This window comes from Exiguobacterium sp. SL-9 (assembly GCF_004336985.1).
Taxonomy (GTDB): Bacteria; Bacillota; Bacilli; order Exiguobacteriales; family Exiguobacteriaceae; genus Exiguobacterium.
The window spans coordinates 1-53,801 of sequence record NZ_SJUO01000008.1 but is presented as its reverse complement, the minus strand read 5'-3'; the positions used below and the strand labels follow the sequence as shown (position 1 = coordinate 53,801).

Genomic DNA, 53,801 nt, shown 5'->3' with positions numbered 1-53,801 from the left:
CCATCAACGTCCCCCCGAAGGGTTCAGATGATTTCCTGCGCTCGACTTGCATGTATTAGGCACGCCGCCAGCGTTCGTCCTGAGCCAGGATCAAACTCTCCAAAGAATTTGATATAGCTCTTTAAAAATGACGAAGCTTGCGCTTCATTCAAAAATTGTAAAACATTTTTGCCTCATCGTTCAGTTTTCAAAGACCAAGTGTTTGTCGTGTTAGCGACTTTTTAATAATAGCGATTTGACCTTTTAAAGTCAACCGTTTTTTATTATTTTTTTCATTCGCTTTCTGTTATTCAGATTTGAACAGCAGCGACGTTTATTAATATATCAGCGTCCTGCATTTTCGTCAACTGTTTTTCTAAAAAAACTTTATTTTTTGTTTTATACTCTTTAACTGAACGATAGAACGTTTCAAACAAACAAGCCCAGACGAATGTCTGAGCTTGTACTAGTACGCTGTCACGATGATTTAGAGGACACACGTTTCTTCGTTTTGGCCTTTCCCGCTGTCGACGGTTTGACGCTCTCTGCCTGAGCAGGCGCTTGGAAGCGATGCAACATCAACACTTGATACGCATTGGCAAACACAAGCGTCGCTAGCGCCGGCCACAAGAGGGCGATTTCATCTGTTGCCTGGAGTGCTGGGATCCATTCAATCAATGTAATAACGATCATCAAAAAGAGCGTCGGGATGAACGCACTCGCGTTCGTCTGTTTCGCCTTACTCGTTGCGATGATCCATGACACGATTACCAACACGACCATCTCACCGATATAGCGCCACATATGATCATTACCGAACGCGAGCATACGAAGATAGACCGCATCAAACAATGCGAAGGCGATCAATAGCACTTGCACGCGGTTCCACAGTCTTGGACCTCGGAATAAATCTAATCCAACCCGGTGGACGATCAAGTAGGCGAAAAAGCCCATCATGCTAATCCCGGTCCACGTGCTCGAGTAACTGAGCGCCGTAACAATCGCTTCCCATGATTGACTCACCAAATAGCCAGGATTGGCTAGCAAGTTCATGACAAATCCGAACAACGTCCCGAAGACGAGCGTCGTCCAAAACAATCTTAAAAATCCTTGTACCTTCATCTGTAAACCATTACCCTTCTATCTGTTGAATGACCGCTTGCGCCAGTCCGTCGTAAGTTTTTTCGAATGGATGCCCGTCCCGATAAACGGATGGGGCAAAGTCTTCTTCGTTCTCATACGGCTGACCGAGGGGAATTTGTGCGAGCAACTTGCTCTTCAACGCCTCGGACAATTTTTCGCCACCACCGTAGCCGAAGACGTATTCTTTCTCACCTGTTACTTTACTTTCAAAATACGCCATGTTCTCAATGATGCCAAGCACTTTATGGTTCGTCTTGATGGCCATTGCCCCGGCTCGCGCAGCGACAAAGGCAGCTGTCGCGTGTGGCGTTGTGACAATCAACTCTTGACATGCAGGAAGCATCGAGTGGATATCAAGGGCGACATCTCCAGTCCCCGGTGGCAAATCGAGGAGTAAATAGTCCAGGTCGCCCCATTCGACGTCGTTGAAGAAGTTATTGAGCATTTTTCCGAGCATTGGTCCACGCCAGATGACTGGTGCATTATCCTCTACAAAGAAGCCCATCGAAATGACTTTCACGCCGAATCGTTCGACCGGAATGATTTTCTCTCCACGGACGACAGGTCGCTCTTCAATTCCAAGCATATCCGGTACACTAAAACCGTAAATATCCGCATCAATCAACCCAACCTTCTTCCCGGCTCGCGCTAACGCGACTGCCAAGTTGACTGAAACGGTCGATTTACCGACGCCGCCTTTCCCTGATGCGATTGCAATGAACGTCGTACCGGAATTCTCACGAAGAATGGCCGGCTTCGTCGCTTCTTTTAAGCTTTCATCATTGAGTGCCTCGAAACGAAGGCCGACCGTCTTGAAGCCTTTCCCCTTGAGCAACGTGACGATTTCTTGTTGAAGTTGAAGCTGTTCGCCACTCCCGGTTTGACCGAGTGCCACTTTTACACTGACATAATCTTCTTTAATGCGAATATCCTTCACGCCAGCTGTATCTCCAAGCGTACGGTTGATTGTTGGATCGATCAACCCCGCCAATTCTTCACGAACTTGTTCTACTGTAAGCATGTGGTTTCCCCCTAATTTCTGTCTCGCTAACAGTATATCAAAAAAAGCGTTTTCTTGAGGGAATGGAGGTCAACAATTTCACGAGCAACAAAAAAACTCTCTACCCCAATGGGCAGAGAGTTTGAACCAAATTGTTCGAAGATTAACGCTTCGAGAATTGTGGTGCGCGACGTGCAGCTTTAAGACCGTATTTTTTACGTTCTTTCATGCGAGCGTCACGAGTCAAGAAGCCTTTTTCTTTGAGGCTTGGACGGAATTCTGGGTCCGCTTGAAGAAGCGCACGCGATACGCCGTGGCGAATTGCTCCAGCTTGTCCAGTGAATCCACCACCGTTAACGTTAACGATTACATCGTATTTACCTTCTGTTTCAGTCAATACGAGTGGTGATTTTGCCATCATGATCAAAGTCTCATGTCCGAAGTATTCTGAAATATCACGGCCATTTACAACAACTTTGCCGTCACCTGCAACGAGGTGAACGCGAGCCACCGAGTGTTTGCGGCGGCCTGTTCCGTAGTAACGTACATCTGCCATCGTTTAGTTCCTCCCTGTGTCCCGATTAACCGCGAAGTTCGTAAACTTCTGGTTTTTGTGCTGCGTGGTTGTGCTCAGCTCCAGCGTAAACGTGGAGTTTAGTGAATGATTGACGACCAAGTGATCCTTTTGGAAGCATCCCTTTGATTGCGAGTTCAAGCATACGCTCTGGACGTTTTGCGAGAAGCTCTTTTGCAGTTTGTGATTTCAAACCGCCTGGATGACCTGAATGACGGTAGTAAATCTTGTCGTTCATTTTGTTACCAGTTAAGTGGATTTTCTCAGCGTTGATGATGATGACGTGGTCTCCGCAATCAACGTTTGGTGTGAAAGTCGGCTTGTGCTTACCGCGAAGAAGTGATGCTACTTCACTAGTCAAACGACCAAGTGTTTTGCCTTCTGCGTCGATAAGGAGCCATTTGCGTTCTACTTCAGATGCTTTTGCCATGAATGTCGTGCGCATGTGGAATACCTCCTAAAATGTCTGTTTACTAATTTTTTTTAGTGCTTGTTTGATGCTTTATCATAATCCTAGTTTACGGGGCTAAGATTGTGGTTCATCTCTCAATGTGAAAATGAAATGCCAATGAATATAATACGATTTTATAGGGGGAATGTCAATCTACTTTTTCATAATTCACATTCCACAAGTATAGACCGTGCGGTGGGGCTGTAATCCCAGCGCTGCGCCGGTCTTTTGAGGCGAGCATCCGGCTCACGTCCGCCGGCTCATATTTCCCACGCCCGACCTCTAACAACGTCCCCACCATGATCCGGACTTGGTTATAAAGAAAACCCGAGCCGACGAAACGGACGTACATCTCATCGCCCGCCTCGACGAGCTCCGCTTCATAGATCGTGCGGACACGATCTTCGACTTCCGCCTTCGTCACCGAGAAGGAAGTGAAGTCGTGAGTTCCGACGAGCGTGCGTAGCGCCTGTCGCATCCGCTCATGATCGAGCTTATACGTGACCGTCACGGCATGATGACGCCGGAACGGGTCGGCGTCGCTTCGGAAGAAATAACGATACTCTTTTCGCTTCGCCCCGTAACGCGCATGAAACGATGCATCGACCTCTTCAGCGGACCGAACGAGAATATCATCCGGCAACATCGCGTTCAACGCTTTAACAAACCGATCGGCTGGCATCGCGAGGTGCGTATCAAAGTGTAGCACTTGTCCTCGAGCATGTACACGAGCATCTGTACGGCCCGATGCCACCACCTTGACTGTCTGACTATGCATCCGCGCTAGCACAGCCTCTACTTCGGCTTGTATGGTATTTCCATTCGGTTGTACCTGATAACCCGCATAATTCGTTCCATCATACGCAATCGTCAATTTAATTCGCTTCATTCGATCCCTCGCAATCCAATCAAGATGAGTGTCACGACGACAAAGATGAGGAGCAACGCCGTATCACGCTGATGCCACGTCATCTCACGCAAGCGCGTCCGTCCTTCACCCCCACGGTACCCACGGGCTTCCATCGCCGTAGCGAGGTCCTCAGCGCGTTTAAACGCCGACACGAATAGTGGGATCATGAGTGGGACGACCGCCTTCAAGCGATCTTTGAGCGGTCCGCTCTTCAAATCGACACCTCTCGCCTGCTGAGCTTTCATAATACGATCCGTCTCGTCAGCCAAAGTCGGCAAGAACCGAAGCGAGATGGACAACATAAGAGCGATCTCATGTGCAGGCACCCGTAACCGTTCGAGGGGACGGAGCCCTGCTTCAATCGAATCGGTTAATTCCATCGGTGTCGTCGTCAGCGTGACGAGCGTCGTCAACATGACAAGGTAGAAGAAGCGAAGCGAGACGATCAAGCCCATCCGGACGCCTTCCGAATAAATCGCGAACGGACCGAACGCAATCAATTCTGTCCCGTCCCGGTTAAAGAACAGTTGCAGCAACAGCGTGAAGACGATTAAAAACAAAATCATCTTTAGGCCGTTCCATAAATACCGCCATGACAATTGAGACAGTCTCACAGCGAACAAGGTAAAGCCGAGCAAGAACACGTTCGTCCATAAGTTATCAGCTAAAAAGACGATTGGAATGAAGCCGAGGATGAACAACGTCTTCGCTCGCGCATCAAGCGTATGGAGCCATGAATGTCCGGGAATGTACTGTCCGATAATCATGTCGCTCTCCCCTTTCTCAATTCGAGCGCGATCCAGTCTGCCAATTCGCCTTCGGTCCGTAAGGCCGGTGTCGCGACACCGAACACAGGGGCAAGCTCACTCGCGAAACGAAGCACATGCGGGACTTCAAGCTGGAGCCCTTTGACAAGTGCCTCATCTTTGAACAAGTCAAATGGATTCCCATCAAAGGCGACCTCGCCCCGTTCCATGACGACAACTCGTTCTGCGTACGCTAACACGTCGTCCATATCGTGCGAAACGAGAATGAGCGTCAAATCGAGTTCTTGCTTTAATCGTTTGAATAATGCCAGCATCTCACGACGGCCGAGCGGGTCGAGCCCTGCCGTCGGCTCATCCACGACGAGAACGTTCGGACGGCTCGCGAGTACGCCGGCGATTGCGACGCGACGCATCTGTCCGCCCGAAAGATCGAACGGGGAACGGCCCCATAACGTTTCATCCAGTCCGACGAGGCGCAACGCAGCATGAGCCCGCTCTTTCGCTTCGTCTTCAGACGCCCCAAAATTTCGTGGACCAAACATGACGTCGCGTTCGACCGTCTCTTCAAATAGTTGATGCTCCGGATATTGAAAGACGAGCCCAACGCGGCGCCGAAGCGGAAGCAGGCTTTGCTTTTTATCGCGACGCTTCGTGATCGCACGGACTTCGATGTCATCGACAACGACACGCCCTTTTGTCGGTCGCAGCAGTCCATTCATATGTTGAACGAGCGTTGACTTCCCTGAGCCGGTGTGGCCAAGAAACGCAACAAGCGCCCCCGACGGAATAGACACATTCACATCGCGCAGCGCGGTTCGTTCAAACGGAGTATTCAATTGATATTGGTAAGTCACTTCTTCAATGCTAATCGGCATAGATGGTTCACCAACTCCGAATGTTGTAGCATCAGACGATCGAGTGGTATGCCCCGTTCCTTCAGTTCGAGTTGCATCCGGACAATAAACGGCACGTCGAGCTGGATGGCTCGTAACGCCTCCGGATTTTGAAACACGTCTTCGGGTGTGCCGGTCATCGCAATCTTGCCTTTTGACAATGCAATGATACGGTCGGCAAACAACACTTCGTCGAGCTCGTGGGTAATGGCGACAACGGTCATCCCTTCTGAGACGAGCTGCTGTACCGTTTCAATCACCTCTTTGCGCCCGATCGGGTCAAGCATCGAGGTAGCTTCATCGAGCACGAGGACATGCGGGCGCATTGCGAGAGCCGAAGCAATCGCAACGCGCTGCTTTTGTCCACCGGATAACTGATGCGGTTCACGGTCCGCTAGTTCCGATAATCCAACGCGCGCTAGACTGTCATCAATTCGACGAACCATTTCTTGACGTGGAAGTCCCATGTTTTCGAGAGAAAATGCCACATCATCGCGCACGGTCGCCCCGACAAACTGGTTGTCAGGATTTTGGAAGACAACACCGATCCGTTTCCGAACGTCCCACACGTCTGTGGCGTCCGTTGGATCGAGTGCCTCCACCCGGACTTCTCCTTCCTGAGGAAGCAAAAGCCCATTCCACAACTTCGTCAAAGTCGATTTTCCAGAACCGTTATGGCCAACGATGGCGAGCCATTCCCCTTTGTATACGTCGAGTGACAACCCATTGAGGGCTGGCTCGGTCTGTCCCGGGTAACGAAACACGATATCGCGTACCATAATTTGAGATTCCATCTGCCGACTCCTTTCCGATGTGGAAACAGGGCAATACGTCACCGCATGCCCTGTTGACTGCCTAATGAATTAGACGAGTTCGATGATTACGACTTCCGCACCGTCACCGCGGCGTGGGCCGACTTTCATGATGCGTGTGTATCCACCTTGACGTTCAGCGTAGCGTGGTGCCACGTCTTCGAACAATTTTTGGATTGCGTCTTTTTCTCCAGCGTTCTCTTTACGAACGAATGAAGCTACTTGACGACGGGCATGAAGATCGCCACGTTTCCCAAGAGTGATCAATTTTTCAACGACTGGGCGAAGTTCCTTCGCTTTTTGTTCAGTTGTTTGAATGCGCTCGTTGATAATAAGATCAGTTGCAAGATCACGTAAAAGTGCCTTACGTTGTGAGCTTGTACGGCCGAGTTTCGAATAAGCCATTACATTTCCCTCCTTCGGTTGAACTTAGTCTTCTTTGCGCAAGCCCAAACCGAGCTCGTCCAACTTGAGTTGAACTTCTTCGAGTGATTTACGTCCGAGGTTACGAACTTTCATCATCTCTTCCTCTGATTTGTTTGCGAGTTCTTGAACAGTGTTGATGCCGGCGCGCTTCAAGCAGTTGTACGAACGAACTGAGAGATCGAGTTCTTCAATCGTCATTTCGAGTACTTTTTCTTTTTGGTCTTCTTCTTTCTCGACCATGATTTCTGCATTGAGAGCTTCGTCAGTCAAGCCAACAAAGATATTCAAGTGTTCTGTCAAAATTTTCGCCCCGAGTGATACTGCTTCTTCCGGACGGATTGAACCATCTGTCCACACGTCTAATAGAAGCTTATCGAAGCTAGCATCTTGACCGACACGTGTTTTATCTACTTCGTAGTTCACACGTTGAATCGGTGTGTAGATCGAATCGATTGGGATAACGCCAATCGGCATATCATCACGTTTGTTATCTTCTGCCTGGACGTAACCACGACCACGGCGAGCAGTCAAACGCATGCGAAGCGTCGCGTTGTCAGCGAGAGTCGCGATGTGGAGCTCAGGATTCAAGATTTCAACGTCGCTATCATGGGTAATGTCTGCCGCAGTGACAGCACCGGCACTTGAAACATTAATCTCAAGCGTTTTCTCTTCGTCTGAGTACACTTTGAGCGCCAACTTCTTGAGGTTTAATACGATTTGCGTGACGTCTTCGACGACTCCGTCAATCGTAGAGAACTCATGAAGTACGCCATCGATTTGAACTGCTGTTACCGCTGCACCAGGGAGCGATGACAAAAGAATCCGACGTAGTGAGTTGCCGAGAGTCGTGCCATATCCACGTTCAAGCGGTTCTACCACGAATTTACCAAACGTAGCATCCTCGCTGATTTCGACCGTTTCGATCTTTGGTTTTTCAATCTCGATCATCTGAACCCCTCCTTGAGTGTATCCTGCCATGCAGCGTGAGCTGCATTGTATATGCTGTTTGTGCTAGGTAAGCCCTTCACACGCACAAGCGATTATACGCGGCGACGTTTTGGAGGGCGGCAACCGTTGTGCGGAACTGGTGTTACGTCACGGATTGCAGTTACTTCAAGACCAGTAGCTTGGAGGGCACGGATAGCCGCTTCACGTCCAGCACCAGGACCTTTAACGTTAACTTCTACTGTACGCATACCGTTGTCCATTGCAACTTTCGCTGCAGTTTCAGCAGCCAATTGTGCTGCGAACGGAGTCGATTTACGTGATCCTTTAAATCCAAGGTTACCAGAAGTAGCCCATGAGATCGCGTTACCTTGCGTGTCAGTGATTGTGATAATTGTGTTGTTGAATGTAGAACGGATGTGTACCACACCGACTTCAACATGTTTTTTGACTTTACGTTTTGAACGTACATTTTGCTTACGTTTCGCCATTGTTCAATTCCCTCCTTTACTTCTTCTTGTTCGCTACTGTACGGCGTGGGCCTTTACGAGTACGCGAGTTGTTCTTCGTGTTTTGTCCGCGAACAGGGAGACTACGACGGTGACGAACACCGCGATATGCGCCGATCTCGATCAAACGTTTAATGTTGAGTGAAACTTCACGGCGAAGGTCACCTTCAACTTTAATTCCGTCAATTGCTTCACGGATACGGTTGATTTCGTCTTCTGTCAAATCACGTGTGCGTGAATCTTCAGATACGTTTGCAGCCTTCAAAATTTCTTGTGCTCTTGTTTTACCAATACCAAAGATGTATGTGAGCGAAATAACGATACGTTTTTCGCGTGGAATATCTACACCAGCAATACGTGCCATGTGTGCACCTCCTCTTAGATTAACCTTGTTTTTGTTTGTGTTTCGGGTTTTCGCAAATTACCATTACTTTACCCTTACGACGAATAACTTTACATTTTTCGCAGATCGGTTTTACCGACGGTCTTACTTTCATGATTATACCCTCCTCCTGGAAAAATCGGAGTTACTTGTAACGGTACGTAATCCGCCCGCGAGTCAAGTCGTACGGAGACAACTCGACAGTTACGCGGTCACCTGGAAGGATTCGAATGTAGTGCATCCGAATTTTCCCTGAGACGTGCGCGAGCACCGTGTGGCCGTTTTCTAACTCCACTTTAAACATTGCGTTTGGAAGTGGTTCGACAACAGTGCCTTCCACTTCAATGACATCTTGTTTCGCCATCATTTATTCCCCTTTCTATATGAAGATATTTAGGAGCACAGACGATCTATCGCATTGTACTGTGAGAGAAGGATCCATAACGGATCAGCACGAAGCAATAGAGCCTCATTCACCGGAATCGAGTTTCGTTAAAATCTCGTATCCATCGTCTGTGATGGCGATGGTGTGCTCAAAGTGGGCGCACATGCTACCGTCCACTGTCACAACTGTCCAGTTGTCAGCCAGTGTCCGAACATAGCGTTGACCAGCGTTGACCATTGGTTCAATGGCTAACGTCATTCCAGTCTTCAGGCGCGGCCCTTTCCCCGGTGGACCATAGTGCGGAATTTGCGGTTCTTCATGCAAATTTTGTCCGACACCATGACCGACATATTCGCGGACGACAGAGAAATCATGAGATTCCACATACGCTTGAATCGCATGCGAAATGTCTGTCAAACGCTGTCCAGCCTTAGCGTGCTCCAATCCTTTATACAGACTTTCTTCAGTCACGTCAAGTAACTGCTGTGTCTCTTCCGAGATTGTTCCCACTGGATACGTCCAAGCGGAATCTCCATGGTATCCGTTATAGTAGGCACCGATATCGATCGAGATGATATCTCCATCGTTCAATACCCGTTTTCCGGGAATCCCATGAACAAGCTCTTCGTTCACTGAAGCACAAACGCTACCGGTAAACCCGTTGTAGCCTTTGAACGACGGTGTCGCACCTTGGCTGCGAATGTATTCTTCCGCGATCCGGTCGAGCTCAAGCGTCGTAATACCTGGTTTGATGTGCTCTTTGAGCACCTGGTGTGTTCGAGCAACAATTTGCCCAGCCTCACGCATAATCGCTACTTCACGAGGCGTCTTCGTGATGATCATTCAGTACCACCGAGTAACGCTTTGACATCGGCGTATACGACATCGATTGGACGATCTCCATCCAATGTACGAAGATACCCTTTTTCAGCGTAAAAGTCAATGAGTGGTTTCGATTGCTCGATGTTGACGTCAAGGCGACGGCGGACCGTTTCCTCTTTATCGTCTTCACGTTGCATGAGAGCCGACCCATCCACATCACAGATGCCTTCCACTTTAGGTGGGTTGAAGATCACGTGATATGTCGCACCACACGTCGGGCAGATCCAACGACCTGTCAAACGCGGGACGAGAATTTCCGCATCCACATCGATGTTCACGACATGGTCAATCTGTTTTCCCAAATCTTTAAGCAAACTTTCGAGTGCCTCTGCTTGAGCAACAGTACGCGGGAATCCATCGAGTAAGAAGCCGTTTTTCGTATCATCTTGACTCAAACGCTCACGTACGATTCCGATTGTTACCTCATCCGGTACGAGTTCGCCTTTATCCATGAACGATTTTGCTTCTTTGCCGAGTGGCGTTCCGCCTTTGATTGCCGCACGAAACATGTCGCCTGTCGAAATGTGTGGGATTTGGTACTCTTCGACGATTTTTGCCGCTTGAGTCCCTTTCCCTGCACCCGGTAAGCCCATGAGTACTAGATTCATCTCAGTTAGCCTCCAGTTTTGATTTTCACAACACGTCGTAACACGACAGGAAGGAAGGGTGTACCCTTCCTTCCGCTTTAACGGATAAAGCCTTTGTAGTGTCGTTTTACGAGTTGACTCTCGATTTGTTTCATCGTTTCGAGGGCTACCCCGATGACGATCAACAAGCTCGTTCCTCCGATTTGCACCGAAGTTGGGAGACCGGCAAGCTTAATGAAGATTGTCGGCATGATCGCTACGAGCGATAAGAAAATCGCTCCGAAGAAAGTCAAACGATAGAGTAACTTCGTGATGTACTGTTCTGTTTGCGCCCCAGGACGAATCCCAGGAATATAGCCACCTTGCTTCTGCAGGTTTTCTGCCATCTGTTCAGGGTTGACCTGAATGAATGTATAGAAGTAAGCGAACGCGATGATGAGCGCTACGTAGATCGACATTCCGATTGGAGACGTCGTATCGAAGTAAGTCTGCAACTTCTGCGTCGTTTCTGGAGAAGCAATGAAGCTTGCAACAGTTGGTGGTGTCACCATGAAGGAAATCGCGAAGATGACCGGGATGACACCGGCAGCGTTTAGTTTGATTGGCAAGTGCGTCGACTGTCCGCCCACAGGGGTACGGTTCGCCGTGCGTTTTGCATATTGGATTGGAATTTTGCGGGCCGCTTGTTGAACATAAATGATCCCAACCGTCACCGCAAGAATAACCAATGCCAATACAACCAAGTAAACGATGTTAATGAATAACGCATCTCCAGCATTTTGGAGCTTCGTTTCATAAATCTGCGTAAAGATTCTTGGGAACCCAGCGACGATACCGGCGAAGATAATGATGGAAATACCATTTCCAACACCTTTCTCCGTCGTCATCTCACCAAGGAACATCAAGAACGCCGTACCTGCAGTCAGTACGATCGCAATCACGAAATAGGTTGCCGTGCCCCACGTCTCGTTGACGAGACCTGGATAGAGGCGGTTAAATCCGAACGACAATGACGTCGCTTGGATAAACCCTAACATGATCGTCCCATAGCGCGTGACCGTCGCTAGCTTTTTACGTCCAGACTCGCCTTGTTTTGCCCATTCGGCAAACTTCGGAACGACGTCCATTTGTAAAAGTTGCACAACGATCGATGCCGTGATGTACGGCATGATCCCCATTGCGAACAGGGAGAAGTTCTGTAAAGCATTTCCTCCAAACAAGTTCAAGAAGTCTAAAAGACCACCTGAGTCAAAACGCAACACATCCGTATTCACCATCGGCACCGGGATATGGGCCCCGATGCGGAAAATGATGATGATTGCGAGTGTGAAGAGAATACGCTGTCGAATATCTTTCACGCGCCACATATTGGAGATCGTCTGAAACATCAGATCACCTCAACTGAACCGCCAGCTGCTTCGATCGCTTCTTTCGCTGCACCCGAGAATTTGTTGGCTTTTACAGTCAATTTTGTTTCAAGCTTGCCGTTAGCAAGTACTTTGATTCCGTCTTTAGCAGAGCTGACAACACCAGTCTCAATTAAGAGTTCTGGAGTAACTTCAGTACCTGCCTCGAAACGGTTAAGCGTGTCTAGGGAAACAACTGCATACTCTTTACGAGTAGGGTTGTTGAAACCGCGTTTTGGAAGACGACGGTAAAGTGGGTTTTGCCCACCTTCGAATCCTGGACGAACGCCACCGCCCGAACGAGCTTTTTGACCTTTATGTCCACGGCCAGAAGTTTTACCGTTACCAGTCGCCATACCGCGACCGACACGGTTGCGTTCGTGACGCGAACCTGGAGTTGGCTTCAATTCATGGAGTTTCATAGTGGCACCTCCTTATTTAGTAAGATCTTTATTATTCGTTGATTTCGTTTACAGTCACAAGGTGCGACACTTTTTTGATCATACCGCGCATCGCTACGTTGTCAGGGACAACGACAGTCTGATGCATTTTACGAAGACCGAGTGTACGTACTGTTACACGCTGATCTTCCGGACGACCAATAGTGCTGCGTGTGAGGGTGATTGCGAGTTTCGCCATGTCTAATTCCCTCCCTTATTTAAGAAGTTCTTCTACGCTTTTACCGCGTAGTTTAGCAACTTCCTCTGCTTTTTTAAGCTCTGTCAAGCCTTTAACCGTCGCACGGACGATGTTGATTGGTGTGTTAGATCCAAGCGATTTCGAAAGGATGTCACCTACACCTGCGAGTTCGAGCACTGCACGAACTGGACCACCTGCGATAACCCCAGTACCTTCAGAAGCTGGTTTCATGAATACACGACCTGCTCCGAATACTCCTGTGATTTCGTGTGGAATTGTTGTACCAACCATAGGTACTTGAACCATGTTTTTCTTAGCGGCTTCAATAGCCTTGCGGATCGCTTCTGGCACCTCTTGTGCCTTACCTGTACCGAAACCGACGTGACCATTTTTGTCACCTACGACGACGAGAGCGGCGAAACGGAAGCGACGGCCACCTTTCACGACTTTCGCGACGCGGTTTACGGTAACAACGCGTTCTTCAAGTTGTTCCATGTTAACGTCTAACTGGCGCATCAAGTGTCCCCTCCTTTTTGTTAGAATTTAAGACCTGCTTCACGAGCTGCTTCAGCAACAGCTTTGACGCGGCCATGATAGAGGTATCCACCACGGTCGAACACAACAGTGTCGATACCTTTCTCGAGTGCACGTTCAGCTGCAAGTTTACCAACAGCTTTCGCTGCTTCAACGTTGCCGCCGTTTGTAAGATCGAGAGCTTTATCTTTCGAAGATGCTGACACAAGCGTTGTTTGTGCTGCATCATCGATGAGTTGAACGTAGATGTGCTTGCTCGAGCGGAATACGTTCAAACGTGGACGAGCTGCTGTCCCTGTGATCGTACGACGTACACGAGCATGACGTTTCTTACGAACTGCATTTTTGTCTGCTTTTGTGATCATTTATGCCACTCCTTTCCGTTCATTTCGTGACGAATTACTTACCAGTCTTACCTTCTTTACGGCGAATACGTTCATCAGAGTAACGAACACCTTTACCTTTGTAAGGTTCTGGAGCACGGTACGAGCGGATTTGAGCTGCAACGTGACCGACGCGCTCTTTGTTAATCCCTTTAACGATGATTTGCGTGTTTGAAGGAACTTCGATCTCGATACCTTCTTCAGCAACGTACTCGATTGGGTGCGAGTAACCGAGGCTGAGGACGAGTTTGTTTCCTTGCTTAGCAGCACGGTAACCAACCCCTGAGATCTCAAGTGTTTTCTGGAATCCGTTAGACACACCTTCTACCATGTTGGCGATAAGGGCACGTGTCGTACCGTGGATCGTACGGTTCTCTTTCGAGTCATCCGGACGAACGACAGTCAATTCGTTTTCTTCAATTTTGACTTCCAAGGCTGGGTTAGCTGAAAGCGAAAGTTCACCTTTAGCACCTTTTACTGTGACCGTGTTGTCTTCTGCAACCGTGACAGTAACGCCAGCTGGAATCGTAACTGGTTTTTTACCAATACGTGACATTGATTACACCTCCGTTCTTGTTAGAAAAGTGACTTACCAGATGTAGGCGAGCACTTCGCCGCCGACTTGTTGTTGGCGAGCTTCTTTATCAGTCATAAGACCTTTTGATGTCGAAAGAACTGCGATACCGAGTCCTCCGAGTACTTTTGGTACTTCATCAGCTTTTGCGTATACACGAAGACCTGGTTTCGAAATGCGTTTGAGACCAGTGATAACACGTTCGTTGCTTGCTCCGTATTTAAGGAACAGACGAAGTGTACCTTGCTTAGCGTCCTCGATATATTCAACATCGCGAATGAAACCTTCACGCTTGAGGATCTCTGCAACCTCACGTTTGATATTAGAAGCTGGAAGCTCTAATTTTTCATGGCGAACCATGTTAGCGTTACGGATACGTGTAAGCATATCTGCAATTGGGTCTGTCATTACCATGCGATGTACCTCCTTTCACACTGTTAGTGGATTACCAGCTTGCTTTTTTAACACCAGGGATTTGACCTTTGTATGCAAGATCACGGAACTTGATACGGCTGATCCCGAATTTACCCATGTAACCATGTGGACGACCTGTGATACGGCAACGGTTATGAAGACGTACAGGTGAAGAGTTACGTGGCAATTTGCTGAGTCCGATGTAGTCGCCTTCAGCTTTTAATTGTGCACGTTTCTCAGCGTACTGGGCAACGAGTTTCTCGCGTTTGTGTTCGCGATTCACCATTGACTTTTTAGCCATGTTGTCGACCTCCCTTTAGATTATTTTTGGAATGGCATTCCGAGAAGTGTGAGCAATTCACGAGCTTCTTCGTCTGTGTTCGCTGTTGTAACAACAACGATATCCATACCGCGTACTTTAGTTACTTTATCGTAATCGATCTCAGGGAAAATAAGTTGCTCTTTCACACCAAGCGTGTAGTTACCGCGTCCGTCGAATGCTTTCTTCGATACACCGCGGAAGTCACGTACACGTGGAAGTGAAACAGTTACCAATTTGTCGAGGAAATCGTACATACGCTCGCCACGAAGAGTAACCTTCGCACCGATTGGCATGCCTTCACGAAGTTTGAAACCAGCGATTGATTTCTTAGCCTTCGTTACGAGTGGTTTTTGACCAGAAAGAATTGATAATTCTTCCACTGCCATGTCAAGCGCCTTCGAGTTCGAAACAGCGTCACCTACACCCATGTTGATGACGATCTTGTCGACCTGTGGGACTTGCATAACTGAGTCATAGTTGAATTTATCCATCATCGCTTTCACGATGTCGCTTTTATACTTCTCTTGCAAACGGTTCATAGTCGAATGGACCTCCTTTCGTCACGTTCTTCTTATTTATCGAGTACTTCGCCCGATTTCGCGACACGAACTTTTTTACCATCGACTACTTTGAAACCAACGCGAGTCGGTTTGCCCGTTTTAGGGTCGAGTGGCATGACGTTCGAGACGTGAATTGGTGCTTCGATTTCAAGGATACCGCCTTGTGGATTCGCTTGTGATGGTTTCGAGTGTTTTTTAATCACGTTGATACCTTCTACGACTACGCGGTTCTTGCTTGGCATAGCTTTGAGGATAACCCCTTGCTTGCCTTTATCTTTACCAGACATTACCTGGACTGTATCGCCTTTTTTAACATGCATCGTTTTGCGCACCTCCTTATAGGATTGAAATTGGAAATTAAAGTACTTCCGGTGCCAACGAAACGATCTTCATGAATTCTTTTTCACGAAGTTCACGTGCAACTGGCCCGAAGATCCGAGTGCCGCGTGGGCTCTTGTCATCTTTGATGATGACTGCTGCGTTCTCATCGAAACGGATGTACGAACCATCTTTACGACGAGCGCCGCGTTTTGTACGAACGACAACTGCTCTGACAACGTCACCTTTTTTAACAACGCCACCTGGTGTTGCTTGTTTTACCGTTGCGACGATGATGTCACCGATGTTGGCAGTCTTACGACCTGAACCACCGAGGACTTTAATTGTCAACAGTTCACGCGCGCCAGAGTTGTCTGCTACTTTCAAGCGAGATTCTTGTTGAATCATGCGAGTGTACCTCCCTCCGGATGTTTATAGATCCGAACTGTTATTAGATGATTACTGATTCTTCTACTACTGTTACGAGACGGAAACGTTTGTCTTTAGAAAGCGGACGTGTTTCCGCGATGCGGACGACATCGCCGATTTTAGCGACATTGTTCTCATCGTGCGCTTTAAATTTCTTCGTGTAGTTTACACGTTTGCCATAAAGCTTATGACGTACTTTTGTTTCAACTGCAACGACGATCGTTTTGTCCATTTTGTCAGACACGACGCGTCCAGTGAGTACTTTACGCTTATTGCGTTCCATGAGTGTTACCTCCTCTTAAAGAATCCGATTAGATTAGCCGTTGTTGATGCCGAGTTCGCGTTCACGAAGAATCGTTTTAGCACGCGCAATCGACTTGCGTACTTCACGGATACGAGCAGGATTCTCAAGCTGACCTGTAGCTAATTGGAAACGAAGGTTAAAGAGTTCTTCTTTCCACTCGCCTACTTTACCGTTGAGCTCTTCAGTTGTTGATTGACGGAGATCAGTTGCTTTCATTCGTATCACCACCATTTTCTTCACGTTTCACGAACTTACATTTAACTGGAAGTTTGTGCGCAGCAAGACGAAGTGCCTCACGTGCGACTTCCTCAGATACACCCGCGATTTCAAACATAACTTTGCCAGGCTTAACTACAGCTACCCAGCCTTCTGGAGCACCTTTACCCGAACCCATTCGGACTTCGAGAGGCTTTTTCGTGTATGGTTTGTGTGGGAAGATCTTGATCCACACTTTACCACCACGTTTCATATAACGTGTCATTGCGATACGTGCTGATTCGATTTGACGGTTTGTAATCCAGCTCGCTTCGAGCGATTGGAGACCGAATTCACCGAAATGTACTGTTGTGCCGCGTTTTGCATTCCCGCGCATTTTACCACGGTGTACACGACGATATTTCACGCGTTTAGGTAACAACATAGTGTGTTGCCTCCTTCCTGAAAGAGTGTTTATTATTCAGCGTTTTTAGCTGTGTTGTTTTTTGTTGGAAGAACTTCACCATGGTACAACCAGACTTTAATTCCGATTTTACCATAAGTTGTGTCAGCTTCAGCTGTTCCGTAGTCGATGTCGGCACGGAGTGTGTGAAGTGGAACTGTTCCTTCCGAGTACTTCTCTGAACGAGCGATATCAGCGCCACCAAGACGACCAGAAACTTCTGTTTTGATCCCTTTGATGCCAGTGCGCATCGAACGTTGGATTGATTGTTTCATTGCACGACGGAATGACACACGGCCTTCCAATTGACGAGCGATGTTTTCAGCAACAAGTTTCGCGACAGCGTCCGCATTTTTCACTTCAACAACGTTGATGTGAACACGTTTGCCTTCAGCAAGCTTGATGATGTTTTTACGGAGTGACTCGATTTCCGAACCACCTTTACCGATAACCATACCTGGTTTCGCAGTGTGAAGCGAAATGTTCACGCGGTTTGCAGCGCGTTCGATTTCTACTTTAGAAATACTAGCATCCTTCATTTTGTTTTCGATGTATTCACGAATAACGTAGTCTTCATGAAGGAGATCTGCGTAGTCTTTCTCAGCGTACCAACGCGAATCCCAGTCTTTGATAATACCAACGCGAAGACCGTGCGGATTTACCTTTTGACCCACTACATATCCCTCCTTATTTCTCAGTTACCACGATGTGGATGTGGCTTGTGCGTTTGTTAATACGGCTTGCGCGACCCATCGCACGTGGGCGGAAGCGTTTGAGTGTTGGACCTTCGTTGACGTAGATTTCCGACACCACAAGGTTCTCAATATTCATATCGTAGTTGTGCTCTGCGTTTGCAATCGCTGACTTCAATACTTTTTCAACGATTGGCGACGCTGCCTTGTTCGTGTGAGCAAGGACAGAGAGCGCTTCGCCGACTTGTTTCCCGCGAATTAAGTCTACAACGAGACGTGCTTTGCGAGGAGCAAGACGGACCATATTAGCTGATGCTTTAGCTTGCATGGATTTGACCTCCCCTCAAATTACCGTTTCGTTTTCTTGTCTGATCCGTGACCTTTGTACGTGCGTGTTGGAGCGAATTCACCAAGTTTGTGACCGACCATGTCTTCTGTCACGAATACTGGTACGTGTTTGCGACCATCGTGTACACCGAACGTGTGACCCATGAATTCTGGGAAGATTGTCGAGCGACGTGACCAAGTTTTGATGACTTGCTTCTCACCAGATTTGTTGAGTTTGTCAACTTTAGCGAGCAAATGGTGATCTGCGAATGGACCTTTTTTCAAGCTGCGACCCATGATAGAACCTCCCTTTGGAATGATTCGGGAACGGCCCTTTCGAACCGCCCGAGAATCATGTAGTAATTATTTCTTACGGCGACGAAGGATGTACATGTCGCTCGATTTGTTTTTCTTACGTGTTTTAAGACCAAGAGCTGGTTTACCCCAAGGAGTAAGTGGGCCCGAACGACCGATTGGCGCACGACCTTCACCACCACCGTGTGGGTGATCAACCGGGTTCATTACAGAACCACGTACTGTTGGGCGTTTGCCTAACCAACGTGAACGTCCTGCTTTACCGATGTTTACAAGTTCGTGTTCTTCGTTACCAACTGAACCGACTGTCGCGCGGCAAGTGCCGAGGAACAAGCGTGATTCACCTGATTGAAGACGAACGATGACGTACTTGCCGTCACGTCCTTGGATTTGTGCCGATGCACCAGCCGCACGAACAAGCTGACCGCCCTTACCAGGCTTAAGCTCGATGTTGTGGATAGTAGTACCGACAGGGATGTTCACGAGTGGAAGAGCGTTCCCCACTTTGATATCCGCCTCAGGACCAGACATGATTTCCATGCCTACTTTGATGCCCTTAGGAGCGAGGATGTAACGTTTCTCACCATCTGCATAGTTGATGAGGGCGATGTTCGCTGAACGGTTTGGATCGTATTCGATCGTAGCAACGCGTCCGACGATGCCATCTTTGTTACGTTTGAAATCGATGATACGGTATTTACGTTTGTGCCCGCCACCTTGGTGACGTACAGTCAAACGACCTTGGTTGTTACGACCGCCTTTTTTCGAAAGCTTTTCAGTTAACGATTTTTCAGGGCGATTCGTTGTGATCTCTGCAAAGTCGAGAGATGTCATGTTACGGCGACCGTTAGTGGTCGGCTTAAACTTTTTAATTGCCATCGAGGATTCCCTCCTTTTCTTCTAAGGTAGTAAATTAACCGAGGAAGTCGATTGTGTTGCCTTCAGCAAGGGTTACGATCGCTTTTTTACGACGAGCTGTGTAACCAGAGTGACGACCGACACGTTTCGCTTTCGGTTTCATGTTCATTGTGTTTACCGAAGCAACTTTCACATTGAAGATTGTTTCGATAGCGTACTTCACTTGCGATTTAGTCGCTTTAACGTCGATCTCGAAAACGTATTTGTTAGCTTCCATGAGGCTAACAGAACGCTCAGTGATGATAGGACGTTTGATGATATCGTATGCTTGAGCCATTATGCAAGCACCTCCTCTACCTTCGCAACCGCATCTTTAGTGAAGATGACTTTGTCGTTAGCAACGAGGTCAAGAACGTTAACGCCTGCTGCCTCGATCACAGTCACTCCTGGGATGTTACGAGCTGCGAGAGCGATAGTCTCATTGTAGTCCGCTGTGACTACAAGAGCCTTACGTTCTACTGACAAGCTGTTCAAAACAGCAGCCATGTCTTTTGTTTTTGGTGCATCGAAAGCAAGGCCTTCGAGGACGATCATTTCGTTGTTTTTCACTTTCGACGAAAGAGCCGAGAGAAGTGCTAAACGACGAACTTTTTTAGGAAGCTTGTAAGAGTATGAACGTGGTGTTGGACCGAAGACTGTACCACCACCAACCCATTGTGGTGAGCGGATAGAACCTTGGCGCGCACGACCAGTTCCCTTTTGTTTCCATGGTTTACGGCCGCCACCGCGTACTTCCGAGCGACCTTTCGTATCGTGAGTACCTTGACGGCGTGATGCTTGTTGCATGACGATCGCGTCATAAAGTACTGAGTCGTTTGGCTCGATACCGAAAATGGCTTCTGCCAATTCGATCTCGCCAACTTGTGAACCTGTTTGGTTAAGCAAAGCTACTTTAGGCATTCGTAATTCCTCCTTTCCGTGCAGTTAATTAGTTACCTTTTACCGCTGTTTTGATGATGACGTTCGACTTGCGAGCGCCTGGGATTGCGCCTTTAACGAGTACAAGGCCGCGTTCCGCGTCAACTTTGACAACTTCAAGGTTTTGAATCGTTTTACGCTCTCCACCCATTTGACCAGGAAGAAGCTTCCCTTTAAATACGCGGTTAGGAGCTACAGGACCCATCGAACCAGGACGACGGTGGTAGCGCGAACCGTGAGCCATTGGTCCACGTGATTGTCCGTGACGCTTGATCGCACCTTGGAATCCTTTACCTTTCGATGTACCTGTTACGTCTACTAATTCACCTGCAGCGAAAATGTCCGCCTTGATCTCTTGACCGATTTCGTATCCTTCTACTGAAGTACGAATCTCTTTCATGAAGCGCTTAGGTGTCGCGTTTGCTTTCGCAGCGTGACCTTTTGCCGGTTTGTTTTGACGTGATTCTTTGATGTCTCCGAAACCGAGTTGAACTGCTTCGTAACCGTCAGTTTCAACTGTTTTAAGTTGAAGTACGACGTTTCCTTCGACAGCAACTACTGTTACCGGTACGACTTCGCCTGCTTCGTTGAAGATTTGAGTCATACCAAGTTTTGTTCCTAAGATTCCTTTAGCCATGAGATACACCTCCTGTTTAATAATTATTGTCTCTTCTGGCTAGTATCTACTATATGAAGAATTAAAGTTTGATTTCGATGTCAACACCTGATGGTAATTCGAGGCGCATAAGCGCATCAACCGTTTTTGGTGTTGGGTTAACGATGTCGATCAAGCGTTTGTGTGTACGCATCTCGAACTGCTCACGAGCATCTTTGTACTTGTGAACCGCACGAAGGATCGTGTAGATCGATTTCTCAGTTGGAAGCGGGATTGGTCCCGAAACCTTTGCACCTGAACGCTTCGCAGTATCAACGATTTTCTCAGCTGATTGATCGAGTACGCGATGGTCGTATGCTTTTAAACGAATACGGATTTTTTCATTTGCCATGTAAGTTTCCCTCCTTTGTCGCCTATTTTTAAAAATAGACAGTTCTCCGCGGAAATTTCCACACCGGCCATGGCAAAGCTGCCTGGCGTGTCATAACCTCCCGCTTCATCGCAGCGTGCTTGTGTCAGCAGAGGTATCCGATCATTGCAAATCAACGATTGGACCCGTTTTCTGCTGTAAAGTCTCTCACCACTCGCACAAACACTTAATCATTATATCGAATCCACATATAAAATGCAAGATTTGATTTTCAAATTGTGCCGGATGTCTGATGAGTTATTCAACGTTCACTAATGTAACAAGATTCCGACCCTTTTGCAAGCTATTTTCCTTCTTTTGTTGAACTATTTGTTTCAAGAACCGCCATGCCAACTCGACCTAGCGTTTCATACGTGCTCCAAAGCGCTCCGTGACAGATTCGATGACCGAGGCTGGGGCTCGTTTCAAGCAGGTTTGGACAATCGTTTCATTCATTGGATGGGTTTCGAAGTATTGGCTTAACCGTTCAAGCTTATCGATACGGTTCATCACCGTATACAGCACAATCCACTCTTCGAGATGCATCCAACTGCCGGTCGGTTCAATATATGGATGTGTATAGATCCCATCGGTGCACTTCATCCGAAAACTAGCCATCACATCAATGTCTCCGCCTTCGAACTCATATTCCCCAAAATAGGTCGTCACGTAATCTAGATGTGGCGCCGACTCGACTTTTCTCCCGGCACGGCTCAATACTTGATCCAATCGCTCGAATTGATCCGGTTCGACAAACACATCCAAGTCGTTCGCTGTTTCGATTAATCCATGTTGCTTCAATAACGTCGATCCACCGAACCGACACGCGATCCCGTTCAAGCGACATATCGTTTCGACTTGCTTGTCCATCATCGTCTCCCCTTTCGTTCGACATATGTCCCATCTTACCACGTCTCGCCACAAAACAAAAAAGCAGCCCGCAAAATGCGGACTGCTTGAAAGGTCAGTGTATCAATCGATTACTCGATGATTTCAGTTACTGAACCAGCGCCTACTGTACGGCCACCCTCACGGATTGAGAAACGTGTTCCGTCTTCGATCGCGATTGTAGAAATCAATTCGATCGTCAACTCGATGTTGTCTCCTGGCATTACCATTTCAGTACCTTCTGGAAGGTGAACGATACCTGTTACGTCAGTTGTACGGAAGTAGAACTGCGGACGGTAGTTCGCGAAGAATGGCGTGTGACGGCCACCCTCTTCTTTAGAAAGAACGTAGATTGAAGCTTTGAACTTCGAGTGCGGCGTGATTGAACCTGGCTTAGCAAGTACTTGTCCACGCTCGATGTCTTCACGTGATACACCACGGAGAAGAGCACCGATGTTGTCGCCAGCTTCAGCGTAGTCGAGAAGCTTACGGAACATCTCTACACCAGTACATACAGTTTTCTTAGTTTCTTCTGTAAGACCAACGATTTCAACTTCGTCGTTGACGCGGAGAACACCACGCTCAACACGACCAGTCGCTACAGTACCGCGACCAGTGATTGAGAATACGTCCTCAACTGGCATCATGAATTCTTTGTCCGTGTCACGAACTGGCTCAGGGATGTACTCATCAACAGCGTTCATGAGTTCCATGATTTTTTCTTCCCACTGTGCTTCGCCGTTAAGCGCGCCAAGTGCTGAACCTTTGATTACAGGGAGGTCGTCGCCTGGGAAGTCGTACTCAGAAAGAAGTTCACGGATTTCCATTTCAACGAGCTCGAGGAGTTCTTCGTCGTCAACCATGTCAACTTTGTTCATGAATACGACGATGAAAGGAACACCTACTTGACGTGAAAGAAGGATGTGCTCACGTGTTTGTGGCATTGGGCCATCAGTTGCAGAAACAACGAGGATCGCGCCGTCCATTTGTGCAGCACCAGTGATCATGTTTTTAACATAGTCAGCGTGACCTGGGCAGTCAACGTGTGCATAGTGGCGTTTTTCTGTTTCGTACTCGATGTGAGCTGTTGCGATTGTGATACCGCGCTCGCGCTCTTCAGGAGCACCATCGATTGCGTCAAACTTTGTAGCTGTTTTCCCTTGTGCTTTTGAAAGTACAGCTGAGATCGCTGCAGTCAAAGTTGTTTTACCGTGGTCGACGTGGCCAATTGTACCAACGTTAACGTGCGGTTTAGAACGGTCGAATTTTTCTTTACCCATTCTAGATTCCTCCTCTATTAGACAATTAATTTTTATTTAACTAGGAAGACGTAGGCTACTTTTAACATACGTCCTCCTTAGCTTACAACAATCAATTCAGCGTTACAACCGTTATTAGCCGTTCGCTTTTTTGATGATTTCTTCTGCGATTGACTTCGGCACTTCTTCATAGTGATCGAAGTGCATCGAGTACGTTCCACGTCCTTGCGTACGTGAACGAAGTGATGTCGCATAACCGAACATTTCTGAAAGTGGAACCATTGCTTTAACGACTTGCGCGTTACCGCGTGCTTCCATACCTTCTACGCGTCCACGGCGTGACGTGACGTCACCCATGATGTCTCCCAAGTATTCTTCTGGGATGACAACTTCAACACGCATCATTGGCTCAAGGATAACAGCTTTCGCTTGCTCCTTAAGTTGTTTAACCGCCATCGAAGCAGCAACTTTAAACGCCATCTCGTTCGAGTCGACATCGTGGTACGATCCGAAGACGAGGGCAGCTTTAACGTCAACTACTGGGTAACCAGCGAGGATACCGTTTTCGAGAGCTTCTTCAATCCCGTTTTGAACAGCTGGGACGTATTCACGTGGTACAACACCACCGACGATCTTGTTCTCGAATGCGAATCCAGCGCCTTCTTCGTTCGGCTCGAATTCTACGACAACGTGACCGTACTGACCGCGTCCACCTGATTGACGTACGAATTTCGAATCGATCTTCGCAGCGCCACGGATTGTCTCACGGTAAGCAACTTGTGGTGCACCAACGTTAGCTTCTACTTTGAATTCGCGACGCATACGGTCAACGAGGATATCAAGGTGAAGCTCACCCATACCAGAGATGATCGTTTGACCAGTCTCTTGGTTTGTTTCAGTGCGGAAAGTTGGATCCTCTTCTGCGAGTTTCGCGAGGGCTTGACCCATCTTGTCTTGGTCAGCTTTCGATTTAGGCTCGATAGCGACCGAGATAACTGGTTCTGGGAATGTCATTGACTCGAGAACGACGTTGTCTTTCTCTGAGCAAAGCGTATCACCAGTCGTAGTATCTTTAAGACCAACGGCTGCGGCGATGTCACCAGCGAATACCATTGGGATTTCTTCACGGCTGTTCGCGTGCATTTGAAGGATACGACCGAGGCGCTCACGCTTACCTTTAGTCGAGTTCTTCACATACGAACCAGCTTGTGCTGTACCAGAGTACACGCGGAAGAACGTCAATTTACCGACGTAAGGATCCGTCATGACTTTGAACGCAAGTGCCGAGAACGGAGCTTCGTCAGAAGGCTCACGCGTGATTTCTTCTTCTGTGTCGAGGTTGATCCCTTTGATTGACTCAACGTCAACTGGTGACGGGAGGTAATCAACAACAGCGTTCAACATCAATTGAACACCTTTGTTTTTGAAGGCCGAACCAACGAGTACAGGGTAGAATTCTACGCTGAGTGTTGCTTTACGAATACCAGCTTTGAGTTCTTCGATTGAGATCTCTTCGCCTTCGAGGTATTTCATCATCAACTCTTCGTTGTAGTCTGCGACCGCTTCGATCAATTGACCGCGAAGTTCTTCAGCTTCATCAGCCATGTCAGCTGGGAAGCCATCTGTTACTTCGATGTCAGTACCGAGGTCGTTCGAGTACATGTACGTCTTCATTTCGACGAGGTCGACGATTCCTTTGAATTCGTCTTCCGCACCGATTGGAAGTTGGATTGGGTGTGCATTTGCATGCAAGCGCTCGTGAAGTGTTTTCACCGAGTACAAGAAGTCCGCACCGATCTTATCCATCTTGTTGACGAATACGACACGTGGAACACCGTAAGTCGTCGCTTGACGCCATACAGTTTCTGTTTGTGGTTCAACACCTGACTGAGCGTCAAGTACTGCAACTGCGCCATCAAGTACACGGAGTGAACGTTCAACTTCAACCGTGAAGTCTACGTGTCCAGGTGTATCGATGATGTTTACACGGTGGCCATTCCACTGTGCAGTTGTCGCAGCAGAAGTGATCGTGATTCCACGCTCTTGCTCCTGCTCCATCCAGTCCATTTGTGAAGCTCCTTCATGAGTTTCACCAATTTTGTGGATACGACCTGTGTAATAAAGAATACGTTCAGTTGTTGTCGTTTTACCGGCATCGATGTGAGCCATGATCCCGATGTTACGAGTATTCTTTAGGGAGAATTCTCTTGCCATACTGGGTATTCTCCTTCCGCATGTGTTTTTCGTGTGCTGGCACACGATATGATTATACCCGAAAGCCACTCCATTAAGCCACCGCTTGGTGACGTGGAGTGGTCTTTACGTTTAACTTACCAACGATAGTGAGCAAACGCTTTGTTCGCTTCTGCCATCTTATGCATGTCTTCGCGTTTCTTAACAGATGCACCAGTGTTGTTGGCTGCATCCATGATTTCGTTCGCGATACGTTGCTCCATCGTTTTCTCGTTGCGGAGACGAGCGTAGTTCACGAGGTAACGAAGACCAAGTGTCGTACGGCGCTCTGGACGAACTTCAACAGGAACTTGGTAGTTTGCTCCACCAACACGGCGAGCTTTAACTTCAAGTACAGGCATGATGTTGTTCATTGCTTCTTCGAACACTTCCATAGGCTCTTTGCCTGAGCGTTCAGCGATGAGGCCAAATGCGTTGTAAATGATAGTTTGAGCTGTACCTTTTTTACCGTCTAACATGACACGGTTAATGAGGCGAGTTACCAATTTCGAGTTGTAGATCGGATCTGCGATAACGTCACGACGTTCTGCACGGTTTTTACGCATCCGAGTACCCTCCTTTCAAAATTTCAGTAGTTTTTAGTTTCGCGAGAATTACTTCTTCGCAGCTTTCGGACGTTTCGTACCGTATTTAGAACGGCCTTGCATACGTCCGTCCACACCTGCAGTGTCAAGCGCACCACGAACGATGTGGTAACGTACCCCTGGTAAGTCTTTTACACGTCCTCCACGGATAAGAACAACGCTGTGCTCTTGAAGGTTGTGGCCAATACCTGGAATGTACGCAGTCACTTCGATTTGGTTAGTCAAACGAACACGAGCATACTTACGTAATGCCGAGTTCGGTTTCTTCGGAGTCATTGTACCAACACGTGTACAAACACCACGTTTCTGTGGCGAGCTCACGTTTGTTTGTGACTTGATGAAACTGTTGTAACCTTTGTTAAGTGCTGGAGAGTCAGATTTAACGACTTTCGATTTACGTCCTTTACGGACTAACTGGTTGATAGTAGGCATCTTTGAAGATCCTCCCTTCCTGAATTATGCTATTTTCTAGACCCACCGACCCGGGTGGTTCATTTAAGGTCATAACGAAACGCTTTTACGAGGCGTAGGCATTCCATGACCTCGCAAAAACGTGAGTTATACCTTGAAAGTGGCAATAATAGCAGCCAAACCTTTCCGAAGAAAGATCGGGTGACGTCCGAGTAGCTTGCCGACTGCTGGACACCGTTGTCATCGACAACAACCGATTGGCGGCACTAAATCATAGTAGCACCGCCAACCTATGCTGTCAAGACGTTTTTATTCGACTGTCGTGTCTTCGAGGACGGCTTTCGTCTCTTCTTCTTTGAGTTGAACATCACGGTAAACCGGCATCCCAGTACCAGCTGGAACGAGTTTCCCGATGATGACGTTCTCTTTGAGTCCGAGGAGATAGTCGCGCTTGCCTTTGATGGCAGCATCTGTCAATACACGAGTCGTTTCTTGGAACGAAGCGGCCGAGAGGAACGAATCTGTCTCAAGCGACGCTTTCGTGATTCCGAGAAGGACCGGTTTCGCCGTTGCCGGGCTCTTGCCTTCGCGGAGCGCATCTTTACATGCTTCCTTGAAGACGCTGATGTCGACGAGCGAACCAGGGAGGAGCGGCGTGTCACCAGACTCGATGACTTTGACGCGACGAAGCATTTGGCGAACCATAACTTCGACGTGTTTGTCGCCGATCTCTACCCCTTGCATCCGGTAAACTTTTTGTACTTCTTGAAGAAGATAGTTTTGAACACCAGATACACCACGGACAGCGAGCAATTCTTTCGGATCGATCGAACCTTCCGTGAAGACTTCTCCGGCTTCTACCGTATCTCCGATTTGAACACGAAGACGTGCTCCGAACGGGATCGTGTACGTACGTGTCTCACTGAGTCCTTCGACCGTGAGTTCACGCTTGTCACGCGATTCTGTAAAGTCGATGACCGTACCAGGGATTTCCGAGATGACCGCTTGCCCTTTCGGGTTACGAGCCTCGAATACCTCTTGGATACGCGGAAGACCTTGCGTGATATCATCTCCGGCTACCCCACCTGTGTGGAAGGTACGCATTGTAAGCTGCGTTCCTGGCTCACCGATCGATTGCGCGGCGATGATACCGACAGCTTCGCCGACTTCAACGTTCGAGCCAGTCGCCAAGTTGCGACCGTAACATTTCTTACATACGCCGTGTGACGTGTTACATGTAAAGGCTGTCCGGATTTCAACTCGTTCGATTCCAGCGTCGACGATGTCGCGAGCGAGATCTTCGGTGATCAATTGGTTCTTCTCGACCATGACTTCACCCGTTTCCGGATGTGCCACTGTCTCGAACGCTGTACGGCCGACGAGGCGGTCATACAAGTTTTCGATTTCTTCCGTGCCTTCGCGGAGGGCGGCGACGCGGATTCCGCGGTCCGTTCCACAATCTTCTTCACGGATGATGACATCTTGGGCTACGTCAACGAGACGACGTGTCAAGTAACCTGAGTCAGCCGTCTTAAGGGCTGTATCGGCGAGACCTTTACGCGCACCGTGTGTCGAGATGAAGTATTCTTGTACCGTCAGACCTTCACGGAATGAAGATTTGATCGGAAGTTCGATGATGCGACCAGATGGAGCGGCCATCAAACCACGCATCCCTGCGAGCTGCGTGAAGTTGGACGCGTTACCACGGGCACCTGAGTCAGACATCATGAAGATTGGGTTCAAGCGATTGAGGGATTTCATCAATCGTGATTGAATCTCATCTTTCGCTTCGTTCCAAGAGCGTACAACGCGCTCGTAACGCTCATCTTCAGTGATGAGACCGCGACGGAATGACTTCATGATTTGATCGACTTGAGTTTGCGCTTCATCGAGGATTTCTTGTTTGTCCGGAAGAACGATGATATCTGCGATTCCGACCGTCACACCGGCTTTCGTCGAGTGTTTGAAGCCGAGATCTTTCATCCGGTCAAGCATGCGGCTTGTTTCAGTCGTTTCAAACTTCTGGAACACTTCCGCGATGACTTTTCCAAGGAATCCTTTTTTGAACGGCTCGATGAGTGGACGTGAGGCGATTTCTTCCGCCACGTTGGCACCTTTGTCGATGAAGTACTTGTCAGGCGTTGCTTCCTGCAAGTTTTCCATCGTCGGCTCGTTCAAGTATGGGAACGTGTTCGGCAAGATCTCGTTGAAGATCATCTTCCCGACCGTTGTGATCAACAATTTCTCGTTTTGCTCATCTGTGAACGTCGGGTTGTTGAGCGTACGTGCTGGAAGAGCGACACGTGTATGCAAGTGGACGTAGCCATTTTGATACGCGATAAGCGCTTCGTTGACGTTCGACAAAATTTTCCCTTGTCCGATGGCATCGTCGCGTTCAAGCGAGATGTAGTAGTTACCGAGGACCATATCCTGCGATGGTGTAACAACTGGTTTTCCATCTTTCGGGTTCAAGATGTTTTGCGCTGCGAGCATGAGAAGACGAGCTTCGGCTTGCGCCTCGGCAGAAAGTGGTACGTGGACCGCCATTTGGTCACCATCGAAGTCGGCGTTATAAGCCGTACATACGAGCGGGTGAAGGCGAATCGCGCGACCTTCGACGAGAATCGGTTCGAAAGCTTGAATCCCTAAGCGGTGAAGCGTAGGGGCACGGTTCAAGAGAACCGGGTGCTCACGAATGACTTCTTCGAGGACGCCCCAGATTTCTGGTTGCATCTTCTCAATCTTGCGTTTGGCGTTCTTGATGTTCGATGCGATGCCGCGACCGACAAGCTCTTTCATCACGAACGGTTTGAAGAGTTCAAGCGCCATCTCTTTCGGGAGACCACACTGGTACATCTTCAAGTTCGGCCCAACGACGATAACCGAACGTCCTGAGTAGTCGACCCGTTTACCAAGAAGGTTTTGACGGAAACGACCTTGTTTCCCTTTCAACATGTGTGAAAGTGATTTAAGCGGACGGTTACCTGGACCTGTTACCGGACGACCACGACGACCGTTGTCGATGAGGGCGTCAACCGCTTCTTGAAGCATACGCTTCTCGTTTTGCACGATGATGTTCGGCGCGCCGAGGTCGAGCAAACGTTTGAGACGGTTGTTACGGTTGATGACTCGACGATACAAATCGTTCAAGTCAGAAGTCGCAAAGCGTCCCCCGTCGAGCTGCACCATTGGGCGAAGCTCTGGCGGGATGACAGGAAGTACTTCGAGGATCATCCAATCTGGATCATTCCCCGACGTGAAGAATGCATCGAGCACTTCAAGGCGTTTGATCGCACGTGTGCGACGCTGACCTTGAACCGTCTTCAATTCTTCGCGGAGTTCTCCGACTTCCTTCTCAAGTTGTACGTCTTGAAGGAGTGTCCGGATTGCTTCCGCACCCATGTCTGCTTTGAAGTCACTACCGTATTTTTCACGGTAGAGACGGTATTCTTTTTCCGAGAGAAGTTGTTTCTTCTCAAGCGGAGTGTCACCTGGCTCCGTCACAACGTACGACGCGAAGTAGATTACTTCTTCGAGCGCACGTGGTGACATATCGAGAACAAGCCCCATTCGGCTTGGAATCCCTTTGAAGTACCAGATGTGCGAAACTGGTGCCGCGAGCTCGATATGGCCCATACGCTCGCGACGCACTTTCGCTTTCGTCACTTCAACGCCACAGCGGTCACAAATGACTCCTTTATAACGGATCCGTTTGTATTTCCCGCAGTAACATTCCCAGTCTTTCGTAGGACCGAAGATTCGTTCACAGAACAATCCGTCCTTCTCTGGTTTGAGTGTACGATAGTTGATCGTTTCCGGCTTTTTGACTTCCCCGTAAGACCACGAACGGATCTTTTCGGGTGAAGCCAAGCCGATTTTCATATATTCAAATCGATTAACATCTACCAAGGGGCCGACCTCCCTTTTCGCCTTATTCCTCTTCCGTAACAGTCGGTTGAACGACTTGTTCTAACGCCGATGTTGCGTTCGGGATGTTGTCGTCATCTTCATCTTTCATTTCAACTTCTTCATCGTCCGCAGACATCATCTTGACTTCCATACCGAGCGCTTGGAGCTCTTTAATCAAGACGCGGAACGATTCAGGAACGCCCGCTTTCGGAACGCTCTCACCTTTCACGATGGCCTCGTATGCTTTCACACGGCCAACCGTGTCATCCGACTTGATTGTAAGGATTTCCTGGAGCGTGTAGGCTGCGCCGTACGCTTCAAGTGCCCATACTTCCATCTCACCGAAACGTTGTCCACCGAACTGTGCTTTACCACCGAGCGGTTGTTGCGTGACGAGCGAGTATGGTCCTGTCGAACGAGCGTGAAGTTTATCATCAACCATGTGCGCGAGTTTGATCATGTACATGACACCGACCGAGACGCGGTTATCGAACGCTTCACCAGTACGACCGTCATAGAGACGAGTCTTAGCATCTTTGTCCATTCCAGCTTCTTCAATCGTTGCCCATACGTCTTCCTCACGCGCACCATCGAATACAGGTGTCGCCACTTTGATGCCGAGCTTTTTAGCCGCCATTCCAAGGTGGAGTTCGAGTACCTGACCGATGTTCATCCGTGATGGTACACCTAGTGGGTTAAGCATGATGTCAATCGGTGTGCCGTCCGGCATGTATGGCATATCTTCTTCAGGGAGGATTCGCGAGATAACACCTTTGTTACCGTGACGTCCCGCCATCTTATCCCCTTCGTGAATCTTACGTTTTTGAACGATGTAGACACGAACCATTTGGTTCACGCCCGGTGAGAGTTCGTCACCGTTTTCACGATCGAACACTTTGACATCCAAAATGATGCCGTCGCCGCCGTTTGGTACACGGAGTGACGTATCACGGACTTCACGTGCCTTCTCACCGAAGATCGCGTGCAAGAGACGCTCTTCCGCCGTCAATTCAGTCACGCCTTTAGGCGTTACTTTACCGACGAGGATATCGCCATCCTTGACTTCCGCACCGATGCGGATGATCCCACGGTCGTCCAAGTTGCGAAGTGCGTCATCCCCGACGTTTGGAATATCACGTGTGATTTCCTCAGGTCCGAGTTTCGTATCGCGTGATTCTGACTCGTACTCTTCGATATGAATCGATGTGTACACGTCATCTTTCACGAGACGCTCACTCATGATGATCGCATCCTCATAGTTGTAACCGTCCCATGTCATGAAGGCGACCACGACGTTACGGCCGAGCGCGAGCTCACCCATATCCATCGATGGACCGTCAGCAAGGATTTCTCCTTTTTCGACACGGTCACCAGCAGCGATGATCGGCTTCTGGTTGTAGCATGTCCCTTGGTTCGAACGGACATACTTTTGAAGTTTGTAGCGGTCAAGGTCACCTGATACCTCAGAACCGTTCACGTCAGACGTGCGGCGGACCAAGATTTCACGTGCTGTGACACGCTCGACGACACCTGGGAATTTCGCGATGATCGCGGCTCCAGAGTCTTTCGCTGATACGTACTCCATCCCAGTACCGATAATCGGTGAATCTGGTTGAAGAAGCGGTACAGCTTGACGTTGCATGTTCGCTCCCATGAGGGCACGGTTCGAGTCATCGTTCTCAAGGAACGGGATACATGCCGTCGCGGCAGAAACAACCTGTTTCGGCGATACGTCCATGTAATCGACTCGGTTCGGCTCAACTGACAAGTTTTGTCCGCGGAAGCGGCAAAGGACTTGTTCGTTGGCGAAACCGCCTTCTTCTGTGAGCGGCATGTTCGCCTGGGCGACGACGTAGAGATCTTCTTCATCCGCCGTCATATATTGAATCTCGCTCGTGACGAGACCTGTTTCTGGGTCGACTCGACGATACGGTGCTTCGATGAAGCCGTATTCGTTTACTTTCGCATAAGACGAAAGTGAGTTGATGAGACCGATGTTCGGTCCTTCTGGTGTTTCGATTGGACACATCCGACCGTAGTGCGAATAGTGAACGTCTCGAACTTCGAAACCAGCACGCTCACGTGTCAAACCACCCGGTCCAAGTGCAGAGAGACGACGCTTGTGCGTGAGCTCTGCGAGCGGGTTTGTTTGGTCCATGAACTGTGATAATTGCGAGCTACCGAAGAACTCTTTTAGCGATGCGATTACCGGGCGAATGTTGATAAGCGCCTGTGGTGTGATCGCATTTTGATCTTGAATCGACATCCGTTCTTTAACGACACGTTCCATACGAGAAAGCCCGATCCGGAATTGGTTTTGGAGAAGTTCTCCGACTGAACGAAGACGACGGTTTCCTAAGTGGTCGATGTCATCTGTTGTTCCGACTTCGTGTAGCAAGTTAAAGAAGTAGTTGATCGATGCGATGATATCAGCCGGCGTGATGTGCTTCACGCTACGGTCGATATTGCCGTTACCGATAATGTTCAAGATACGCTCTCCATCTGGGTCATCTGGTGAGATAACTTTGATTGATTGAAGACCGAACGGTTCACCTTCAGCGACGCCGCCTGTCGGCTCAGCATCCATATAACCGAGGCCATTCTCCAAGTGTGGAAGAACGCGGTCAAGGTTGCGACGATCGAGGATTGTTCCAGCTTCAGCGATGACTTCGCCTGTTTCTGGGTCAACGAGCGTCTCGGCCAATTTTTGGCCGAAGAGACGGTTTTTAAGATGAAGTTTTTTGTTCATCTTGTAGCGACCGACGTTGGCAAGGTCGTAACGTTTTGGGTCGAAGAAACGAGATACGAGAAGTGACTTCGCGTTCTCAACCGTTGGTGGTTCACCAGGGCGGAGACGCTCGTAAATTTCGATCAACGCTTTTTCTGTTGATTCTGTATTATCTTTTTCAAGGGTATTACGAAGATATTCGTCATCCCCGAGAAGATCGATAATCTCTTGGTCCGTACCGAATCCGAGGGCACGCAACAACACCGTTACCGGGATCTTACGGGTACGGTCGATACGAACGTAAACGATATCTTTGGCATCTGTCTCAAGTTCGAGCCATGCACCGCGGTTCGGAATGACTGTCGCACCGAAACCACGCTTACCGTTTTTATCGAGTTTCGCGTTGTAGTAAACGCTCGGTGAACGAACAAGCTGGGAAACAATAACGCGTTCTGCACCGTTAATGATAAACGTTCCCGATTCTGTCATGAGCGGGAAATCACCCATGAATACTTCTTGTTCTTTGAGCTCACCTGTCTCTTTGTTTTGCAGACGTACTTTTACGCGCAACGGCGCAGAGTAAGTTACGTCTCGCTCCTTCGACTCATCGATCGAATACTTCGGCTCACTGAGCGAATAATCGATGAACTCGAGCACAAGGTTTCCAGTGAAGTCGGAGATTGGCGAAATGTCCGTAAACATCTCTTTCAATCCTTCACGTAAGAACCACTCGTAAGAAGCAGTTTGAATTTCAATCAAATTCGGAAGCTCTAATACCTCACTGATACGGGCAAAGCTTCTTCTCTGACGGTGACGACCGTACTGAACAAGTTGACCAGTCAACTGATTCACCTCTCAGACCCCCAATTCTCTATCGAATTTTTCGGGCGTAATAATCGAACATTGTCATTGAATGTCGTCTCTTTTCCGCGTCTAAAAAGCGGCAAACGCGGCAGTTCAAGGCGAATTCCATTCCAATGGCATTTTATAATGTTAGCATATACGTTATAGCGAGTCAACAAGACTTCACCGTTTGTCAAGAGCGAATTGCTCGGAAAATGAAATACCCTTTCTCTTTCACAACCGTCTCGACTTGACCAAATACATCTTCAAGCAACTTCTTGGCAGAAGGCGCTCCTTGTTTCTTTTGGATGACGACATAGAGCGCTCCACCTACGACGAGATGCGCATGCGCGTCTCGCAGAATCGTATGGACCACTTGCTTCCCGGCCCGAATTGGCGGATTGGTCACGATTGCGGCGAACTGTTCATCACCGACCGCGTCGTAAGCGTGGCTGAGCCGCGTCTCGATCGTCACTCCGTTCTGGGCGGCGTTTTGCTCTGACAAGGCAAGCGCTCGCTCGTTCACGTCGACGAGGAGTGCTTCACGCCCAGAGGCGTCGGCAAGCGAGATCCCCATCGGACCGTAGCCGCAGCCCACATCTAAAATGCGCCCTTCAACATCAGGCACTTCAAATGATTCGATTAAGAGACGTGACCCAAAATCGACCGATCCTTTCGAGAACACGCCGCGGTCCGAGGTGAAGCGATATGTCTTCCCTCGTAACTCGTACGTCCATGTCTCAGGGGCACTTTTCGAACGAGGGTCGTTCGTATAGTAATGATCTCCCATGCATTGAACCTCCTAACCCACTCTTCAAGGAAATAAAAGAAGCTCGCCATAGCGAGCTTCTATAGGTTGTGAAGTAAAAGTTGGATTACTTAACTTCGACAGTTGCGCCAGCTTCTTCAAGCTTAGCTTTGACTGCGTCTGCGTCTTCTTTAGAAACGCCTTCTTTGACTGGAGCCGGAGTTCCGTCAACGAGTGCTTTCGCTTCTTTAAGACCGAGGCCTGTAAGTTCACGAACTGCTTTGATGACGTTGATTTTACCAGCGCCAGCGTTTGTGAGGATTACGTCGAATTCAGTTTGCTCTTCAGCTGCTGCTGCGCCTGCACCTGCAACTGCTACTGGAGCTGCTGCTGATACGCCGAATTCTTCTTCGATTGTTTTTACGAGTTCGTTAAGTTCGAGAACCGTCATTGATTTGAGGTCTTCGATGAATTGCTCTTTGTTGAAAGCCATTATGGTTTTCCTCCTTTGATGTTGTAAAGATTGGTTTTGGTTACGCTACGAGACAAAAATTAAGCAGTTTGCTCTTCTTTTTGTTCTGCGATTGCGTTTGTTGCGACTGCGAGCCCACGGATTGGAGCTTGAAGGACGCTGAGAAGCATCGAGAGAAGACCATCGCGTGATGGAAGTTCTGCAAGGGCTTTAACTTCTTCAAGTGAAGTTACTTTGCCTTCGATGATTCCGCCTTTCAATTCGAGCGCTTTGTGCTCTTTCGAGAAGTCGTTCAAGATCTTCGCTGGAGCTACAACGTCTTCGTTCGAGAACGCGATTGCTGTAGGGCCAGTGAAGACTTCGTCAAGACCTTCGAAGTTCGACTGAACTGCTGCGCGGCGAAGGAGACCGTTTTTGTATACTTTGAACTCGATTCCAGCGTCACGGAGTGATTTACGGAGTGTAGTCACTTCTTCAACTGTAAGTCCACGGTAGTCAACAACGATTGTCCCAACGCTTGCTTGCATTTTCTCAGCGATTTCATCGACGAGTGCCGATTTCTGAGATACGATTTTTTCGCTTGCCATGTGTTTGCACCTCCTAGTCAATTCTTATACCGGACGAGAGGCTGCTCTCCAAAAAGAAATCCCTCGTATGAAGACATACGAGGGCGTAATTGTTTGAAAGTAAACCTGTGACAACAGGCTCAAGTTCGAGCAAAGACACCTCGGAAGGGTTTACGGACCGATGTCCACCTTCTGTCTACGGTAATCCAACATATTCGGTTGAACGTGTATTACTTTAACAGCGGTATCACACGTTGTCAACAGTTTATTTCAAGTAGATTACTTGATGAAGTCGGCAGTCGCGACACGGATTCCAGGACCCATTGTCGAAGAAAGCGCGATGTTTTTAAGGTAAGTTCCTTTTGCAGTAGCAGGCTTCACTTTCATGAGCGTCTCGATGATTGTTTCGATGTTCTCAGAGAGTTTTGTTGCTTCAAATGACTTCTTACCAACTGGTACGTGGATGTTACCGGCTTTGTCAACGCGGTATTCTACTTTACCAGCTTTGATGTCCGCGATTGCTTTCGCAACGTCGAACGTGACTGTGCCTGTTTTCGGGTTAGGCATGAGGCCTTTTGGTCCGAGAACGCGACCAAGTTTACCAACTTCGCCCATCATGTCAGGTGTCGCAACGATTACATCGAAGTCGAACCATCCTTGTTGGATTTTAGTGATGAACTCAGAGTCACCGACGTAGTCAGCGCCAGCCGCTTCAGCTTCTTTAACTTTTTCGCCTTTTGCGAAGACGAGAACTTTTTGCGTTTTACCAGTACCGTGTGGAAGTACGACGGCACCGCGGATTTGTTGGTCCGCTTTCTTCGGATCTACGCCGAGACGGACAGCAACTTCGATTGTTTCATCGAATTTAGCAGTAGCTGTTTTTTGTACGAGTTCAACGGCCTCAGCGAGTTCGTATGACTTCATGCGGTCAACAAGCTTAGCTGCTTCTTGGTGTTTTTTACCCATGATTCTTTTCCTCCTTGTGGTTAGCGGAATTTCCTCCCACATAATGAAGGGATTGAAGGTGAGCATAATATTCACCGACAATCCCAGAGACTAATAAATTAGTCTTCGATTACAATACCCATACTACGCGCAGTACCTTCAACCATAAGCATCGCTGTTTCAACAGACGACGCGTTAAGGTCAGGCATTTTAAGTTCAGCGATTTCGCGAACTTTATCACGCTTAACCGTTGCTACCTTCTTACGGTTTGGTTCACCAGAACCGCTCTCGATACCAGCAGCTTTCTTCAAAAGAACTGCAGCTGGTGGAGTTTTCGTAATGAATGTAAACGAACGATCTTCGTATACCGTAATGACTACAGGAATAATCAATCCGGCTTGGTCTTGTGTACGAGCGTTGAACTCTTTACAGAATCCCATGATGTTAACACCTGCTTGACCAAGTGCTGGACCTACTGGTGGTGCTGGGTTAGCTTTACCAGCTGGGATTTGAAGTTTAACGAGTTTAGTAACTTTTTTCGCCACGAGACACACCTCCTTAAGTCTAAAATGTGGTTTCTTGGACGTTGTGCGCCCTCCCACTCAATCTATTAGGTCGAGTTTGTACCGAAATATAGCACAACATCAAACATTTCCGATTGTACCATCCGTTTCCGAGAATGGCAAGTGGGTATTAGTTAATTTTCTGAACTTGTTCGAAATCAAGCTCAATTTTTGTTTCACGGCCGAACATGTCAACGACAACTTTGAGCTTCTCTTTATCGGCTTCGATTTCATCAATCGTTCCTTCGAAGTTCTCAAATGCGCCTTCTTTGACACGGACAAGGTCACCGAGTTCGTAGTTGTAACGATCTTTCTTCTCGATGAGGCCCATCTGTGACAAGACGTTCGTCACTTCGTCCGGTTGAAGCGGGATTGGCTTAGCGCCGCCGCCTGTCGAACCGAGGAAGCCGGTGACGTTCGGTGTGTTCCGAACGACATACCACGAATCATCCGTCATGATCATCTCGACGAAGACGTAACCTGGGAAGCTCTTCACTTCTTTTTCTTTAATCTTCTTCTCGCCACTCTTAAGTGTGACTTCTTCTTGCGTTGTTTCAGTCGGAACGAGGACGCGGAAAATTTTATCTTCCATGTTCATCGAACCGATTCGACGTTCTAGGTTTTCTTTGACGTTGTTTTCAAATCCAGAATACGTCTGGACAACAAACCATTGTTTCTCCACGGCTTTCACCTCTTTCCTTAGTTAATCAATAGGTTGACGAGATAGCTGACACCAGTATCTACGCCGAACACGAACAGGCCGATCACGACGACCGTCGCGATGACCGTGATGGTATATTTTGTGAGCTCTTTACGAGTCGGCCAACTCGTTTTCTTTAACTCTTTCCATACATCGCGCAAAAAGTTCATGGTAGCTTCCTCCTACGTTGAATGCCAATCTACATTACTTCGATTCTCGGTGTGTCGTATGCGCATTGCAACGCCGGCAGAACTTTTTCAGCTCGAGCCGTGTCGTCACGTCGTCTTGCTTCATGGTCGAATAACCACTCGACCCGCACGCTGAGCACGCGAGACTTACTTTCTTTGCCATTCATGAGCGCCCCTTTCGACAGCTCTCCCATAAAAAAGAGCGAAAAAAAAACGCCTCCTGTAAATGGCGTCTACGGACAAGGCGCTGCCTTAAAAGTATCACATAGGAGGCGTGCGGTCAATATCGGTTAGCTCGTCATCGTTTTGACGTCGACATGCCGCTCAAACTTTTTCTTCACGCGTTGCAACGCATTGTCAATCGATTTCACATGGCGGTCAAGGTCGTCTGAGATTTCTTGGTACGAACGGCCGTCCAAATAAAGACGTAACACTTTTCGTTCCAAGTCACTCAGGAGCTCGTCCATCTTTTCTTCCATGAACAGTTGTTCTTCTCTCGTGACGAGCAAATCCTGCGGGTCCGTCGGATGCGGCGGCAAGATCACATCGAGCAACGTCCGGTCCGACTCGTCGTCAAAAATCGGCTTGTCGAGCGAGACATAAGAATTGAGCGGGATATGCTTCTGACGGGTCGCCGTTTTGATCGCGGTGATCATTTGGCGGGTGATGCACATCTCGGCAAAACTTTTAAACGAGGCGAGTCGTTCATCGCGGTAATCCCGGACACCTTTATACAGCCCGATCATCCCCTCTTGGACGATATCCTCGTGGTCGGCACCAATCAAAAAGTAAGACCTTGCCTTTGCCCGGACGAAATACCGGTAACGTTCAATCAAAAATTCAAGAGCGTCGCTATCCCCCTCATTACGCGCAAGAAAGACCAGCTCTTCGTCGGACATGCTTTCAAACTGCTCGTATGGCCATCCGTTCATGTTTCTTACCCCCCGGCGATTGATGAACTTATGTAAGTTTGTGCTCTCATTATAGGCGTCAGTTAAAACGACCGTCAAACAAAATTCTAAAAATTCCGTCAATTACATATCGTGTAACTCATATATCTATTAGTATACAACATTCCCTTTCAAATAAATGTCAAATTTAAAACAAAAGACGAGTCCATTTCATGAACTCGTCCGTGATATCTTTCACCGCTTCATTTACGGCGACGTATTTCTTCCAATCGGGCTCTTATGTCTGGGGAGAGGTCGATTGTTTTTCGATTCGACCGGTCCTGTTCGAGTGCCGATCGCTCTTTTTCAATCAACACCTGGGCGTGCTTCCAATCCTTTAATAATTCATTGGCGGGAACCCGAAGCGCTCCTTGTCCGAAGATGACCCACTGTTCGGTGAAATCGTTCGTCGCCACGAACAGCGTCACGAGCCGGTCATCGACAAGGTCGTGCGCACGGCGCTCAATCCATTCGTCCGCCGTCTCGTGTTCTTTCGTGTAGACGACCGCGACACGACTCTGATTCGCTTTCGACTCCCGTCCATACCGCATATGGGCATCGAAGACGATGGTCACTTCGCGACCTGTTACCGCTTGATACTCGGCCATCGCTTCAATCAAATCGGTTCGTGCTTTCTCAAAATCGATATCGCGTAGCTTTCGAAGATGTGGCCATGCGCCAATGATGTTATACCCATCCACGAGGAGTAATTCCCGTTTCTTGATGCTCATGACAATGGGTTACGTGAGCGATGCACTTCATATAAGAGAAGCGCGGCCGCAACCGAGGCGTTCAGCGACGTGACGTGACCGACCATCGGCATGTGGACGAGGAAGTCACACGATTCGCGCACGAGGCGGCTCATCCCTTTACCTTCACTACCGATGACGACGACGAGCGGCATGTTCCCATCGAGGCGACGATAGTCTTGGCTCTCGCTCGCGTCTGTCCCGACGACCCATAGCCCTTTCTCTTTCAATTCTTCAAGCGTCCGTGTCAAGTTCGTGACGCGCGCGACCGGGATATACTCGATCGCTCCTGTCGACGCTTTCGCCACCGTCTGCGTCAAGCCGACCGAGCGACGCTTCGGAATGATAATCCCGTGCGCTCCGACCGCATCCGCCGTCCGCAAAATCGAACCGAGGTTATGTGGGTCTTCGAGTTCATCCAGTAAGATGAACAGCGGCGTTTCTCCTTTTGATTCGGCGAGGGCGAACATGTCTTCCACCGACTTATATTCGTACGCAGCAACCGCGGCGACAACACCTTGGTGATGTTCGCTGCCGGCCATCTTCTCGAGTTTCGTCTTCGGGACGAATGAGATTTGAACCGATGCCTCGTTGGCCATGCCGATGATTTGAGCGAGTGGCCCTTTCTGTTGGCCTTCCATAATGAAGACCTTGTTCATATCACGCCCGCTCCGGAGCGCCTCCATGACCGGATTACGACCGTAAAGGAAGTCGATTCCTTCTTCCATGACATCGACTTCTTGATAGTCAGGTCGTTCTAGCTTCTGACGTTGTGGGCGTTCGTTCCGTTCGCCGCGTGGACGGTCGAAAGAACGTTGCTCCCTTGCTCCGTCATGTCGTTTCGAATGACTCGGTTTCGAGCCATGTGAACGCTTGTTCGATGAGTTCTTCAAGACGATCCCTTCTTTCCATTAGATATGTGTAGCCAATCAATGCCTCGAACGCAGTCGAGTAGCGGTACGTGTGGACATCCGTGCGTTTTGGAATAGAACCGGATTTCGCGTTCTTCCCGCGGCGGACGACCGCCGCTTCATCCTCACTCAAGACACTAGTCTCGAGCCAATGGGTCACAACCCCGGCTTGGGCCGCCGCATTGACGTAGCGGATCGCGCCGCGGTGGAGATCATTCGGCTTCGTCATCCCTTGAGCGAGCAGACGCTTCCGTACCGCCATCTCGTATACGGCGTCCCCCATATAGGCGAGGGCGAGGGCGTTCAGTTGGGGGGCTTGTTGCTTCATAACCGTTTCCACCGCACCCCTTGAGCCGTATCCTCGAGTTGAATCTTCTGCTCTTTCAAGATATCTCGAATTTCATCGGCTCGGGCAAAGTTTCGCTCCGCACGGGCTGTGTTCCGCTCTTGGATCAATTGGTCAATTTCCGCGTCGAGGAGTTCTGCTTCTACTTTAATCGTCAACCCGAGCACGCCTGTCAATTCTTCGAACAGGGCAATCACGTTGTCGAGCGTAACTTTCGACACATGGTCGGCTTTCGCATAGATGTTGGCTTCACGCGCCAAATCGAACAGTACTGTCACCGCGTTCGCCGTATTCATGTCATCATCCATCGCTTCGATGAAGGCTGCTTTAATGGTCGTAAGCTTACGCTCCATCGCCTCGCTCGGCTCTTCAAGGCCAGCCGTGACCGATAGACGATATTCGACGTTTTGATACGCTTCTTTAATGCGATCCCATCCATTCGCCGCTTGTTCGATCAACTCACGGCTATAGTTGATCGGATGACGATAGTGGACCGACAACATGAAGAAGCGGAGCACCATCGCATCGACTTCTTTCAACGCCTCATGGACGAGCAGGAAGTTCCCTAGCGATTTGGACATCTTTTCGTTCTCGATATTGATGAACCCGTTATGCAGCCAGTAGTTAGCAAACTTCGTATGGTTGCATGCCTCCGACTGGGCAATCTCGTTCTCGTGGTGCGGGAATTTGAGGTCGTGTCCACCGGCGTGTATATCAATCGTTGCGCCAAGGTGTTTTTTCGCCATCGCTGAGCACTCGATATGCCAGCCTGGACGACCTTGCCCCCATGGACTTTCCCATGCCGGCTCACCTGGTTTCGCCGCTTTCCACAAGACGAAATCGAGCGGATCTTCTTTCTTTTCCCCGACGTCGACACGTGAGCCCGCTCGCAAGTCTTCGATTGACTGCTGACTCAATTTTCCGTACGTCTCAAACTTACGCGTCCGGAAATAAACGTCCCCACCTGCCTCATACGCAAAATCTTGAGTCTCGAGTTCGCGGATGAACGTGATGATCTCGTCCATCGTGTCTGTAACACGCGGATGGACATCAGCCGGTAAGACATTCAAGGCACCAGTGTCTTCCAAGTAGGCATCGATATAACGGTTCGTCAACGTCCCGACGTCTTCCCCGAGTTCGTTCGCGGTCCGGATAATCTTATCGTCCACATCCGTGAAGTTAAGGACGTATTTGACGTCATAGCCCCGGTACGTCAAGTAACGGCGAACCGTATCAAAGGCGATTGCTGGACGGGCGTTACCGACGTGGATGTAATTGTAGACGGTCGGCCCACATACGTACATCGATACTTTTCCCGGAACGATTGGCACGAACGGTTCTTTCTTATTCGTGAGGCTGTTGTAAAACTGAATCATGTGTGTTTTCCTCCATCCGTTTTTCTAATGAAGCAAGTTTGTCTTCTAACTGTGCGACAGCACGTTCTAGTCGCTCTTGGCATTCGCGGTCCGGGTCTGGGAAGCGATGATCGAGGTCGTGCTGTTTGACGCGCTCGCCGTTCCGAATGACGACCCGCCCTGGAATTCCGACAACGGTCGAGTCAGATGGGACGTCTTTTAAAACGACGGAACTTGCCCCGATTTTGACGCAATCTCCAATCGCGATATTCCCGAGCACTTTAGCCCCGGCCGAGATGAGCACATCATTCCCGATGGTCGGATGACGTTTTCCTTTCTCTTTTCCCGTTCCGCCGAGCGTCACGCCTTGATAAATCGTTACGTCATTCCCGATAATCGCCGTCTCCCCGATGACGATGCCAAACCCATGATCGATAAACAAGCGTTCACCGATGACCGCACCGGGATGAATCTCTATCCCCGTCAACCAACGACTCGTCTGGGCAATCAACTTTGCCATTAACTTCACGTTGCGCGTCCACAGTCCATGCGCGATTCGATGTGCCCAAAGTGCGTGTAACCCTGGATACGTTAAAATGACTTCTACTTTTGAGCGGGCAGCCGGATCGAGCTCGAGCACATTCCGAATATCTTCGCTCACACTTTTCCAAAATCCCATAATTGTTCTCCTTTTCCATATCAAAAACAAAGACGCCCCTGTGCCAAGGCACAGAGACGCCGTAAGCGCGGTTCCACTCTGTTTGGGAAAGTTCCCCTCTCAAGTCTCGTTAACGCCGAGTCGCGGTCCCGACTACATATCGCCGGAACGGCTCCGAGGTGCACTTCGACGGGGGACCACTCTAGAACTTCCAGCCTTGGTTCTAGTCTCTGTTAAGTGTCATACCGCTTACTTTCCTCATCATTGCCTTTAAGCTAATAATGTTGTGAGACGTGCCAAGACACGCTCTTTGCCAATCAATGAAATAGCGTTCGGAAGTTCTGGTCCGTGCGTCTGCCCCGTCGTTGCGACGCGGATCGGCATGAACAAGTTCTTCCCTTTTTGCCCAGTTGCCTTTTGTGTCGCTTTTGTCGCTGCTTTGACGGCTTCCGGCGTGAAGTCTTCGATTGCTTCAAGCTGAGTCTTGAACTCGGCAAGAACAGCCGGTACCGTTTCCCCAGCGAGGACTGCATTGGCCTCTTCGTCGTATTCGACCTCATCTTTAAAGAACAGATCCGTCAATGATACGATTTCAGCACCGTGCGTCATTTGTTCTTTATAGAGAGCGATGAGCGCTGTCGCCCAATCGGCTTGTTCCATTGACAAAGCGTTCGGTAAACGTCCTGCTTCTTGTAAGAATGGTAAACTGAGTGCCACCACTTCGTCAAGCGAAGCTTGTTTCATGTAGACGCTGTTAATCCAAGCGAGTTTCTGTTGGTCGAAGACGGCCGGACTCTTCGACAAACGACCTGCGTCAAACATCTCAATGAATGTTTCTTTCGTAAAGATTTCTTCTTCTCCAACCGGAGACCAACCAAGAAGTGAGATGAAGTTAAAGAGCGCCCCTGGGAGGTACCCGAGGTCCGCATATTGCTCGATGAACTGGATGATTGACTCATCGCGTTTCGAGAGCTTCTTATGGTTTTCGTTATAAATCAAAGTCATATGACCAAACGCAGGGTAGTCCCAACCGAGCGCATCATAGACCATCATCTGTTTCGGTGTGTTGGCGATATGGTCGTCCCCACGCAACACGTGGCTGATGTTCATCAAGTGGTCATCGACGACAACAGCGAAGTTATACGTCGGAATCCCGTCTTGTTTGACGATGACCCAGTCACCAAAATCTTTTGATTCGAACGAGACGTCCCCTTTGACGACGTCGGTCCACTTGTACGTGACCGCTTCCGGTACACGAATTCGAATCGATGGTTTACGTCCCTCGGCTTCGAACGCCGCACGCTCTTCGTCACTCAAGTTACGATGTGCACCTGAATAGCGTGGTGCTTCGCCGCGCGCGATTTGGGCTTCGCGTTCCGCCTCGAGTTCTTCTGACGTCATATAGCATTTATAAGCGAGTCCTTTGTCCATCAACTCGTTCACGTATTGATTATAGAGGTCGAGTCGCTCCATTTGGAAGTAAGGACCGTGATCGCCGCCGCGGCCTGGACCTTCATCCCAATCGATGCCGAGCCATTCCAAGTATTTCATTTGACTCTCAACACCGTTCTCAACGTTCCGTTTCTGGTCCGTATCCTCGATTCGGAGAATCATCTTCCCGCCGGCATGGCGAGCATACAAATAGTTAAATAGCGCGGTCCGGGCGTTCCCAATATGAAGGTGACCCGTCGGACTCGGCGCATAGCGTACGCGCACTTCACTCATAATATTTCCACCTTTCTTCTCTTCTGCCCAAATAGTATACCACTTTTGTCAAGCACGGTTGAGCAGGATGACCGCCTGGGCGGCAATTCCTTCTTCACGTCCGGTGAAGCCGAGCTTTTCAGTCGTCGTCGCCTTAACGTTCACTTGGCTGATGTCTGCCTCGAGCAACTCGGCGATGACCGCTCGCATATCGTCGATGTACGTACGAAGCTTCGGTCGCTCTGCCATCACTGTCGCATCGACGTTGCCGAGCACATAGCCTTCCGCTTTGACGAGTTGCCAGACGTGTTGCAACAACACCTTTGAATCCGCATCTTTAAAGTTCGGGTCCGTATCTGGGAAATGCTTGCCGATATCGCCCGCTGCGATCGCCCCAAGGGCTGCATCGGCAATCGTATGCAACAAGACGTCCGCATCCGAGTGGCCAAGCAGGCCGCGGTCGTGTGGAATCTCGATTCCCCCTAAAATGAGCGGACGCCCTTCGGCGAACGCGTGTACATCAAATCCTTGTCCGATTCTCATCGATAGTCCTCCTTCGTTAAAATCGCCTCTCCAAACAATAAATCTTCCGGCGTCGTGATTTTAATGTTGTGATAGTCACCTGTCAACACAGTCACTTTTTTGCCCGCCCACTCGAATAAACTCGCATCGTCCGTGCCGATGAACCCAGAAATTTCTGCCTGGTCATGGACGGCCCGAATGTCGGCTGCGCGAAACGCCTGTGGAGTTTGTGCTAGCCATAACGCCTCACGTGGCACCGTATGTGTAATGTGTCCGACTGCGACTTGTTTGACCGTGTCTTTGACTGGGACGGCAAGGATCGCACCTTCCGTCTCGGCTGCCTCCGCGATAGCGTGAAGTTGATCGATACGTACGAACGGCCGTGCCCCGTCATGAATCAAGACGATGCCGTTCGGGTCGACGACTTGTAAACCGGCCCGAACGCTCTGTTGTCGTTCTTCCCCACCCGTCACATATGTAATCGGGGTCTCTAGATGATGCAACTGCCGCTCGAACCATTCTTGTTCCTCCGGACGCACAGCGAGAACGATGCGCTCACACCATACATCGTTTGAGAACGCCTCGACCGTCCAGACGATAATCGGTTTTCCTTGCAGCGCCAGCATTAATTTATTCTCATCGGCCCCCATCCGCTTCCCTTTACCTGCGGCTGGGATGACCACCGTATAACGCACCATTCCATTCACCTCTTTTCGTGAAAAAAGAGAGCGCTAATGCGTCTCTTTTTCCATACTTATTCAGGACGAGCAAAAATCATACGACCCGCCGATGTTTGAAGCACGCTCGTCACGACAACAGGCAACGTCTTCGAAATCAACTTGCGTCCGCCTTCAACGACGACCATCGTGCCGTCTTCGAGGTACGCGACGCCTTGATTTTGTTCTTTTCCTTCTTTAATGACCGTCACGACCATCTCTTCCCCTGGAATGACGATCTGTTTGACCGAATTGGCCAAATCGTTAATATTCAATACCGGGACGTTCCGAACTTCGCACACTTTGTTCAAATTGTAGTCGTTCGTCACGACGATGCCTTTTTTCAACTCCGCCAATTTGATCAACTTGATGTCCACTTCGGCGACGTCTTCGAAATCGCCGTCATAAATCTCGACTTCGATGCGGTCGTTGTCTTGCAACTCTTTTAAAATATCGAGCCCACGACGCCCACGATTCCGCTTCAATGTATCCGATGAATCGGCAATATATTGAAGTTCGCCGATGACAAATTGCGGCACGATGAGCGTCCCTTCAATAAAACCGGTCTTCGAAATGTCAGCAATCCGACCGTCGATAATGACGCTCGTATCTAAAATTTTATCGTTCGAGCGGCGCAATGGTTCCGCGGCCGGCTTCTCGCGTTCACTCTTGACGAACAGTTTAATCCATTCGTTCCGCTTCCGGTAACCGACAGCAAAACCGAAGTAACCGAACAAGGCAGTCACAAAGATCGGTACGACCTTGCTGAGCAAGAAAATATTCGTCACTTCTAATGAGACACTGATCAAAAAGGCAATCAACAAACCGATAATCAATCCGATCGACCCAAACAAAATATCACCGACCGGTAAACGGACGAGCCGTTCTTCGATGAAACGGATAAATTTAACGACCCCATCGGTCAAGAATAAACTAAGAATGAAGAAGATAAGTCCACCAATCAAACTAGCTACGTAAGGAATCGTCAACCAAGCGGGCACACTCACTCCAAAGTCACCTAACAGCAACATCGCTTCGATAATACCAAACCAGCCGACGACGAGTCCGATCAAAATAAATCCGATTCGCACAGCAATCTTCACTCATTCCACCTCCTTTGTTATGAATTTAAATTTCAAGAAATTAACACTTTCATTGTAACACGGTTTTTTTGAAAGCGTTCGTTACAAAGCGTTAAAAACTGCCGGAAGCGCCCCTTCAGAATGGGATGGCAAGTTGGAGCGCTTCGTCGACAGTGCTGACACCGACGACATCGATGCCAGGTGGGGCCGTCCAGCCCCCGAGGTTGTTTTTCGGAATGATGGCCCGCGTGAATCCGAGCTTGGCCGCTTCGGCGACACGTTGTTCAATCCGTGACACACGCCGGACTTCACCGGTCAAGCCGACTTCACCGATGCAAACATCTGTCGGTCGAGTCGGACGATCCCGGAAGCTTGACGCGATCGAGATGCAAATCGCCAAGTCGATCGCCGGCTCATCCAATTTGACGCCACCTGCCGCTTTCAAATAGGCATCTTGCGTTTGGAGCAACAGACCCGAACGCTTCTCAAGTACGGCCATGAGGAGTGCGACCCGGTTTTGATCGATTCCTGTCGCCATTCGGCGCGGGTTCCCGAACGAGGTCGGCGAGATGAGCGCCTGTAGTTCGACGAGCACGGTCCGCGTCCCTTCCATCGAGGCGACGACGGTGGAACCTGAGACGCCAGCAGTTCGTTCTTCCAAGAAGATTTCAGACGGATTGAGCACTTCTTCGAGCCCACCCTCTTTCATCTCAAAGATGCCAATCTCGTTCGTCGAGCCAAATCGGTTTTTCACGGCCCGTAAAATCCGGAACGTGTGGTGACGTTCACCTTCGAAGTAAAGCACGGCGTCGACCATGTGCTCGAGCAGACGAGGTCCAGCAATTGAACCTTGTTTCGTCACGTGACCGACGATAAAGACGGCGATGCCGCGGGTTTTGGCAATCTTCATAAGCGCTGCCGTACATTCCCGGACTTGGGCGACACTCCCCGGTGCCGATTGAATCTCATCCATATAGACGGTTTGAATCGAATCGATGATGACGAAACCGGGTTCTTCTTCATCGATGACCCGTTCAATCATGAGCATATCCGTCTCGGCGAGGACATATAAGTCTTCCGTTGGCAAACCGAGCCGCTCCGCACGAAGTTTTGTCTGTTTGAGCGACTCTTCTCCGGAAATGTAGAGTACTTTCCGTCCGCTATGGGCGAGATGGGCGCTTACTTGCAAGAGAATCGTCGACTTCCCGATTCCCGGGTCTCCCCCGACGAGGACGAGTGAGCCTGGGACGATTCCACCCCCGAGCACGCGGTCAAACTCTTGGCTGTTCGTATGGACGCGTGTCTCTTCTTGCGATACGACATCTGACAGGCGCTCCGGTTTCAATTGTCTAGAAGAACTATGGACGAACGCGGCACCCCGTTTTGCCTTTTTCTCTTCGACAAACTCTTCGACGAGCGTATTCCATTCATTACAACCTGGGCAACGTCCCATCCATTTTGCGGATTCGTACCCGCATGACTGACATACGTATTTCGTTTTAATTTTTGCCATGATGTTCCTTTCCGTCTAAAAAAGCCCCCTCACACAAGAGAGGGAGCCTTGTATTTACTGAACGACACCTTCATTTCGAACGACGAATTCGCCGTCTTGCACATCGAGCGCCACTTTGCTGCCTTTCGTGATGCTTCCACTGAGCATTGCCTCTGAGAGTCGATCCTCGACCTCACGTTGAAGGGCACGGCGTAGTGGACGAGCACCATACTCAGGATCGTAACCGACTTCAGCAATTTTCTCGAGTGCTGATTCGGTGAGAGTGAAGTCGATCCCTTGTTCGCCAAGACGTTTTGTAAGTGTCTCGGCCATGAGTTTGACGATTTCTTGGATGTGCTCTTTTTGGAGCGAGTGGAAGACGGTGATCTCGTCAATCCGGTTCAAGAACTCGGGGCGGAACGCCTTTTTCAACTCTTCCATGACTTTATCTTTCATTTCAGTATACTCACGTTTCACGTCATCTTCGACCGTGAACCCGACATATTTATTGCGTTTGAGCGCTGCCGCACCGACGTTTGATGTCATGATGATGACGGTATTCCGGAAGTCGACGGTACGTCCTTTCGAGTCAGTCAAGCGACCGTCATCGAGCACTTGTAGCAAGATATTGAACACTTCAGGGTGAGCCTTCTCAATCTCGTCAAGCAAGATAACCGAATATGGCTTGCGGCGAACCTTCTCTGTTAACTGACCGCCTTCTTCATAACCGACATAACCTGGAGGTGAACCGACGAGACGACTTGTCGCATGCTTCTCCATGTACTCTGACATGTCGATCCGGATGATGGCATCTTCGTCACCGAACAACGCCTCAGCGACGGCACGAGCCAACTCGGTCTTCCCGACACCCGTCGGTCCGAGGAAGACGAACGAACCAATCGGACGCTTCGGATCTTTCAAGCCGGCACGAGCCCGGCGAATCGCCCGTGAAATCGATTTGACGGCCTCATCTTGACCGATGACACGACCGTGTAGAATGGATTCGAGTTTGAGGAGACGATCTGTCTCTTCTTCGGCAATCTTCGTCACCGGTACGCCTGTCCAGTTGGCGACGACTTGCGCGATATCTTCTTTCGTTACTTCAAGCTTTTCGTTCCCTTGCTTGTTCTGCCATTCCGCCTTGAGCTGTTCGAGCTCATCACGAAGTTTTTGTTCCGTGTCGCGTAGCGACGCAGCCTTTTCAAACTCTTGACTCTGGACAGCCGAATCCTTCTCTTTACGGATCGACTCGAGACGAGCTTCGAGTTCTTTCAAGTTCGGTGGCGCCGTGAATGAGCGAAGTCTCACTTTCGAAGCAGCCTCATCGACAAGGTCGATTGCCTTATCCGGAAGGAAACGGTCCGAGATGTAACGGTCTGAGAGAACGACAGCTTCATGAATCGCTTCATCTGTAATCGTGACGCGATGGTGTGCCTCATAACGGTCACGTAATCCAAAGAGGATTTGTTCCGCCTCATCCGCCGTCGGTTCATTGACTTGAATCGGCTGGAATCGGCGCTCGAGTGCTGCATCTTTCTCGATGTATTTCCGGTACTCATCAAGTGTCGTCGCCCCGATACATTGGAGTTCGCCACGTGCGAGTGAAGGTTTCAAAATATTCGACGCATCGATTGCCCCTTCAGCTCCACCAGCACCAATCAATGTGTGCAACTCGTCGATGAAGAGGATGACGTTGCCGGCTTGACGAATCTCATCCATCACTTTCTTTAAGCGATCTTCGAACTCACCACGATATTTCGTTCCGGCGACGAGTGTTCCCATATCAAGTACCATGACGCGTTTGTTGCGAAGTGTTTCCGGGACTTCGTTGTTGATGATTTGTTGAGCAAGCCCTTCCACGACTGCCGTTTTCCCGACCCCTGGTTCCCCGATGAGGACCGGGTTGTTTTTCGTCCGGCGTGATAATACTTCAATGACACGTTGGATTTCGCCAGCGCGGCCGATGACTGGATCAAGGCGCGACTCACGCGCCTGTTGCGTCAAGTCACGTGCCAACCCGTCGAGCGTCGGTGTCGCTGCACTCGTTCCCGGCTGTGACGCATTAGAAGATGATTCTGTGTTTCCCAAGAGTTGAAGCACTTGCTGACGTGCCTTCGTCAAACTAACTCCAAGGTTGTTCAAGACACGAGCTGCCACACCTTCGCCTTCACGAATCACACCGAGTAAAATGTGTTCGGTCCCGACATAAGAATGGCCAAGTTTCCGAGCCTCGTCCATCGAGAGTTCAATCACTTTTTTCGCACGTGGTGTATAGTGAATCGTTGAGCCGTTTTCTGAGCCACGGCCAATGAGTGCCTCTACCTCCTGTTGAATCTTTTCAGACGTAAGTCCGAGGGCGAACAACGCCTTAGCGGCAATTCCTTCCCCTTCACGGACGAGTCCGAGTAAAATATGTTCCGTACCAATATTATGATGGCCAAGTCGTACCGCTTCCTCTTGTGCTAAAGCTAATACGCGCTGAGCTCGTTCTGTAAATCGACCAAACATCATTGACAAAACCTCCTTAAAGTTGGATCAAACTAAACCATGATCTAACGTTCGACGAACGAGAGTCGCTCGTTCACGATCTCGCTCTTTCGTAGATAATGTTTTCCCGAAATGTTTTTGTAGGAAACCTGATTGGAGCTTTACAATTAATTCGTGGAACTGGGGTGGACTCCAGTCTGACAAAATACCAAGGTCACTCGCCAAATGCAAATCCGACAGACGTTCAATCGCTTCTGTCGATGATAACAGTTTCGCATAGCGTAAAATTCCGTAGGAGCGATAAAACCGGTCTTCTAACTCGTCTTGGTTACGAGCCAGTAGCTCTTCCCGGGCTTGTCGTTCCGCCTGAATCACTTGTTCTGTAACTTCCATAAAGTCTATTAACAACTGTGACTCATGACTGCCGAGCGTCCGTTGATTCGATAATTGAAACAATCGTCCCGCTGCGTCACTACCTTCTCCATATCGTCCTCGAATCGTATATCCGAGCTTTCGAAGTTCTTTCAGTATAGGAGTAATTCGTCCTGTTAACGTTAATCCAGGGAGATGGAGCATGACTGACGCTCGAAGTCCTGTCCCAATATTGCTTGGACAAGTCGTTAAATACCCGAGCTGTTCGTCGAACGCATATGGGAGAGACTCGCCACAGAGGACGTCGACTCGTTTTGCGAGTTCGAATGCTTCTTCTACTTGATAACCTGGAAGTAACGTCTGGATGCGTAAGTGATCTTCTTCATTAATCAGCACACTGATTGTCTCATCTTCACTTAATAAGACGGCACTTTCTTCTTTTCGAGCGATTGTCGGGCTAATTAAATGTTTTTCAACGAGTGCTTGTCGGGTTACTGAATCGTAACCCCCCATGTTCAAATATTCAAAACCTTGTAATCCACCGAGTGACGTTTCAATGCGTTGACAGAGTTGACGTTGACTTTCTTTAGATAAGACCGGGGAAAAGACCGTATCTTTTAAGTTTCGAGCTAAACGAATGCGCGTTGAAATGACTAAGTCATCAAGTTTCGCTCGCTCTTTCATCTTCGGACCGAGTGGATGCTTGAGAAATGATTCCATCACGCCTCACCTTGTCCTTTCAGCTGAATGATTTCTTTTTTAATTCGCGCTGCACGTTCATAATCTTCTTGTTCGACGGCGCGTTGTAACTCCCCTGCTAACTTGTGAAGTCGCTCTTCGATTCGCTCATCTGGTGTGCGCAACACATCTGGTATCGAACCGACATGAACATCATGGCCTTGTTGATATTGCCGAGTGATTTTAATCAGTTCGTCACGAAATACCGTATAACACGTAGCACATCCAGCTTTTCGTAGATGAGCCAACTCGTTTTGTGTCATTTGACATACCGGACAACGTTTCACGACCGGTACATAACCTGACATGAGTTCTACTGTACAATTACGACAGAATTTACGCGTTACGGGAATGCCATTCTCCACTACTTGAATTTCATTGACGGCAGGTCGCCGTTTGCATCGTTCACATAGCATAGATGTATGCCTCCGTCAGTCAATGGTAACTAAGTAACTTCATTAATGCGAGTAATTGCTGTCTTCGAATCAAATATCGATCCTCAGCTGTCAAACCAAGCGCTTCATCGGATAACAAGTGGTACAGTAAACGAACTTCCCGTTCGCTTAACATTCCTTCTTCAAACAAACGAACCAACATGTTCTCGACAAGTTGTTCGGAAAGACGGGGATGATCATGTAGTATATCAATCAAGCTGGCCAATACGTCTTGCTTTTCATGTAAAATTACGCGACGAATGCGAATATATCCCCCGCCTCCACGCTTACTCTCGACCAAATAACCTTTCTCGACCGTAAAACGTGTATTAATAACGTAGTTGATTTGAGACGGAACACATTCGAAACGCTTGGCGATATCTTGCCGTTTAATTTCGATCGCTTCGGCCTGACTCTCCTTCAGCACTTGCTTTAAATACTGTTCGATTACATCCGATATGTTTCTCATCTCCACCACCCTCTGACCATCTTTGACTTTTGACTATATTCTATCATTGATTCAAAAAAAGGCAAACGAAAAGCGATGTCGCAACTGCGACACCGCTTCAAACAGAAAAAAGACGACCAAGCAGATGCTTGATCGTCCTTCGCGTTGGCCTGGCAACGTCCTATCCTCACAGGGGGAGACCCCCAACTACTTTCGGCGCTGAAGCGCTTAACTTCCGTGTTCGGCATGGGAACGGGTGTGGCCGCTTCGCTATCGCCACCAGACATCGAGAGATTGTTCTCTCAAAACTGAAGACTCATCAATTCATACAAACCATTAGACTAGATCAAAGCCTCGACCGATTAGTATCATTCAGCTCCACACGTCGCCGTGCTTCCA

General features: G+C 49.0%; 68 protein-coding genes, 2 rRNA genes and 2 other annotated features. All 70 genes read right to left on the bottom strand.

What is annotated here, in order from left to right; all coding sequences use genetic code 11:
* Window positions 1–106, bottom strand: a 16S ribosomal RNA gene (locus EVJ34_RS14955); the annotation flags it as partial.
* A gap of 350 nt (window positions 107–456) precedes the next feature.
* Window positions 457–1,077, bottom strand: a complete 621-nt coding sequence (locus EVJ34_RS14950; RefSeq protein WP_236634635.1) for a KinB-signaling pathway activation protein — start codon at window positions 1,075–1,077, stop codon at window positions 457–459.
* A 34-nt stretch (window positions 1,078–1,111) separates the two neighbouring features.
* Window positions 1,112–2,143 (bottom strand): Mrp/NBP35 family ATP-binding protein, encoded by a 1,032-nt coding sequence (locus EVJ34_RS14945; protein ID WP_131437942.1) that lies wholly within the window; start codon window positions 2,141–2,143, stop codon window positions 1,112–1,114.
* 142 nt (window positions 2,144–2,285) lie between these two features.
* A complete protein-coding gene (rpsI, locus tag EVJ34_RS14940; RefSeq protein WP_021066631.1) occupies window positions 2,286–2,678 on the bottom strand; it encodes a 30S ribosomal protein S9 in 393 nt (130 codons plus the stop codon).
* 25 nt (window positions 2,679–2,703) lie between these two features.
* Window positions 2,704–3,141 (bottom strand): 50S ribosomal protein L13, encoded by a 438-nt coding sequence (gene rplM, locus EVJ34_RS14935; protein ID WP_034781675.1) that lies wholly within the window; start codon window positions 3,139–3,141, stop codon window positions 2,704–2,706.
* 154 nt (window positions 3,142–3,295) lie between these two features.
* Window positions 3,296–4,036, bottom strand: a complete 741-nt coding sequence (truA, locus tag EVJ34_RS14930) for a tRNA pseudouridine(38-40) synthase TruA (protein ID WP_131437944.1) — start codon at window positions 4,034–4,036, stop codon at window positions 3,296–3,298.
* Window positions 4,033–4,824, bottom strand: a complete 792-nt coding sequence (locus tag EVJ34_RS14925) for an energy-coupling factor transporter transmembrane component T family protein (RefSeq protein WP_131486139.1) — start codon at window positions 4,822–4,824, stop codon at window positions 4,033–4,035. The genes truA and EVJ34_RS14925 overlap by 4 nt, the downstream gene beginning before the upstream one ends.
* Window positions 4,821–5,699, bottom strand: a complete 879-nt coding sequence (locus tag EVJ34_RS14920; protein WP_131437948.1) for an energy-coupling factor transporter ATPase — start codon at window positions 5,697–5,699, stop codon at window positions 4,821–4,823. Before EVJ34_RS14920 ends, EVJ34_RS14925 begins: the two co-directional genes overlap by 4 nt.
* Entirely contained in the window at window positions 5,675–6,511 is an 837-nt protein-coding gene (locus EVJ34_RS14915; RefSeq protein ID WP_029594432.1) for an energy-coupling factor transporter ATPase, read from the bottom strand. The genes EVJ34_RS14920 and EVJ34_RS14915 overlap by 25 nt, the downstream gene beginning before the upstream one ends.
* 69 nt (window positions 6,512–6,580) lie before the next feature.
* Window positions 6,581–6,934 carry a 50S ribosomal protein L17 gene (rplQ, locus tag EVJ34_RS14910; protein ID WP_012727650.1) on the bottom strand — a complete coding sequence of 118 codons (354 nt, stop codon included), beginning with the start codon at window positions 6,932–6,934 and terminating at the stop codon, window positions 6,581–6,583.
* A 24-nt stretch (window positions 6,935–6,958) separates the two neighbouring features.
* Window positions 6,959–7,903, bottom strand: coding sequence for a DNA-directed RNA polymerase subunit alpha (locus EVJ34_RS14905; RefSeq protein ID WP_021066625.1), 945 nt, complete (start codon window positions 7,901–7,903; stop codon window positions 6,959–6,961).
* A gap of 92 nt (window positions 7,904–7,995) precedes the next feature.
* Window positions 7,996–8,391: a 30S ribosomal protein S11 gene (gene rpsK / locus EVJ34_RS14900; RefSeq protein WP_021066624.1), complete on the bottom strand. Its 396-nt coding sequence runs from the start codon at window positions 8,389–8,391 to the stop codon at window positions 7,996–7,998.
* A gap of 16 nt (window positions 8,392–8,407) precedes the next feature.
* Window positions 8,408–8,773, bottom strand: a complete 366-nt coding sequence (gene rpsM, locus EVJ34_RS14895) for a 30S ribosomal protein S13 (RefSeq protein WP_024372197.1) — start codon at window positions 8,771–8,773, stop codon at window positions 8,408–8,410.
* A gap of 19 nt (window positions 8,774–8,792) precedes the next feature.
* Complete coding sequence (rpmJ, locus tag EVJ34_RS14890) at window positions 8,793–8,906, bottom strand: 50S ribosomal protein L36 (protein ID WP_003156543.1); 114 nt, start codon at window positions 8,904–8,906, stop codon at window positions 8,793–8,795.
* Window positions 8,907–8,936: 30 nt separating this feature from the next.
* The gene (gene infA, locus EVJ34_RS14885) at window positions 8,937–9,155 is read right to left on the bottom strand and encodes a translation initiation factor IF-1 (RefSeq protein WP_021066622.1); all 219 of its coding nucleotides are present in this window, start codon (window positions 9,153–9,155) and stop codon (window positions 8,937–8,939) included.
* A gap of 105 nt (window positions 9,156–9,260) precedes the next feature.
* Window positions 9,261–10,019 carry a type I methionyl aminopeptidase gene (gene map, locus EVJ34_RS14880; protein ID WP_131437949.1) on the bottom strand — a complete coding sequence of 253 codons (759 nt, stop codon included), beginning with the start codon at window positions 10,017–10,019 and terminating at the stop codon, window positions 9,261–9,263.
* Window positions 10,016–10,666 carry an adenylate kinase gene (locus tag EVJ34_RS14875; protein WP_029594431.1) on the bottom strand — a complete coding sequence of 217 codons (651 nt, stop codon included), beginning with the start codon at window positions 10,664–10,666 and terminating at the stop codon, window positions 10,016–10,018. Before EVJ34_RS14875 ends, map begins: the two co-directional genes overlap by 4 nt.
* A 77-nt stretch (window positions 10,667–10,743) precedes the next feature.
* Window positions 10,744–12,033 (bottom strand): preprotein translocase subunit SecY, encoded by a 1,290-nt coding sequence (secY, locus tag EVJ34_RS14870; RefSeq protein ID WP_131437950.1) that lies wholly within the window; start codon window positions 12,031–12,033, stop codon window positions 10,744–10,746.
* Window positions 12,033–12,473 (bottom strand): 50S ribosomal protein L15, encoded by a 441-nt coding sequence (gene rplO / locus EVJ34_RS14865; RefSeq protein ID WP_021066618.1) that lies wholly within the window; start codon window positions 12,471–12,473, stop codon window positions 12,033–12,035. Before rplO ends, secY begins: the two co-directional genes overlap by 1 nt.
* A gap of 31 nt (window positions 12,474–12,504) precedes the next feature.
* Complete coding sequence (gene rpmD, locus EVJ34_RS14860; RefSeq protein ID WP_021066617.1) at window positions 12,505–12,690, bottom strand: 50S ribosomal protein L30; 186 nt, start codon at window positions 12,688–12,690, stop codon at window positions 12,505–12,507.
* 15 nt (window positions 12,691–12,705) lie between these two features.
* Entirely contained in the window at window positions 12,706–13,206 is a 501-nt protein-coding gene (gene rpsE, locus EVJ34_RS14855) for a 30S ribosomal protein S5 (RefSeq protein WP_021066616.1), read from the bottom strand.
* Window positions 13,207–13,226: 20 nt separating this feature from the next.
* Window positions 13,227–13,589 carry a 50S ribosomal protein L18 gene (rplR, locus tag EVJ34_RS14850; protein WP_012727661.1) on the bottom strand — a complete coding sequence of 121 codons (363 nt, stop codon included), beginning with the start codon at window positions 13,587–13,589 and terminating at the stop codon, window positions 13,227–13,229.
* Between the two features lie 34 nt (window positions 13,590–13,623).
* Window positions 13,624–14,163, bottom strand: a complete 540-nt coding sequence (gene rplF / locus EVJ34_RS14845) for a 50S ribosomal protein L6 (protein WP_131437951.1) — start codon at window positions 14,161–14,163, stop codon at window positions 13,624–13,626.
* A 33-nt stretch (window positions 14,164–14,196) separates the two neighbouring features.
* Window positions 14,197–14,595 (bottom strand): 30S ribosomal protein S8, encoded by a 399-nt coding sequence (rpsH, locus tag EVJ34_RS14840; protein ID WP_021066614.1) that lies wholly within the window; start codon window positions 14,593–14,595, stop codon window positions 14,197–14,199.
* A gap of 31 nt (window positions 14,596–14,626) precedes the next feature.
* On the bottom strand, window positions 14,627–14,896 hold the full coding sequence (gene rpsN / locus EVJ34_RS14835; protein ID WP_034781694.1) for a 30S ribosomal protein S14: 270 nt from the start codon (window positions 14,894–14,896) through the stop codon (window positions 14,627–14,629).
* A gap of 20 nt (window positions 14,897–14,916) precedes the next feature.
* Window positions 14,917–15,456 carry a 50S ribosomal protein L5 gene (gene rplE / locus EVJ34_RS14830; RefSeq protein ID WP_016508927.1) on the bottom strand — a complete coding sequence of 180 codons (540 nt, stop codon included), beginning with the start codon at window positions 15,454–15,456 and terminating at the stop codon, window positions 14,917–14,919.
* Between the two features lie 32 nt (window positions 15,457–15,488).
* On the bottom strand, window positions 15,489–15,797 hold the full coding sequence (gene rplX / locus EVJ34_RS14825) for a 50S ribosomal protein L24 (protein ID WP_021066612.1): 309 nt from the start codon (window positions 15,795–15,797) through the stop codon (window positions 15,489–15,491).
* 37 nt (window positions 15,798–15,834) lie between these two features.
* A complete protein-coding gene (rplN, locus tag EVJ34_RS14820) occupies window positions 15,835–16,203 on the bottom strand; it encodes a 50S ribosomal protein L14 (protein ID WP_012727667.1) in 369 nt (122 codons plus the stop codon).
* Between the two features lie 43 nt (window positions 16,204–16,246).
* Entirely contained in the window at window positions 16,247–16,507 is a 261-nt protein-coding gene (rpsQ, locus tag EVJ34_RS14815) for a 30S ribosomal protein S17 (RefSeq protein WP_021066611.1), read from the bottom strand.
* 33 nt (window positions 16,508–16,540) lie between these two features.
* Window positions 16,541–16,744, bottom strand: a complete 204-nt coding sequence (gene rpmC, locus EVJ34_RS14810) for a 50S ribosomal protein L29 (RefSeq protein WP_012727669.1) — start codon at window positions 16,742–16,744, stop codon at window positions 16,541–16,543.
* Window positions 16,731–17,168: a 50S ribosomal protein L16 gene (rplP, locus tag EVJ34_RS14805; protein WP_016508922.1), complete on the bottom strand. Its 438-nt coding sequence runs from the start codon at window positions 17,166–17,168 to the stop codon at window positions 16,731–16,733. Before rplP ends, rpmC begins: the two co-directional genes overlap by 14 nt.
* 32 nt (window positions 17,169–17,200) lie before the next feature.
* Window positions 17,201–17,860, bottom strand: coding sequence for a 30S ribosomal protein S3 (gene rpsC, locus EVJ34_RS14800; protein WP_114166686.1), 660 nt, complete (start codon window positions 17,858–17,860; stop codon window positions 17,201–17,203).
* Window positions 17,861–17,873: 13 nt separating this feature from the next.
* Window positions 17,874–18,206, bottom strand: a complete 333-nt coding sequence (rplV, locus tag EVJ34_RS14795; RefSeq protein ID WP_034781699.1) for a 50S ribosomal protein L22 — start codon at window positions 18,204–18,206, stop codon at window positions 17,874–17,876.
* A 20-nt stretch (window positions 18,207–18,226) separates the two neighbouring features.
* The gene (gene rpsS / locus EVJ34_RS14790; RefSeq protein WP_131486138.1) at window positions 18,227–18,502 is read right to left on the bottom strand and encodes a 30S ribosomal protein S19; all 276 of its coding nucleotides are present in this window, start codon (window positions 18,500–18,502) and stop codon (window positions 18,227–18,229) included.
* Window positions 18,503–18,568: 66 nt separating this feature from the next.
* The gene (gene rplB / locus EVJ34_RS14785; RefSeq protein WP_034781701.1) at window positions 18,569–19,399 is read right to left on the bottom strand and encodes a 50S ribosomal protein L2; all 831 of its coding nucleotides are present in this window, start codon (window positions 19,397–19,399) and stop codon (window positions 18,569–18,571) included.
* Window positions 19,400–19,433: 34 nt separating this feature from the next.
* Window positions 19,434–19,715 carry a 50S ribosomal protein L23 gene (gene rplW, locus EVJ34_RS14780; protein WP_034781704.1) on the bottom strand — a complete coding sequence of 94 codons (282 nt, stop codon included), beginning with the start codon at window positions 19,713–19,715 and terminating at the stop codon, window positions 19,434–19,436.
* The gene (gene rplD / locus EVJ34_RS14775; protein ID WP_034781706.1) at window positions 19,715–20,338 is read right to left on the bottom strand and encodes a 50S ribosomal protein L4; all 624 of its coding nucleotides are present in this window, start codon (window positions 20,336–20,338) and stop codon (window positions 19,715–19,717) included. Before rplD ends, rplW begins: the two co-directional genes overlap by 1 nt.
* Before the next feature lie 28 nt (window positions 20,339–20,366).
* The gene (gene rplC, locus EVJ34_RS14770) at window positions 20,367–20,993 is read right to left on the bottom strand and encodes a 50S ribosomal protein L3 (RefSeq protein ID WP_034781707.1); all 627 of its coding nucleotides are present in this window, start codon (window positions 20,991–20,993) and stop codon (window positions 20,367–20,369) included.
* A 61-nt stretch (window positions 20,994–21,054) separates the two neighbouring features.
* The gene (gene rpsJ, locus EVJ34_RS14765) at window positions 21,055–21,363 is read right to left on the bottom strand and encodes a 30S ribosomal protein S10 (RefSeq protein WP_012727678.1); all 309 of its coding nucleotides are present in this window, start codon (window positions 21,361–21,363) and stop codon (window positions 21,055–21,057) included.
* A 378-nt stretch (window positions 21,364–21,741) separates the two neighbouring features.
* A complete protein-coding gene (locus tag EVJ34_RS14760) occupies window positions 21,742–22,251 on the bottom strand; it encodes a nucleotidyltransferase family protein (protein WP_131486137.1) in 510 nt (169 codons plus the stop codon).
* 110 nt (window positions 22,252–22,361) lie between these two features.
* The gene (gene tuf, locus EVJ34_RS14755) at window positions 22,362–23,549 is read right to left on the bottom strand and encodes an elongation factor Tu (RefSeq protein ID WP_131437953.1); all 1,188 of its coding nucleotides are present in this window, start codon (window positions 23,547–23,549) and stop codon (window positions 22,362–22,364) included.
* 114 nt (window positions 23,550–23,663) lie between these two features.
* The gene (gene fusA, locus EVJ34_RS14750) at window positions 23,664–25,742 is read right to left on the bottom strand and encodes an elongation factor G (RefSeq protein WP_131437954.1); all 2,079 of its coding nucleotides are present in this window, start codon (window positions 25,740–25,742) and stop codon (window positions 23,664–23,666) included.
* Window positions 25,743–25,858: 116 nt separating this feature from the next.
* Window positions 25,859–26,326, bottom strand: coding sequence for a 30S ribosomal protein S7 (gene rpsG / locus EVJ34_RS14745; protein ID WP_021066600.1), 468 nt, complete (start codon window positions 26,324–26,326; stop codon window positions 25,859–25,861).
* Window positions 26,327–26,374: 48 nt separating this feature from the next.
* Window positions 26,375–26,797 carry a 30S ribosomal protein S12 gene (rpsL, locus tag EVJ34_RS14740; protein ID WP_012727683.1) on the bottom strand — a complete coding sequence of 141 codons (423 nt, stop codon included), beginning with the start codon at window positions 26,795–26,797 and terminating at the stop codon, window positions 26,375–26,377.
* Window positions 26,798–27,085: 288 nt separating this feature from the next.
* A complete protein-coding gene (gene rpoC, locus EVJ34_RS14735; protein ID WP_131486136.1) occupies window positions 27,086–30,685 on the bottom strand; it encodes a DNA-directed RNA polymerase subunit beta' in 3,600 nt (1,199 codons plus the stop codon).
* Between the two features lie 22 nt (window positions 30,686–30,707).
* Entirely contained in the window at window positions 30,708–34,256 is a 3,549-nt protein-coding gene (gene rpoB, locus EVJ34_RS14730; RefSeq protein ID WP_034781750.1) for a DNA-directed RNA polymerase subunit beta, read from the bottom strand.
* A 193-nt stretch (window positions 34,257–34,449) separates the two neighbouring features.
* Window positions 34,450–35,046, bottom strand: a complete 597-nt coding sequence (locus EVJ34_RS14725; RefSeq protein WP_131437956.1) for a class I SAM-dependent methyltransferase — start codon at window positions 35,044–35,046, stop codon at window positions 34,450–34,452.
* Window positions 35,047–35,131: 85 nt separating this feature from the next.
* On the bottom strand, window positions 35,132–35,497 hold the full coding sequence (rplL, locus tag EVJ34_RS14720) for a 50S ribosomal protein L7/L12 (protein ID WP_024372175.1): 366 nt from the start codon (window positions 35,495–35,497) through the stop codon (window positions 35,132–35,134).
* Window positions 35,498–35,556: 59 nt separating this feature from the next.
* Window positions 35,557–36,063 carry a 50S ribosomal protein L10 gene (gene rplJ, locus EVJ34_RS14715; RefSeq protein WP_034781718.1) on the bottom strand — a complete coding sequence of 169 codons (507 nt, stop codon included), beginning with the start codon at window positions 36,061–36,063 and terminating at the stop codon, window positions 35,557–35,559.
* A gap of 45 nt (window positions 36,064–36,108) precedes the next feature.
* Window positions 36,109–36,262 (bottom strand) — a sequence feature (ribosomal protein L10 leader region).
* Window positions 36,263–36,321: 59 nt separating this feature from the next.
* Window positions 36,322–37,008, bottom strand: a complete 687-nt coding sequence (rplA, locus tag EVJ34_RS14710; protein ID WP_034781720.1) for a 50S ribosomal protein L1 — start codon at window positions 37,006–37,008, stop codon at window positions 36,322–36,324.
* A gap of 98 nt (window positions 37,009–37,106) precedes the next feature.
* Window positions 37,107–37,532: a 50S ribosomal protein L11 gene (rplK, locus tag EVJ34_RS14705; protein ID WP_021066593.1), complete on the bottom strand. Its 426-nt coding sequence runs from the start codon at window positions 37,530–37,532 to the stop codon at window positions 37,107–37,109.
* Between the two features lie 148 nt (window positions 37,533–37,680).
* Window positions 37,681–38,232 (bottom strand): transcription termination/antitermination protein NusG, encoded by a 552-nt coding sequence (gene nusG / locus EVJ34_RS14700; RefSeq protein ID WP_114166670.1) that lies wholly within the window; start codon window positions 38,230–38,232, stop codon window positions 37,681–37,683.
* 17 nt (window positions 38,233–38,249) lie between these two features.
* Window positions 38,250–38,420 carry a preprotein translocase subunit SecE gene (gene secE, locus EVJ34_RS14695; protein ID WP_012727692.1) on the bottom strand — a complete coding sequence of 57 codons (171 nt, stop codon included), beginning with the start codon at window positions 38,418–38,420 and terminating at the stop codon, window positions 38,250–38,252.
* Between the two features lie 34 nt (window positions 38,421–38,454).
* Entirely contained in the window at window positions 38,455–38,601 is a 147-nt protein-coding gene (rpmG, locus tag EVJ34_RS14690; RefSeq protein WP_131437957.1) for a 50S ribosomal protein L33, read from the bottom strand.
* Window positions 38,602–38,728: 127 nt separating this feature from the next.
* The gene (sigH, locus tag EVJ34_RS14685) at window positions 38,729–39,370 is read right to left on the bottom strand and encodes an RNA polymerase sporulation sigma factor SigH (RefSeq protein ID WP_131437959.1); all 642 of its coding nucleotides are present in this window, start codon (window positions 39,368–39,370) and stop codon (window positions 38,729–38,731) included.
* Window positions 39,371–39,591: 221 nt separating this feature from the next.
* Window positions 39,592–40,119, bottom strand: coding sequence for an NYN domain-containing protein (locus EVJ34_RS14680; protein ID WP_131437961.1), 528 nt, complete (start codon window positions 40,117–40,119; stop codon window positions 39,592–39,594).
* Window positions 40,116–40,865, bottom strand: a complete 750-nt coding sequence (gene rlmB, locus EVJ34_RS14675; RefSeq protein WP_029594424.1) for a 23S rRNA (guanosine(2251)-2'-O)-methyltransferase RlmB — start codon at window positions 40,863–40,865, stop codon at window positions 40,116–40,118. The genes EVJ34_RS14680 and rlmB overlap by 4 nt, the downstream gene beginning before the upstream one ends.
* 103 nt (window positions 40,866–40,968) lie before the next feature.
* Window positions 40,969–41,376 carry a Mini-ribonuclease 3 gene (locus EVJ34_RS14670; protein ID WP_131437964.1) on the bottom strand — a complete coding sequence of 136 codons (408 nt, stop codon included), beginning with the start codon at window positions 41,374–41,376 and terminating at the stop codon, window positions 40,969–40,971.
* Window positions 41,373–42,770 (bottom strand): cysteine--tRNA ligase, encoded by a 1,398-nt coding sequence (gene cysS / locus EVJ34_RS14665; protein WP_131437966.1) that lies wholly within the window; start codon window positions 42,768–42,770, stop codon window positions 41,373–41,375. Before cysS ends, EVJ34_RS14670 begins: the two co-directional genes overlap by 4 nt.
* Complete coding sequence (gene cysE, locus EVJ34_RS14660; RefSeq protein WP_131437968.1) at window positions 42,739–43,428, bottom strand: serine O-acetyltransferase; 690 nt, start codon at window positions 43,426–43,428, stop codon at window positions 42,739–42,741. Before cysE ends, cysS begins: the two co-directional genes overlap by 32 nt.
* A gap of 49 nt (window positions 43,429–43,477) precedes the next feature.
* Window positions 43,478–43,681, bottom strand: a binding site (T-box leader).
* Window positions 43,678–45,135, bottom strand: a complete 1,458-nt coding sequence (gene gltX, locus EVJ34_RS14655; RefSeq protein WP_201739718.1) for a glutamate--tRNA ligase — start codon at window positions 45,133–45,135, stop codon at window positions 43,678–43,680. It overlaps the preceding feature by 4 nt.
* 45 nt (window positions 45,136–45,180) lie before the next feature.
* Complete coding sequence (ispF, locus tag EVJ34_RS14650) at window positions 45,181–45,654, bottom strand: 2-C-methyl-D-erythritol 2,4-cyclodiphosphate synthase (RefSeq protein ID WP_131437972.1); 474 nt, start codon at window positions 45,652–45,654, stop codon at window positions 45,181–45,183.
* Window positions 45,651–46,328, bottom strand: a complete 678-nt coding sequence (gene ispD, locus EVJ34_RS14645) for a 2-C-methyl-D-erythritol 4-phosphate cytidylyltransferase (RefSeq protein WP_304988509.1) — start codon at window positions 46,326–46,328, stop codon at window positions 45,651–45,653. The genes ispF and ispD overlap by 4 nt, the downstream gene beginning before the upstream one ends.
* Window positions 46,329–46,387: 59 nt before the next feature.
* Entirely contained in the window at window positions 46,388–47,452 is a 1,065-nt protein-coding gene (locus EVJ34_RS14640; RefSeq protein ID WP_131486134.1) for a PIN/TRAM domain-containing protein, read from the bottom strand.
* A gap of 115 nt (window positions 47,453–47,567) precedes the next feature.
* Window positions 47,568–48,944, bottom strand: coding sequence for a DNA repair protein RadA (radA, locus tag EVJ34_RS14635; protein ID WP_034781742.1), 1,377 nt, complete (start codon window positions 48,942–48,944; stop codon window positions 47,568–47,570).
* A 54-nt stretch (window positions 48,945–48,998) separates the two neighbouring features.
* The gene (gene clpC / locus EVJ34_RS14630) at window positions 48,999–51,434 is read right to left on the bottom strand and encodes an ATP-dependent protease ATP-binding subunit ClpC (protein WP_131486133.1); all 2,436 of its coding nucleotides are present in this window, start codon (window positions 51,432–51,434) and stop codon (window positions 48,999–49,001) included.
* Window positions 51,435–51,458: 24 nt separating this feature from the next.
* Window positions 51,459–52,502, bottom strand: coding sequence for a protein arginine kinase (locus EVJ34_RS14625; protein WP_131486132.1), 1,044 nt, complete (start codon window positions 52,500–52,502; stop codon window positions 51,459–51,461).
* Entirely contained in the window at window positions 52,502–52,828 is a 327-nt protein-coding gene (locus EVJ34_RS14620) for a UvrB/UvrC motif-containing protein (RefSeq protein WP_236634636.1), read from the bottom strand. The genes EVJ34_RS14625 and EVJ34_RS14620 overlap by 1 nt, the downstream gene beginning before the upstream one ends.
* Before the next feature lie 127 nt (window positions 52,829–52,955).
* Window positions 52,956–53,423 (bottom strand): CtsR family transcriptional regulator, encoded by a 468-nt coding sequence (locus tag EVJ34_RS14615; protein WP_131437982.1) that lies wholly within the window; start codon window positions 53,421–53,423, stop codon window positions 52,956–52,958.
* 147 nt (window positions 53,424–53,570) lie between these two features.
* Window positions 53,571–53,686 (bottom strand): 5S ribosomal RNA (rrf, locus tag EVJ34_RS14610).
* Window positions 53,687–53,801: the final 115 nt, after the last annotated feature.

Bases quoted from the DNA above. Each gene is read 5' to 3' on its own strand.
- EVJ34_RS14615 (WP_131437982.1), bottom strand. From the start codon at position 53,423: ATGAGAAACATATCGGATGTAATCGAACAGTATTTAAAGCAAGTGCTG.
- rplW (WP_034781704.1), bottom strand. From the start codon at position 19,715: ATGGCTCAAGCATACGATATCATCAAACGTCCTATCATCACTGAGCGT.
- rpsJ (WP_012727678.1), bottom strand. From the start codon at position 21,363: ATGGCAAATGAAAAAATCCGTATTCGTTTAAAAGCATACGACCATCGC.
- rplE (WP_016508927.1), bottom strand. From the start codon at position 15,456: ATGAACCGTTTGCAAGAGAAGTATAAAAGCGACATCGTGAAAGCGATG.
- rpsQ (WP_021066611.1), bottom strand. From the start codon at position 16,507: ATGGAACGCAATAAGCGTAAAGTACTCACTGGACGCGTCGTGTCTGAC.
- rplF (WP_131437951.1), bottom strand. From the start codon at position 14,163: ATGTCACGTATTGGTAAAAAACCAGTTACGATTCCAGCTGGCGTTACT.
- EVJ34_RS14905 (WP_021066625.1), bottom strand. From the start codon at position 7,903: ATGATCGAGATTGAAAAACCAAAGATCGAAACGGTCGAAATCAGCGAG.
- rpsM (WP_024372197.1), bottom strand. From the start codon at position 8,773: ATGGCACGTATTGCTGGTGTAGATATTCCACGCGAAAAACGTATCGTT.
- rpsK (WP_021066624.1), bottom strand. From the start codon at position 8,391: ATGGCGAAACGTAAGCAAAATGTACGTTCAAAACGTAAAGTCAAAAAA.
- EVJ34_RS14625 (WP_131486132.1), bottom strand. From the start codon at position 52,502: ATGGAATCATTTCTCAAGCATCCACTCGGTCCGAAGATGAAAGAGCGA.
- rplP (WP_016508922.1), bottom strand. From the start codon at position 17,168: ATGTTGTTACCTAAACGCGTGAAATATCGTCGTGTACACCGTGGTAAA.
- rplL (WP_024372175.1), bottom strand. From the start codon at position 35,497: ATGGCTTTCAACAAAGAGCAATTCATCGAAGACCTCAAATCAATGACG.
- EVJ34_RS14670 (WP_131437964.1), bottom strand. From the start codon at position 41,376: ATGAAGCAACAAGCCCCCCAACTGAACGCCCTCGCCCTCGCCTATATG.
- truA (WP_131437944.1), bottom strand. From the start codon at position 4,036: ATGAAGCGAATTAAATTGACGATTGCGTATGATGGAACGAATTATGCG.
- rplQ (WP_012727650.1), bottom strand. From the start codon at position 6,934: ATGGCTTATTCGAAACTCGGCCGTACAAGCTCACAACGTAAGGCACTT.
- EVJ34_RS14945 (WP_131437942.1), bottom strand. From the start codon at position 2,143: ATGCTTACAGTAGAACAAGTTCGTGAAGAATTGGCGGGGTTGATCGAT.
- infA (WP_021066622.1), bottom strand. From the start codon at position 9,155: ATGGCGAAACAAGATGTCATTGAAGTGGAAGGCACTGTTGTCGAACCA.
- EVJ34_RS14925 (WP_131486139.1), bottom strand. From the start codon at position 4,824: ATGATTATCGGACAGTACATTCCCGGACATTCATGGCTCCATACGCTT.
- ispF (WP_131437972.1), bottom strand. From the start codon at position 45,654: ATGAGAATCGGACAAGGATTTGATGTACACGCGTTCGCCGAAGGGCGT.
- rpsE (WP_021066616.1), bottom strand. From the start codon at position 13,206: ATGCGCCAGTTAGACGTTAACATGGAACAACTTGAAGAACGCGTTGTT.
- rpsS (WP_131486138.1), bottom strand. From the start codon at position 18,502: ATGGGTCGCAGCTTGAAAAAAGGTCCATTCGCAGATCACCATTTGCTC.
- rplD (WP_034781706.1), bottom strand. From the start codon at position 20,338: ATGCCTAAAGTAGCTTTGCTTAACCAAACAGGTTCACAAGTTGGCGAG.
- EVJ34_RS14875 (WP_029594431.1), bottom strand. From the start codon at position 10,666: ATGAATCTAGTACTCATGGGCTTACCGGGTGCAGGGAAAGGGACTCAA.
- EVJ34_RS14760 (WP_131486137.1), bottom strand. From the start codon at position 22,251: ATGGACAAGCAAGTCGAAACGATATGTCGCTTGAACGGGATCGCGTGT.
- rlmB (WP_029594424.1), bottom strand. From the start codon at position 40,865: ATGGAAGAAGGAATCGACTTCCTTTACGGTCGTAATCCGGTCATGGAG.
- rpsG (WP_021066600.1), bottom strand. From the start codon at position 26,326: ATGCGTAAAAACCGTGCAGAACGTCGTGACGTTATCGCAGATCCGATC.
- rplC (WP_034781707.1), bottom strand. From the start codon at position 20,993: ATGGCTAAAGGAATCTTAGGAACAAAACTTGGTATGACTCAAATCTTC.
- rplB (WP_034781701.1), bottom strand. From the start codon at position 19,399: ATGGCAATTAAAAAGTTTAAGCCGACCACTAACGGTCGCCGTAACATG.
- EVJ34_RS14920 (WP_131437948.1), bottom strand. From the start codon at position 5,699: ATGCCGATTAGCATTGAAGAAGTGACTTACCAATATCAATTGAATACT.
- rpsN (WP_034781694.1), bottom strand. From the start codon at position 14,896: ATGGCTAAAAAGTCAATGGTGAATCGCGAACACAAACGCGAGAAACTC.
- secY (WP_131437950.1), bottom strand. From the start codon at position 12,033: ATGTTTCAGACGATCTCCAATATGTGGCGCGTGAAAGATATTCGACAG.
- rpmJ (WP_003156543.1), bottom strand. From the start codon at position 8,906: ATGAAAGTAAGACCGTCGGTAAAACCGATCTGCGAAAAATGTAAAGTT.
- rpmC (WP_012727669.1), bottom strand. From the start codon at position 16,744: ATGAAAGCAACTGATCTCCGTCAATCAACAACTGAAGAGCTCAACGGT.
- secE (WP_012727692.1), bottom strand. From the start codon at position 38,420: ATGAACTTTTTGCGCGATGTATGGAAAGAGTTAAAGAAAACGAGTTGG.
- rpmD (WP_021066617.1), bottom strand. From the start codon at position 12,690: ATGGCGAAACTCGCAATCACCCTCACACGCAGCACTATTGGTCGTCCG.
- rplV (WP_034781699.1), bottom strand. From the start codon at position 18,206: ATGCAAGCTAAAGCATCAGCTAATATGGTCCGTCTTGCTCCTCGCAAA.
- sigH (WP_131437959.1), bottom strand. From the start codon at position 39,370: ATGAACGGATGGCCATACGAGCAGTTTGAAAGCATGTCCGACGAAGAG.
- rpmG (WP_131437957.1), bottom strand. From the start codon at position 38,601: ATGGCAAAGAAAGTAAGTCTCGCGTGCTCAGCGTGCGGGTCGAGTGGT.
- cysE (WP_131437968.1), bottom strand. From the start codon at position 43,428: ATGGGATTTTGGAAAAGTGTGAGCGAAGATATTCGGAATGTGCTCGAG.
- rplX (WP_021066612.1), bottom strand. From the start codon at position 15,797: ATGCATGTTAAAAAAGGCGATACAGTCCAGGTAATGTCTGGTAAAGAT.
- rplA (WP_034781720.1), bottom strand. From the start codon at position 37,008: ATGGGTAAAAAACACCAAGAAGCAGCTAAGCTTGTTGACCGCATGAAG.
- EVJ34_RS14680 (WP_131437961.1), bottom strand. From the start codon at position 40,119: ATGAGCATCAAGAAACGGGAATTACTCCTCGTGGATGGGTATAACATC.
- cysS (WP_131437966.1), bottom strand. From the start codon at position 42,770: ATGATTCAGTTTTACAACAGCCTCACGAATAAGAAAGAACCGTTCGTG.
- rplR (WP_012727661.1), bottom strand. From the start codon at position 13,589: ATGATCACAAAAGCAGACAAAAATGCAGTTCGTAAGAAACGTCATGCT.
- fusA (WP_131437954.1), bottom strand. From the start codon at position 25,742: ATGGCAAGAGAATTCTCCCTAAAGAATACTCGTAACATCGGGATCATG.
- clpC (WP_131486133.1), bottom strand. From the start codon at position 51,434: ATGATGTTTGGTCGATTTACAGAACGAGCTCAGCGCGTATTAGCTTTA.
- rpsH (WP_021066614.1), bottom strand. From the start codon at position 14,595: ATGGTAATGACAGACCCAATTGCAGATATGCTTACACGTATCCGTAAC.
- rpsL (WP_012727683.1), bottom strand. From the start codon at position 26,797: ATGCCTACTATCAACCAGTTAGTCCGTAAAGGACGTAAATCGAAAGTC.
- rplO (WP_021066618.1), bottom strand. From the start codon at position 12,473: ATGAAACTCCATGAATTGAAGCCAACTCCAGGTTCGCGTCACGAACGC.
- rplJ (WP_034781718.1), bottom strand. From the start codon at position 36,063: ATGGCAAGCGAAAAAATCGTATCTCAGAAATCGGCACTCGTCGATGAA.
- EVJ34_RS14725 (WP_131437956.1), bottom strand. From the start codon at position 35,046: ATGGGAGATCATTACTATACGAACGACCCTCGTTCGAAAAGTGCCCCT.
- radA (WP_034781742.1), bottom strand. From the start codon at position 48,944: ATGGCAAAAATTAAAACGAAATACGTATGTCAGTCATGCGGGTACGAA.
- EVJ34_RS14915 (WP_029594432.1), bottom strand. From the start codon at position 6,511: ATGGAATCTCAAATTATGGTACGCGATATCGTGTTTCGTTACCCGGGA.
- map (WP_131437949.1), bottom strand. From the start codon at position 10,019: ATGATCATCACGAAGACGCCTCGTGAAGTAGCGATTATGCGTGAGGCT.
- rplN (WP_012727667.1), bottom strand. From the start codon at position 16,203: ATGATTCAACAAGAATCTCGCTTGAAAGTAGCAGACAACTCTGGCGCG.
- EVJ34_RS14620 (WP_236634636.1), bottom strand. From the start codon at position 52,828: ATGTCAGGTTATGTACCGGTCGTGAAACGTTGTCCGGTATGTCAAATG.
- rplM (WP_034781675.1), bottom strand. From the start codon at position 3,141: ATGCGCACGACATTCATGGCAAAAGCATCTGAAGTAGAACGCAAATGG.
- tuf (WP_131437953.1), bottom strand. From the start codon at position 23,549: ATGGGTAAAGAAAAATTCGACCGTTCTAAACCGCACGTTAACGTTGGT.
- rpsI (WP_021066631.1), bottom strand. From the start codon at position 2,678: ATGGCAGATGTACGTTACTACGGAACAGGCCGCCGCAAACACTCGGTG.